Source organism: Caulobacter sp., from assembly GCF_039596335.1.
Taxonomy (GTDB): Bacteria; Pseudomonadota; Alphaproteobacteria; order Caulobacterales; family Caulobacteraceae; genus Caulobacter.
This window is the reverse complement of record NZ_JBCNJZ010000007.1, coordinates 280,355-336,459: the sequence shown is the minus strand read 5'-3', so window position 1 is coordinate 336,459 and position 56,105 is coordinate 280,355. Positions and strand designations below refer to the sequence as shown.

The following is a 56,105-nucleotide window of genomic DNA, read 5'->3' as shown; positions in this document are numbered from 1 at the left end:
GGCGGGGACGGGGACGACAGCCTCTACGGCGGCGCTGGCGCGGATCAGCTCAACGGCGGGGCTGGGACCGATACCGCGCGCTACCAGACCGCCGTCACCATCAACATGCTCACCGGGGTGCATACCGGCGACGCCGAAGGCGACACCTTCAACAGCATCGAGGTCATCCAGGGCTCCAGTCTCGCCGATGTCTTCGTGGCCGGCGTGGGCGCCGATGGCTTCGCGGGCGGGGGCGGCGTCGACATTCTGGACTACGCCGCCTCGACCGCAGGGGTGAACGTCCATCTGACGGCCAACACCGCCGCCGGCGGCTATGCCGAAGGCGATACGATTTCGGGCTTCGAGACCCTGATCGGAACAACCTTCGCCGACACGCTGGGCTCGGCGACCGCTGGCCATAGCCTGCAGGGCGGAGCGGGCGACGACACCTACGTCATTGGCGCGACCGGTGTCGGTATCGTCGATACGTCCGGGGACGACACCATCCAAACGACCCTGGCCACCTTCAGCATGGCGGCCCTCCCGCAGATCGAACGTCTCAGCTACGCGGGTGGCGCCAGCTTCTCCGGTACGGGGAACAGTCTCGACAACGTCATCACCGGCGGTGGCGCGGCCGACACCCTCCAAGGCGGGGGCGGCGACGACGTGCTCAACGGTGGCGGCGGCAACGACACGCTGATCGGGGACGCCGGCGCGGACACCTTCAATGGCGGCGACGGCATCGACACGGTCAGCTACGCCAACGCCACGAGCGCGGTGACCCTCGACCTGGCGGCTGGGGTCGGCAGCGGCGATGCGCAAGGCGACACCTTCAATTCCATCGAAGGGTTCATGGGGACCGGTTACGGCGACACGATCGTCTCGAGCGCGGCGGCCGAGCGACTGGACGGTGGCGCTGGCCCGGATCTTCTGAGCTATGCGGCGTCGACCGCAGCGGTGAACGTCAACCTGACCACCAATGTGGTGTCCGGCGGCTACGCCGAAGGCGACGTCATTAAAAACTTCGAAGTCGTCCTTGGTTCGGCGTTCAACGACACCCTGACCTCGACCACCAGCGGTCACTGGCTACGGGGGGGCGATGGCGACGATACCTATGTCATCACCACCACCGGGATCACGATCACCGAAGGCGCGGGCCAAGGGAACGATCTCATCAGCACGACCCTTGCGAATTACTCGTTGGGCGCCTGGGTGGAGATCGAGCGGCTCACCTACACGGGGAGCGCGGCCTTCACCGGGACCGGCAGCGCCGGCAATAACGTCCTGACCGGGGCCAACGGTAACGACATGCTGTACGGCATGGCCGGGGCCGATGAGCTCAACGGGGCCGGCGGCGCCGATCAGCTCTTCGGTGGCGACGGCGACGACACCCTCAACGGCGGGGTCGGCGACGACATCCTCTACGGCGGCGCGGGGGCAGACGCCTTCTTCGGCGGCGATGGCACGGACACGGTTTCGTTCGCCGACTCGGCAAGCAGTGTCGTGCTAATTTTCGACGGCTTCCAAGGCGGGTTCACCGGCGACACCTTCGACAGCATCGAGATTTTCGCCGGGTCGAACTTCAACGATACTTTCATCGCGGGCGCGGCCGCCCACGCCATTGACGGGGGGCAAGGCGTCGATCTTGTCAGCTACCTTTCTTCGACGTCCGCTCTAACGATCTCCGTCAGCGGAACGGGAAGCTCGGGGATCGCGGCAGGCGACACCTACGCCTCTATCGAAATTTTCGAGGGGTCTTCCTTCAACGATGTCTTTCTCGGTGGGACAGGCGACGACACCTTCATCGGTGGCGCTGGCGCCGACAGCTTCTTCGGAGGTGGCGCGGGTAGGGATATGGTTTGGTATTTGACCAGCGCCGCAGCAGTCGAAATCGACCTATCCACAGGCGCGGCGTTTGGCGGAGACGCCACCGGCGATAGCTTTGATCATATCTTCGGGATCATCGGTACGAATTTCGCCGACAAATTGATTGGCAACGGCAACGACAACACCCTTGAGGGCGGGGCTGGCGATGACGAGATCCGTGGTGGGGCCGGGAACGATATCATCTTCGGCTATCTCGGCAGCAACACGGGTCCAGTTGGGGCGGCGCAAGCAGGTGCGCAGGCGGATCTGCTCTACGGCGGAGACGGTAACGACCAGATCACTACGTCAGTCGACGACATCTTCAGTATCGCAGATGGCGGAACGGGGAACGATATCCTGACGGTTTACGGTGGCGTGGCCCTCGGTGGGGCTGGCGCAGATCGATTGGTTGGTCTCGGAAGCGCCTATATTCTGGATGGGGGAGATGATGGCGATCAGTTCGAGCTTCGTGGGGCGGGGGAAGCCCATGGTGGAAATGGGGGTGATCGCTACTACGTCGAGACTTCGGCTCGAACCTATATTACCGACACTGGCACGTCTGGAATGGATGTCGTGTACTTGAATACGTTCAATTCCGCGTCTGAGGTCGCTGCGGTCGCTGTAGGTTCAGATCTTTATATTTCGACCTTTAACGACCTGAATGACAACGGGCAGATAGATTCAGGTATCGTCATAATCGGTTACTTTGGTGCGGGCGGCTCGAAGGCAATTGAGCAATTCTACACGCTAGATGGCTTTGGTTTCACGATTTGAGGTTACCCGGCGGCGCTTCGACCCTTGAAGCGCCGCTTTTCCTTTTTCCGTAACGCAGCCTGCTAGTTCAGCTGGAAACATTCTGCCCACCGGGTTGGAATTGCCGGTCAGGATTGAGCGTTAGTTCGACAATCTCTTGAAAAATTCATATAATATAGTGTGTTATGCCGACGGCGGGTTGGCTCAATTTTTGCGGGAGCTGTGTCGTAGTCTCACGTCACGGTGCCGTCATGAATGTCAGCAACAGGGATATCGCGGTCACGATCCGCGCAAACTATCCGACGCCAGCGACCGCCGATACCGGGGCGGTAGGTGTTCGACTCCAGCCCAAGGAACTTCCGAGCCAATCCCAAGCGCAACGGCGAGAGAGTCGCCCAGACCCGTTCATTGATGCGCACGAGGCGATAGCGCGTGCGCAGGCCAATCGATCATCTTCGGGTATGCGCCTTGGCGACGTCTCTGGCTTCTCCGAAAAGGAGGCGAAGGGTTCTCTCGCCACAATCGAGAAACTCATTTCTCTGGGGGGCGCGGAGCGCTGGGCCGTCAGCGCATCGAATGGTGACCAGAGCACCAACTCTCTGAATACCTTGGCAGATTGGTTACGCGAACGCGTGGGGGCAGGTACCGCTGACCCATCAGAGGTAAACGCTGGAGCCCTGCTCGACGTCTCTGCATAGGCGTCGCTGGCGGCGGCTAGTGACCCAGGCTTGCTCCGCGCCGCGACGACCGGAAATCCGACTAGTCGCGGGCATTGCGCAGGCGAACTTCGCGGTCCTCGCGCTCAGCCGTGCCTCTATAGGTCTCGGCGATGGACTCCAGAATCTTGACCGTTCTGGGATAGCCACGCGCGGCTTTCGCCCAGGCTTGGTAGCGCTCGACGAGCGTCCATTCCTGGGCCCCGCCGTCGTCCATGCCCCGGGATGTGACGCCGCGCTGGTTGAACCGACCAACCTCGACGCCGGTGTCGACGTCTTGGTTCTGCGCCCGTTCGATTTCGGCTGCGACGATGGGGCCGGGCCAGAACGGCTGGATCTCGTGGGAATTGGCTAGGGCCTGGCCGACATATTGGTCGGTGATGGGGCCGCGAGCATTTTCCCGGCCAAGCCGGCGCACTCCGTCGACCCAAGCGGCGAGCGCGGCGGCGTCCACGCCGTCCTCGCCAGAGCCCGGGAGCGTGTCGAATTTCATCAGCAGGCGGAAGCACAGGGTCGCGACGTTGACCTCTTGTTCCGATGCTCCCTCGCGCACCGGATCGCCTTCAGCGCGGAAGACGGTGTGGATCAGACTGAAGAAGAAGTCTGGATCGGACGCCATCAGGCGTTCCAACGCCAAGCGGCGCGAACGGTACTCGATCACCGACAACAGAGAAAACTCCCGACGGGCGATGTCTTGGTCGTCGGTGTCAGCGGCCTTGTCGAGCGCGCCCAGGGCGCCTTCGACATAGAAGCCCGTCATGGTGTCGGGTTGAACGCGGCCGGCATTGATCTCCAGGACCAACATGTCGAGCATGTTCAGGATCAGGGCGGCGGGGACCTGGTCGCGGTGATTGTGGGCGACCCGCAAGGCCGCGCTGCCGCGTTCGACCGCCAGATAGAACAGGATGGCGGCGATCAGATGTTCGAGCGCCACGGATACGGCGGGCTTTTCACGCCAGTAGGCGAGGGCCACTTCGCCGTCCAGTTCGATCAGGAACGACCAGGTCTCGGGCGTGTCGGGCCAATGGAAACACACGCTGGCGATATCAAGTGGGGGGGCGCCGAAGTCATGCATCGTACGAACGACGTCGCGCCACGCGATCTGACGTTCGGGTCTGTCGCGCCAGCTATTGTAGCTGATGCCGCTGAGCATGATGGCGAAAGGACGCAGCGCCGGATCGTGACGCGCGGCTTCGAAGAGCTCGAACACGGCCTCGGGCGTTTCCAGGATCTCGACGGCCGCCATGGCCACATCGTAGCTGACCTCAACATTGATACGCGCCAGCGCCAGGATGCCGGGGACGCCTAACGCGGCGTGGAGCTGGCCCAAGGCGTCGCGGCGCTTGACCTTGAGGTCGGCCATGGCCTGGTCGAAGTCGTTCATCGCCAGCGGCAGCTCGGTGAACAACGTGCGCGTCGTCACCAGGATATCCTCGACGCCGAAGCGTTGGGTAACCTCCTGATAGGCCCGCAATTCCTCGGCGGGGATCGCCCAGGCCGTCGAGGCAAACGCTTCATGACGGCGCAGCTCCTTGCGCAACGCCTCCCAGATCGCGGCCTTGGCGTCGGCGGGCAGCTGCGGACGCGCCGCGTCGAGGCCCTCGAAGACCTTGGCGCGATACTCAGGGGGAAGATCGGTGAGGCGGCGGATCAGCGCCGTCCAGCGCTCGGCGTCGAGTCCGGCATGGTCGATGAGCAGATCAGCCACGTGGCGCGCACCCTGGCCGACCATGGCGTTGGTCACATGTTCACTGCGGCCGCCCCCGTCGCGGAACCGTGGGCGTACCGTGGCCAGGGCGGACTCGTGGCGGCCTGGCAAAAGGCTCAGCAGTAGCGTCCAGCCGACCGAGGGGTAGGTTTCCACCACGATCGACAAGGCGTCCTGGCGCTCTTCCCAGGTGGCGTTGGTTCCAGGATTCCAGAGCAGGAAGATGGACCGCAGGGTGCTCTTGGGGCGGTTGGCGTATCGACCGCCCGGGTCGATCTCGGCGAGCCGCGCCAGCACCAGGGCGACGCGCGGGAAAAGCTCACTGGGCCAGGCCAGGGCTTCGAGAGCCCAGAGCACGTTCGAGTAGGGGCCCGAGCGGCCGAAGATGTCGGGGCTTTCGTCAAAAAGGGCTAGGGCCTTGGGCTGTTTCCCCTCGAGCAAGTGCTCGAGGGCCGAGAGGAAAGGGTCGGGGGCGGCCTCCGCCAGGACGATCAGTTCGTCGCGCAGGCTGGCCATCAGCCGGGTATCCGTCCGCAGGCCCGGCAGATTGCTGATCAGGTCGTTGACGAAGGCCTGAGGCGTCTTGTGCGGCACCGTCAGTCGGGCCTCGTCGTGCAGCATCGCGATCTGCAGCAGCGTCTGGGCCAGACCTTGTCTCAGGAAGTCGCTGTGGGCGTAGCCGTCGTTGTGAGGCGCGAACGGCGCGTCCGAGGGCGCGACCACCTCGGAAAAGACGGTGGTGGCGATCTTCTCCAGGCGTTCCAGGTCTTCCAGCGTCAGAAGGCTGCCAAGCTGGATAAAGGCGTCGACGGGCGCGCGCGTCAGCCAGATCGGGTGTTCCTGCTCGATGAACGGATCTTGCTCGGCGGTCAGGGGCTGCAGGGTCCGTAGCAGCTCGAGGTAACTGCCCGGGGCGTTGAGGTCGGCCAGGCGTTCGCGGTCGGGTTCGAGGTTGGCGTTCCAGGCCCCGGCCAGCATGGCCGGGAGCAGGGCGCGGCCCAACTTGGCCCAGCGCGGCCGCTCCACATTGGCCGAAGCGATCTGGCGTTCCAGGATCGTGACGCTCCGACCCACGGCCTTGCCCAACGCCCGACTCTTGGCGCTATCGAAGCCCATCGTCTCCAGCGCCTTGGCCATTTCGTCGGCGCTCGGGCGGGGCAGGGTGCTCTCGCGGCGGCCCTTCTGGTCCTGACCCAGGGCGACCACCGTCGGGCCGTCGTTGGAGAGGAGGCCGGCCAGGCTGACGGCGCTGCCCATCGGCAGGAACACCAGATTTTTGTAGCCCGCCAAGTCCGCGGCGACTTCTTCGTGCTTCAAGACCAAGGTGCGGGCTTCAAGATGGTCGCGCTCTTTGGCCGGAGCGCGCCGGATGGCCGCGACGGCGAAGGCGATGACCTCGGCGGGCGAGTCGGCCATCAGCGGATAGCGGCCAGGATCACCCAGCAGCGCCTTCACCAGATCCGCGGCGGCGGCGTCTCGCCCAGCCAGGAGGACATCCTCGGTCAGCTGCGGGTCAAACCGGCGCGAATAGGCCTCCCAGAACTCGTCGGTGCTCAGGGCGCCGGACTTGGGATAGTTGCCGATCACCTCGCGGGCCCAGCGCGAGGCCACGGCCGGGCGCTCGTCCAGCCAGGTCTCCAACTGGGAGCCATCGATCAGGCGAACGTCCTTCCAGACATAGGCCGCCTTCATCTCGTCGATGAGATCGTGCAGCTTCTCCCTGGGCGTGTCCCAAGTCTGGGGCGTGACGAAGACAAAGCTCAGGTCCTTGCGCTCTTCCTCCGGTATCGCCTTCGAACGCTTGTCGAAGTCGGACCAGGCCTTGGTCGAGATGGTCTTCTCGACCCCAAATTCCCAGATCGAGCGACCGTCCGGCACGAAGGCGCTGGTGGTGATGGCTTCGACTACGCCGTCAAAGCCGCGCACCTTGCCCTTGTCGCCCTCGGGGAAGCGGTAGTGGGAGAGGTTGGTGACCGTGGCGCGGATCAGGGCGCCCACCAGACCCGGCAGATTGATCGGGCCCTGGGCGGTGCCCGCCCAGGTCTCCAGGTTCTTGGCGTTGATCCACTTCATCGACGATCGCTCCACAATCTAAGCGTGGCCATAGCAGGCCTGTCGCGTACCGGTCGAGATCGCTAGACCCACCTTGAGGTCGCCGGCGTGGTGGCGATGGCCGCGGCCAGATCGTAACCTCGGGGCTGAGGCTTGGGCCACCACCCCACCGGCTGGGGACGACCGGATCTGTCGTGCCGCCCGATGACTTTTGCATCGCGGCGACGACTCGGATTTTGATCCGCGCCGCAGCGAGGATCCGATGACCCCTGACGATTTCACCGCCCTGGCCCTGGCCTTGGGACCGAATATCCAGGCCAAGGCCATCCTCGAGACCGTGCAGTTTCGGGCGGGCGGCAAAGCCTTGGCGACCCTGGGTTGGCCGGCGCCCGGCTGGGCGGTGGCCAAGATCGCCCCCGCGCGCCAGGCCTGGGCGCTGTCGCTGAGTGACGGCGTAGCCTGCGAGCCCGGGCGGCGGCGCAAGTCGGGCATCGTCCTGCTACGCCTGGCGGCGATCAACGAGGCCGTCGCCGCCGAGATCTTGGCTGACGCCTGGTCGTTCGCCCAACGCGTGGAGGCCAAGCGCGCCAGGACGACCGCCGCGCCCATCGTCAGGCCGGCCGCCGCCGCCTGACGGCGTCTAGGCCTGCGACCGCTCTGAGGTCGATCCTTTCACGACGAGCCATCGCCCCCCGGGGGCCGCGCGAGGGACCATCTCTGCGACGGCCGGATTCGGATGGGCCGCGCCTCGTGCTGTTCCAATCCAGCGTTTTGGGTGCTGCAAAGGCCATTATCGCGCGCTGGGCGGGGCGCTTTCTCTTTCTCAAGCCGCTTCCGCGGCCGGGCTTAGGGCTCCGCCCTCGGCGCGCTTCGGATCGCCTTCCGCCCAGCTTCGGGCGTGACGACAGTTCGCCACCGCGACAGCGCGCGCCCTGCAGCCGGGTCCCCGCGAAGGCGCCCCTCCGCTTGCACACCCGCGCTCGCCGCTTGGCAGGGTTTCAGGCGCGCCTTGCGCCTGCAACCCAGCCCCAAGGAGGCACATCATGTCCACCTCAGCAGCATCCGCGAGCCTCAAGGCCCCGCGACCCGCGCAGGTCGTCGTGCAATACGGCGAAGTTCGCGACATCCCCCTCAATCGTCTGAAGGCCTCGCCCAAGAATGTCCGCCGGGTCGGCCACAGCGCCGAGGTGATCGAATCCCGCGCGGCCTCGATCACCTACAAGGGCGTCCTGCAGCCGCTCGTCGTCGAGCCGGAGGTCAAGGACGGCCAGGAGACCGGCTACTACCTCGTCAGCGCGGGCGAAGGCCGCTGCCAAGCCTTGCGCCTGCTGGCCAAGCGCAAGGCCCTGGCCAATGGTGCGCCGGTCCGCTGCGTGGTCGACACCACCAACGACCCGGCCGAGGTGTCGCTGGACGAGAATTTCAGCCGTGAACGGCTGCATCCCGCCGACGAGTTCGAAGCCTTCAAGGACATGGCCGAGCGCAAGGGCTACGGCGCCGAGGAGATCGCCGCGCGCCACGGGATCAAGCCCGACGTCGTGCGCCAGCGGCTGCGCCTCGGGGCGGTCGCCCCCGCCTTGCTCGACCTTTACCGCGAAGAGACCCTGACCCTCGAACAGGTCACGGCCTTCGCGGTCAATCCCGACCCTATCCGCCAGATGCAGGTCTATGAGCAGATGGCGCCGCATAACCGTCAGCCCTTCGCGATCCGTCGCGCCATGACGGAAATGAAGGTCGGCGCCGACGACCGCCGGGTGCGCTTCGTGGGCCTGGACGACTATGTCGCGGCGGGCGGTCCGGTGCTGCGCGACCTCTTCACCGAGGGCAATGCGGGCTGGGTCGAGGACGTGGTTCTGCTGGACCGTCTGGTCGCTGAAAAGCTGGCCGCCGTCGCTCAGGAGGTTCGCGACCGCGAGGGCTGGAAGTGGGCCAGCGTCCATCTGGACTACCCGCACGGCCATGGCTGTCGTCGGATCTGGGAACATCCCCTGGCCCGGAGCGCCGAAGACGTCGCGGCCATCGCCGCCCTCGAAACCGAGGAAGCGGCCCTGACCGATCAGTGGGCCGATGTCGAGCCGCCGCCGACTGAGGTCGCCGCCCGCTTCGCGGCGATCGCGGCGGCCCTGGAGGACCTGGGCGACACCTTCGGTTTCGAGGCCGAGGAGAAGGCCAGGGCCGGGGTGCTGGTGATCCTGACCCATGACGGCGACGCGCGCATCGACCGGGGCCACGTCCGGCCCGAGGACGAGCCCGCCCCCGAGCCGCAGCCCGAAGACGAAGAGGCGCAAGAGGATGATGGCCCGCAGTCGGACGAGGCGGTCCTCGGGCAGGCCGAGGGCGCGGATGAAGACGGACGGCAGGCCCCCGTCGAGGACGATGAGCCCACCGGCGATCCGGCGGCGCCGCTGCCCGATCGGGTGATCGCCGAGCTGACGTCCCACCGCAGCGCGGCCCTCCGCGACGCCCTGGCCCAGAACCCCGACCTGGCCCAGCTCGCCCTGGTCCACGCCCTGGTGTCGCGGGTGTTCGGGACGTCGCCGTCCCCGACCTGTCTCGACATCCGCTGGGCCTCGCGCGACCTGGGGCAATTTGGCGAAGGCATCGAGGACAGCCTCGCCGGTCTGGCCATCGCCGAGCGTCACCGGGTCTGGGCGCGGCAAATCCCGGCGTCCGGTCCCGATCTCTGGGCCTTCATCGTCGGCCTGGATCAGGACAGCCGCGCCGGTCTGCTGGCCCACTGCGTGAGCCTGTCGCTGGACGCGGTGCGGGCCTGGGAGCGCAAGCCCCACGCCCTGGCCCATGCCGAAGTCCTGGCCACGGCCCTGGGGCTCGACATGCGCGCGTACTGGAAGCCGACCGCCGTGCGCTATCTCGACCGCGTGACCAAGGCCCAGATTGTGGCCGCCGTCACCGACGGGGTGTCGGCCGAGGCGGCGGGGCGCCTTGCGGGCCTCAAGAAGCCGCAGATGGTCGAGGCGGCCGAGCCTTTGCTGGTGGAGGCCGGGTGGCTGCCGGTGCTGCTGCGCACGGCCCCGGCCTGCGCCGTCGATCCCGAAGTGGGCGCACCGGGCGTCGGGGACGGCGACCTGATCGCCGATGAGCCCCTGCCGTCGCCGGACGCGGCCTTGGTCGATGACCAAGAGCCGGTCGCCTCCCTGGAGGACCCCGTTCTGTCCAAACCCGGCCAGTCCGACGCCGAGGCCGCCGAGGTCGAGGCTTTATTGCCTGCGGCGCAGTAGGGGAAGCGGGCGGCCTTCGGGCCGCCCGCTTCGACAATCTCGTGTCTCGTGGCGCGGCCGATCCTTTGGGATCGGCCGCGTTGGATAGCGCACGGCGCCAAGGGGGCGATCGCTGTGGACGGCGGCGCCATGTCCGAGCGGCGACGATCCGCCTGGACGTGGAATCGTCTAAGCGTGGGCCATGATCACCCAGGCCGAAATCGACACCCTTCTGGAGGCCATGCAGGCCGAGTTTGAGAAGACGGGCGACGACAACGACCGGCCCGGCGTCATCACCCTCCAGACCGACGACTGGGTCGGCTTTCGTTTGCCCATCAGCTGCACGGCGATCTGGCGCGGCATTCGCTATCGCGGCATCCGCATCAATGTCAGCCGCGAGCGCGAGACCCGCGTCTGGACGCGCGGCGAGGCCCTGGCGGCCGGCGAGGGGGCCGAGCCTTACGAAGACCTCAGGAGCGTGGCGGACGCGGCCGTCTAGCAGTCGCGTCCGCCGAGACGGCGTCGAGCGCGTCTCGAACGTCTAGTTGTTGCTCTTGAAGATGACGCGGCCGCCGGATTGCTCCTTGAACGTCAGGGTGACGCTGTAGGATTGGCCGTTCGTCTTGGTCTGGGTGCTTTCCGCGCCGACCTTGAAGACCACCAGGGTCAGGCCGCCACTGGCGCCGCCCGAGCGCTCGACCTTGAATTCACCGGCATAGGTCACCGAACGGATGGCGATCGTGGCGCCGCCCGGGTCGACCTGCATGGTCGACAGCGGCGTGTAGGTGAACAGCGGCGCCTGGGTCCAGGGCACGTTGGCCTCGGCGCCGCCCTTGGTCTTGACCTTAGCGGAGACGCACCCGGCCGGCGCATTGGGCAGTTTCGCCGCGTCGAACCCCAGGGTCATGGTGTAGCCGCGCGTCGACTCCTTGCCTTTGGATCCCTCGACAGTGGCTTCGGCCAGGACCGGCGGTTCGACGGTGACGCCGATCGTCCCGCTAAGCCCGTCGACGACCTCGGCGCTGAAACTGACCTCGCCGGTGATGGTGAAGTCGCGCTGCTCCTTGTCCTGGGCGATCTTGACGGCGTTGTAGATGTCGCACTTGAGGCGGTTGAGCACATCGGCCACCGCGACATACTGGGTTTCGGTCGCGGGCGTGGTCTGCGCCGCGGCGATCGACGGTATCGCAGCGGCCGCCAACGCGGTGATGATGATGGCTTTCAAGATTTCCCCCATTTGCCCTATGGCGACCCGATGGTGCTGTATGCGGGTGGGAAATCAAGTGAACATCTAAAGGTTGAAGTGGCCGACGGGGCGTGGCCCCGCCTTCGGCGATGAGGTGGCGGGCGTCGGTTGCGACCCTGGCCAGAAGACGGGAGTTTGGGGGCAAATCATGGATAGCGACGATCGCCGCCTTTGCGTCGAATGCATTGGCGAGGACTATGTCTGTAGGCTGATCATTGCCGGCGGGGCGTTGAAGGTCTGCGACTACTGTGGACGCCTGGCCGAGACCGAAACCCTCGAAGCACTCGCCGACCAACTGGAGGGCGTGTTCAAGGCCCATATGCGCCGCACCCCCACCGATCCGGTCGGCTACGAGGTGGCGCTGGCGGCTGAAGACGGGTTCGAGCGGCGCGGCGATCCCACCGCCCAGGCGATCGCCAACCTGCTGGGTATCGACGAGGCCCCGGCCAACGACCTGCAGGCTCTGCTTTCAGAGCGCCACTGGGACATCGAGCGGGCCAAGATGGGGGAGGAGTCGGAGTTCGACGCCCAAGCCCACTATGAAGAGAGCCGGATCAACGATCTCGAATTCCAGCTCGGCTGGAGAGCATTCGAAGCTGGGCTTCAGACCCGAGGGCGTTTTTTCAATCGCGCCGCCGAAGCGGTCCTGGCCGAGCTGTTTGACGGTGTCGAAGGCCATGCGACCCACGACGGGCGCCGGGTGGTGTGCGACATCGGACCCGGCAGCGACATCGAGAGTCTGCATCGGGCGCGGGTGTTCCAGGCCAGCGCCCCGCTGGAGGCGGCCCTGACCGCGCCCGAGAGCCTGATCGGCTCGCCGGCCAGCGCCTTTGCCAGCGCCGGACGCATGAACGCCCGGGGCATCTCGGTTTTCTATGGGGCCACGGATCCGAAACTGGCCCTGGCCGAGGTGCGGCCGCCGGTGGGCAGCCGGGTCATCGTCGGACGTTTCGACATCCTGCGCCCGCTGCGGGTGCTTGATGTCGAGGCTCTGGAAAACCTCTATGTCGACGGCAGTCTCTTTGACCCGGCCTTCGGCAGGCGACTGGAACTGGCGAAGTTTCTCGAGCGGCTGGCCAACCGCATCCGCATGCCCGTGATGCCCAATGACGAGGCCACCGACTATCTGGCGACCCAGGCGATGGCCGAGTATCTGGCCGACCGCCTCGACCCCGGCCTGGATGGCGTCGTCTATGGCTCGGCCCAGGGCGTGGCCGGCGCGTTCAATGTGGTGCTCTTCCATCATGCGGCCATGGTCGAACCCGGCCCGCCCCACGTCGGCGCGGTCGATGTCTGGCACCCGCAGGCCGAGGACGCTGTCTTTCCCGCCCACTACACCGTCTGGTCCGAGCCTGAACCGCCCGTCGCCCCGGAGGCTGCTCAGCCGGCGACGTTCATGCCGCTCCTTGCCTTCTTCGAGGAGCCGGTGATCGACCGCGAGCCGACCTTGCGGCTGGATCGCGACAGCCTGACGGTGCGGCTCGTCAAGGCGGTCAAGGTTTGCACGGAAGACTTCGAGGTTGAGCGCCGGGTTTCGCCGGGACGTGACGCTCCGTTCTAGTGTTGGGTCCGGACGGGTGCGGTCCGGGTCCGGCGTCCGTCGCCGGTCACATGGCGGTCGGTAACGATCAGGTCAGGGTTGTGCGCCATATCGACGCCTCACGGACGTTGAGGGGCGCGATGACGGAGCAGAACACCACGGACGGCGTCGGCGGGACGTCGGCGCACTGGCTGGACGCCTGGCGGGCCTTTTGGCGCAGGGCCGAATGGTTGTCGGTGTTCATGGGGCTGGCCTTCCTCGGCTCGACCCTGGTCAACACCCTGGTCTTCGACGTCTGGGGACACACCTTCCTGATGATCGCCACGCCGACGGACGTCCTGATGTCGGGCCTGCATCTGGCGATCGCGCCGGCCTTCATGGCGGTCGGCTACGCCAGCGCCTACACCGGCATGGCGTCTCATCCGAGCAGGAGGCGCGCTTCCTTACTGTACATCATCATGATGGCCTTGGGCCTCATCACCCTACGTTTGCTGTTCGAGCATGGACCTGCTGTCGCAGGACTATGGGGGCTCTCTGGTCTGGTGGGGTGGTTTGGCGGCGGCTGGGTCGTACTGGATGACTGGCGCGCGCGACGTACGGTTTTGGAACCCGCGACGGGGTTCCACGGGCGCCTGCGGGACGCGTTTGAAAAGATCGACCGCGGCGTGACCTACGGGATGTTCTTCGCGGCCTATCTGATCGTGGCCGGCATGATGCTCTGGTTCGCTCAGAAGGATGGCTATCTCTTCCATCCGTTGCGCTTAAGCCTGAAGGACACGCCGACCGACTGCGCGGGGCGCGTGTTGTGGGCCGGCGAACGCGCCATGCTGATCGACTGCAGCAACTACCCCGCTCGCGACGTGCAAGTCTTCTATGACCCTGAGGGGCTGCGTCTGGTCCGGGACGATCGCCCTCGACCCAGCACGCCCCCACCGCCGCTTGTCGTCGTCATCGAGGCCTCGTTGCGCGCCCGGCCCTTCACGCGCAAAATCCTCGATGCGGTTGTCGATGACCTGAAGGCGTCGCCGGCCGAGGCGCCAGAGCATGGACCGGCGCCCGCCCGTGGTAGGGCGAGCGGCGCCTAGCGCAGCCGGCGGGGCGGGGCGCCGGGCGCCCAGAAGCCGCGTCCGGCGCGCCGGGCGTCCTCTTGCGCCGTGGCATAGGCCCCCTTGCTGTAGCGGCGCCATTCCGTCGTCAGGCCTGACCGGATCATCGCCGCGTTGATGTCGGGCGTGGCGTCCGACCAGCAGCGCGCGACATGACGACCATACCGGTCCTGCTCGACGACCCGGCAACCGACCCGGCGGCGCGTCAGGCGATGGAGATGGTCGCGGGCCTCATAGGCCAGCGGCTCGGCGGCCTTCTGGCCCCGGCGGACTTCCGGCGCGTCCACTCCAAACAGTCGGATCCGATCCTGGCCGCAGCGCAGGGTGTCGCCGTCGTGGACGGTCGGCGCGGTGCAGGCGATCACGGCGCCGGCGAGGAAGGCGAGGGCGGTCATGGCGTGGCTATAGACTGCGTCGCCGTTTTCGCCACGGCGGCGACCTGTCGTTTCGACCGCGCTTCTCGCGCGCCGCGCCCGCCCCGCCGGGATAGCAGGGCGAGCCGGCCGCCCCATCCCCTTGGGGCCGGTGCTACGCCACCAGTCTAGGGTCTGGACCCCAACGATCTCGACCAGGGCGGCGTCAAGCGCCGCGCCGAACGGGGTGTCCCACTTGACCGAAAAAAGGCGTCGATCCTGGCCGGGCTTCTTCCGGTCCTGCCAAGCGCGACCTTGCCGGCCGAAACGCGATAGTCGGGCGCCTTGTCGTTGGCCTTGTCAGCGACGGGGCGGAGCCGAACCGTCGTGGAGTTGATGGCCAGGGTGGCGCCGGCTTCGGTGAGCGACCCATCAGCGGGCCCGTGGCGGCGCCTTAGGTCGCCATCGGGATTTCTCCGACAGATCTTTGCCGGGCGCGTCGAGCGCGTCCTCTTCTGGCCGGATCTGACCGGGGCCGGCCCGCCACCGCAACCTCGTGGCCTAACTTTCTTCCCCTGGGGCGCACTGCGTGCTTCGGCCCCATTCCTCGCGAGGCAAGAAAGTTCGCCTCTTCAGTCCTTCGCCAAAGGCTTCGGGAGCGCACCCCCATGCTCGAGGCCTGAGGGCAGGGCGCGCTCTGCGGAGCGGTCTGCGGCGCCGGTCGAACGATCGCCATCGAGGCCGCGATCGGCGCGGCCCGGACAAGATCGGAGAGACCCCCATGGCTACCATCGGCACCTTCAACCAGATCGCCAAGGCCTATGGCGAGAACAATTCCATCCTGGACAACTGCCATGTCCGGGTCGCGTTCTCGACCAATGATGAGCGGACCGCGCGCAGGATCAGCGACAGTCTGGGCACAGCCACCGAGATGAGGGCGATGAAGAATTACGCCGGCCATCGGCTTTCGCCGTGGCTGGGACACCTGATGGTCAGCCGCCAGGAAACCGCCCGACCGCTGCTGACCCCTGGCGAGGTGATGCAACTGCCCGCCGACGAGGCCCTGGTGCAGGTGTCGGGGGTCTCGCCGATCCGTGCGATCAAGGTGCGTTACTTCAAGGACCGGGCGTTGGCCGCCCGGGTGGCCCCGCCGCCCGTCAGCCTGGAACCGCTCGTGGGCGGCGAGCCGTCGGACTGGGTCGCGTCGATCGCGGGCGCAGCGCCGCCGGCTCCGGTGAATGGGGAGCCGGCGGATGAGGGCGGCCATCGCCTGGAGCCCGAGCTGGAGGCGCCGGTCCCGACGCCGCCTGAGCCGGTTGTGCCGGAGCCATGGCTCGATCTCGAACTCGATGGTGACGAAGCGGCCCAGGCCGACCAGGCGCGACGGTTCCGTTCTGTCGCGCGCCAAGCGGCCCTCGATCCTGATGACGGCATTCCGTTGTGAGCGCGGCCGTGAAAGTCCAGGCCAAGGTTTTCCTGTCGCGCGATCTGGTCCTGGCCCTGGACGCGGCGGCGGGCCGGATGAAGCGATCTAAGTCGGAGATCATCCAAGCGGCGCTGGCGTCCTACCTGTCGCCCGATGGGGATGAGGCCAGCGAGGCGGCGCTGACTCGGCGCCTGGATCGGATGAGCCGGGGCATCGAGCGCCTGGAGCGCGATCTGACCATATCCAACGAAGCGATCGCCTTGTTCGTGAAGGCATGGTTGACGGCAACGCCCAGCTTGGGCGCAGGCGACCAGAAGGCGCAGAACGCCAAGGGGCAGGAGCGCTACGCGGGCTTTCTCGATGCCCTGTCCCGGCGTCTGGCGTCGGGCAGGCTGTTACGGACGGAGTTCCAGGAGGAGCGGGAGGAGGGGGGCTGATCGAGGCGGCGAGTTTCTTGCGCCTCGGCCTAGGTTTATAAGGGAAGCTGTCGACTTCGGGGGGGCAGGATGAAAGATGAACGTATCGAGCGCCTGCAGCGCATGATCGCGGCCGCCAAGCCCTTCGAACAGCACATCAAGTTCGTCCAGCAGTTCAAGTCGCCCTTGAGGCTGGAGGTTGTGGAGCAGGCTCGCAAGCTGCAGGAGCGGATGGCGCTGACCCCGCGCCTGACGACCCTCGTGAACCTGAATAACGACCTCTTCCGGTTTCAGCGGGAATGGCGGGTCTTTTCAGAGACCATCAGTCCTAAATGGCTCGAACTGGGCTTACGTCACTCCCAGCTGGTGCGTGGGATCACGCCGGCGTTGGAGAGCTTCCGAAAAGCCACCGAACTTTTTCAACCGCTTTTCGAGCCGCTTTATCTCAACGACGAAGGCGCGCGTCGTAGCGAGGCTGCGGGGTGGCTTCCGCATCGCACGACGCCTTTCGATCAATTGGCGCTGCCTGACCTGTCCGACACGGAGGTGGCCGCAATTCTACATGCGCACTACGTCGAGGGGTGGGATGCGGTGCGAGCGGCCTTTATGTTGGCGCTCGACAGCTATGCGATCGACGACATCGCCAAGGCCGCCGTCGTCGAAGCTTTGGACAACCACCAGGACGGGCGGCATCGTTCGGTGGTGGCGTTGATGTTCAACGAAATCGAGCGTGTGGTCCGTGTCGAGCTTTACGGAGGCGGGCCGGCCATGATCGGAAGCCTGCCCAGGCTGCACGACCTGGCGGGGGATATCTTCCTATCGTCGATTGAACCCAGCGGCGGCGCAGGATTGCGACTGTTCGAGCGCTTGGTTGGCCACCTCTACAGCCAAGTCAAAACGGTCGAGGACGTTGCGGGCTTCGCGGCTGATCCGGTGCCCAATCGTCATGCCGCAGCCCACGGACTGGTCGTCTACGATACAGTGCAAAACAGCCTAAACACGCTGATCATGGCCGACTATGTCTTTCAGGTGATCACCCTCGCCAAGATGCAGGCCAGCGAAGATCAAGCCGCGTAGGCGAGCGAGGCGGGCATGACGGACGACCCCACGCCCAAGGCGTTGCAGGAAACCTTCAACGACCGCGCGGCCAAATTCCTGCGCGCGACCTTGGGCAACATGCCTGTCGGCGGGGCCTTCGTCACCGAGGTGGTCGGGGTGATTATCCCCAACTTGCGCGAGGAGCGGATTGTTCGGTTTCTAGGCCGTTTGGCGGCGAAGCTTCAGGCGACCGAAGCAACCTTGGAGGCGCTGCGCGCGGACATGGATGCGCAGAAGGCCTGTCTTATCGAGGATGGGGCGATGGGCGCGGCGCGGGCGACCGCCGACGAGCGCATCGAACAGCTCGCCGATCTGGTCGCTCAAGGACTGATGGGAACGACGCGGGAGGCCGAAGATCAGAGAGCGGTCGTTCGCCTGCTCAACGACCTGACGGAGGCCGATGTCCGCTACTTGATGCTCTGGACCAAGACCTATGGCGACGACAAGGCCTGGCTTGAGGCCAACGGCTACAATTGCCATTGGGAGCAGCGCGAGGGAGCCTGGATCAACACCGGCCACAGCATGGATGGGCTGGTCGAGATGCACATCCAAGGACGGCTGATCGCCAACGGCCTGTTCGAACGAAAGCTCAGTCTCAAGAGGAGCGAGCTAAACGGTCACGAGATCGACGAGGATCCAGAGGTGTCGTTCTACGGTCTGGACCTGCTACGTCGGTTGGGATTGCTGCAGGCTGGACAGAGCTAAGGCCAGCGGCATCCTATCCTGATGCGGCAGCGCCAGGAGCACGCCCGCCACCGGCGAAGAACGGACTCCACACCCCGCCGGCTTGCGCGCCCATGCACGACTTTCCCAACCCGATCTGTGGATCTAGGGTAGCGCTGAAAGCTTGACGGCAGCTCATGCGGGCAAACAAGCTAGAGCATGGCCTTGATCCGTCTTCTCGAAATCGAACGCTTCCGGGGTATCGCCGCGGGGGCTCTGGTCCCAACCGTTGGGGTCAACGCCCTGATCGGCCCTGGCGACTCGGGGAAGTCGACCCTGCTCGACGCCATTGAACTGGTCCTGCAGCCGAGACGGTCGGCCACGTTCGGCGACGCCGACTTCCATAATCTTGATGTTAGCCAGCCGATCGTCATCACCGTGACCTTGGGCGGTCTGCCGCCCGCCCTCCTGGATCTCGATGCGTACGGGCTTTTCTTGCGTGGCTGGGATGCGGGGCTCGGCGGCGTTATGGCGGAACCCGGTCCAGGCCTGGAGCCGGTGCTGTCCATGCGGCTGACCGTCAACAGCGACTTGGAGCCGCGATGGTCGCTCTACTCGGAGCGCGCCGACGCCGACGGCGTCACCAAAGATCTCCCGTGGAACGATCGGGTGGCCCTGGCCACCAGCCGGCTGGGCGCGGTGGCCAATCACCACTTCTCCTGGAGCCCACGCTCGATCCTGAACAGGCTGTCCGAGCAGCGGGCCAACGCCAGCCAGGCCCTGGCCGAAGCCGCGCGCCAGGCGCGGTCCGCGTTCGGCGACAGCGCCAGCGCCCAGGTCGCCGACACGCTCAAGATCGTCGACGAGACGGCCAAGGCCGCGGGGGTGCCGGGCGGGGAGGGGGCGCTGGCGCTCCTAGACGCTCATGGCGTCAGCTTCTCTGGCGGGGCCATCGCCCTGCATGACGCCCAGGGCGTACCGCTGCGCAGCCTTGGCGTCGGCAGTGCGCGCCTGTTGGTCGCCAGTTTGCAGGCGGTGGCCGGTGAGGCAGCCGCCATCTCCCTGATCGACGAGGTTGAACACGGTCTGGAGCCCTACCGGATCAGCCGCCTACTCCAGCGGTTGGGGAGCAAGAGCCCGCCTGCCGACCGGCAAGTGTTCCTGACCACCCATTCGGCCGTGGTCCTTCGGGAACTGGCCTCCAGCCAGCTATGGCGCGTGCTGCGTGGGGCGGATGGAACGGTCAGCGCCGAGGGGATCGGCGGCGACGAGGAGAGCCAGAAGACAGTCCGCGCCAATGCCGAAGGGTTTCTGGCGCCGAACGTCTTGGTGTGCGAAGGGGCGACCGAAATTGGCCTGGCCCGAGGCCTGGACCTTTATTGGACCGAACAGGGCGAGGATGCGCTGGCCTATCTAGGGGTGGCGGTTTGCGATGGCGCTGGCAGCAGCATGTTTTCCCGAGCGGCCGCCTTCGGCCGCATGGGGTATCGCACGGCGCTCTGGCGCGACTCCGATGTCGGTCCAACGCCCGAACAGGCCGCCGCCCTAGAAGCGGCCAATGTGGTCGAGTTCGCCTGGGACGGCGCGAACTCAACAGAGATGCAGCTCTTCGCATCCTTGCCGGACGCGGCGGTGCTGGCCCTGGTGGCGATGGCGCGTGAGCTTCACGGCGACGATTCCGTTCTTCAGCGCTGTACCAACGAGGGGTTGGACTTCGATCCCGTGATCCTGGAGGTGCTCGGCCTGGACGACATCGACAGGGGCAAGCTGGGGCGGGCGGCCGGCAAGGGCAAATGGTTCAAGGCGATCGAGCCGGCCGAGCAGGTCGGACGTATGATCCTGGGTCCATACTTGGCGCAGAGCACCGCGCCGCTGCCCGCAATCCTGGGAGCGCTGCGCGCTTGGATGATTGGGGGGAGCGACGTCACCCCGGGCGGTGACGAGGAAGATCTCGTTGTCCTTTGACCTGACGTCCGTTCGCCGGGGTTTGGTGGTCGCGCCAGCCGGGTGCGGCAAGACCCAAACTATCATCGAAGCCCTGAAAGCGGGTCTGGACGGGACCACCTTGGTCCTGACCCACACCAACGCTGGCGTTTCGGCCTTGCGCGAGCGGCTTAAGAAGGCCGGCGTGCCGGCCAGCGCCTATCGTTTGGCGACCATCGACGGCTGGTCGATGCGCCTGGTCGGTAACTTCCCGCAACTCTCCGGCATGGTCATCGCCGGCCTTGCGCGGATGGATTACCCGGCCCTACGCAAGGCGGCGTTGCAGGCGGTCACCTCTACGGCGCTGGATCGGCCGCTACTGGCGACCTATCAGCGGCTGATCGTCGATGAGTACCAGGACTGCTGCCACGATCAGCATGCCCTGATCGTCGCTTTGGCTCAGCATCTGCCGACCTGCGTGCTGGGGGACCCCCTCCAGCGCATCTTCGATTTCAGCGGGCCGTTGCCCGACTGGGACACGCGCGTGGCCATCGATTTCCCGGTCGTGCGGACCTTCGATGAGCCGTGGCGCTGGAACAATGCGGGCGAGGGCGCTTTCGGGCGCTGGATCCTTGAGGCGCGAAAAGGGCTTCTCGGCGGGACAGGCCTAGATTTGCGCGGCGCGCCGCCTAACGTCATCTGGCGCCAGAAGCCGGCCGACGCCACGGCCTTGGCCGTAGCCCAACGGGACGTCGTCCTTCGCCTGCGCAGCGCCGATGGCGAAGGGCTCCTGGTGATCGGCGACTCTCGACGCCCCACGTCGCGCTCGGATTTCGCCCGCCAGACCGCGGGGATGCATGTGGTCGAGCCGGTGGAGCTCGGCGACCTGATCACCGCCGCCTCGGCCATTGAAAGATGTCGTGGGCAGGATCGTCTTGAGGCCGCACTAGCCGCAGCCAAGCAGGTCATGACCGGCATCGATATGACCGCGCTGCGCACCCGCCTTAATAGCTTGCACAACGGCACCGCCCGTATTCCCGCCAGCAAGGCCGAGGCTGCGTGTCTCGCCATGCGCGCCGATGATGGACCCGCTGCGGTCGCGCGGGTGATCGAGGCCTTCGCGGCCGAGCCGGGCGCTCGGGTCTTCCGCCGCCAGATCCTGACCGCCATGCTCGATACGCTTCATCGCTCGGCTCACAAGGGCGTCTCGCTGAGCGAGGCGGCGATCCATGTCCGCGAACGCCACCGGGCGACGGCCAGGTCGCTGCCGAAGCGAGCGGTGGGAAGCACCCTATTGCTGAAGGGACTGGAAGCCGAACACGCCGTCATCCTGGACGCCGACCAGATGAACGCGCGCCATCTCTATGTCGCGATCAGCCGGGCGTCCAAATCCCTGACCCTGTTCTCGTCGAGCAATGTGTTGCGCGCAACTTAGCGCGACCAGCGCGGCGCTTCGGTCAGCGTCGCAGCCGTTCGGGGGCACCGCGTGAACGCCGCGAGCGCCGGACCCCGTCGGGGGAATCGTCAAGAGTGGTATGTCTAGAGCCATGGACACGCAGAGCGTCGATCTTGAAACCATGGCCGCGATCCTGGAGGACAGCGGCGATTATCGCGTGCTGCGCCGTCTGGCGCCGCGCGTCGCGATCCCCGTTCCCGAGGGCGTTCCGATCCGAACGGGTCTCTTCGTTGATGTCGAGACGACGGGCCTGGATTGGCGCGCCGACGAGATCATCGAGTTGGCCATGATCCCTTTCCATTACGGGATGGATGGGCGGATCTATGAAATCGGCGAGGCTTTCCAAGGCCTACGCCAGCCTGCTGGTCCAATCTCGGCGGAGATCACGGCGCTGACCGGCATCGACGACGCCATGGTCGCTGGCAAGGCGATCGATGTGGACGCCGTAGCGACCGTGGCGTCTTCGGCGGATTTGATCGTCGCCCACAATGCCGCCTTCGATCGACGCTTCCTGGAGCGGTTTTGCGAGGTTTTTCGCACCAAGCCCTGGGCTTGCTCGATGAGCCAGGTCGATTGGGCCGCAGAGGGGCACGAGGGCGTCAAGCTCGCCTGGCTCGCGGCCGGGGCAGGGTTCTTTTACGACCGCCATCGCGCCGTGAACGACTGTGCCGCGGCCATTGAGCTTCTGGCCGCCGACCTCCCGCGGAGCGGGGGGCCGGCCATGGCCGCCTTATTGGAACGGGCGCGGACGCCGACCTGGAGGATTTGGGCGGAGAACTCGCCCTTCGCCATGAAGGACCGATTGAAAGCTCGCGGCTACCGCTGGAACGGCGACGACGTGGTCCCTTCGCGATGCTGGTACATCGACGTCACGGATGCCGACAAGGACGCCGAATTGACCTACTTGCGTCAGGAAATCTACGCCGGCGAGATCGACCTGCGTACGCGATGCATCGACGCTTACGATCGATTCTCTGAGCGGTGCTAGGGCCACACTGAGAGATCCCTCGGCTGGCCTAGCGTCGCGACGACCGACGTTTGCCTGTCTTTCCACGCCACTCTACGACGCGCCGATTTGGCGGTTGAGACCGGCCATTTCCAGGTCCCTTTAGTCATCCCCGTAAGCAACGGGGATCCGTCGTGGACCTTTCCGAAACCGAAACCGGACTCGCGCGCAGCCGCCAGATGTTGCGCACCGCCCTGGGCGCCACGCTCCTGGGGCTACTGGAAGACCCCGGGGTCGCCGAGGTCATGCTCAATCCCGATGGCCGGGTCTGGATCGACCGCTTCGACGCTGGACTAGTCGACGCGGAACTGACCATCCCGGCCAAGGACGCCGAGCGGATCCTGCGCCTAGTCGCCCACCACGTCGCGGGCGAGATCCATACGGCACGGCCACGCCTGTCGGCCAAGCTCCCCGGCGCCGGCGAGCGCTTCGAAGGTTGGATCCCGCCCGTGGTGACCGCGCCCACCTTCGCCATCCGCAAACCGGCCGGCTTGGTCTTCGGTTTCGAAGATTATGTTCGTGACGGGGTGATGGACGACCGGGAGGCGCAGGTTCTGGCCAGCGCCGTGCGCGAGCAGGCCAATATCCTCGTGGTCGGTCCCACCTCCAGCGGCAAGACCACCCTGGTCAACACCCTGCTAGCCGAGATGGCGCGCACGGGTGACCGGGTGATCATCGCCGAGGATCTGCCGGAGTTAAGGTGCGCGGCCGACAACCAGGTGGCGCTGAGCACCTGCGATGGCGTGGCCAGCCTGACGGATCTGGTTCGCTCGGCCCTGCGGCTGCGGCCCGACCGCATCATCATCGGCGAGGTCCGCGGGCCCGAGGCCCTGGACCTGATCAAGGCCTGGGGCACGGGCCATCCGGGCGGGGTCGGGACCCTACACGCGGGATCGGCCTTGGGCGCGGTGTTGCGCCTGGAGCAGCTGATCCAGGAAGCGGTGGCGATCGTGCCGCGGGGCTTGATCGCCGAAACCATCGACCTCATCGCGGTCCTCCAGGGTAGGGGGCGGCAACGCCGTCTGGCGGACCTCGCGCGTCTGGAGGGTCTGGGACCCGACGGCGCCTACCAGCTCAGTCCCGCCTGAGACCCTAGCCCCCAATCTCGGAGATTTTCAGATGTCCACGCGAGAACCCTCGCGCCTGCGCGCACGCCTGTTGTCCGGCTCGATGCTGGACGGCCTGGGCCATCTCACCCGCGCTGCGCCCCTGCTGGTGGCGTCCCTGCTGGCCAGTCAGCCGGCCCAGGCCGCGGGCTCGGGCATGCCCTGGGAAGAGCCGCTTCAGCAGATCCTGGAGTCGGTTGAAGGTCCCGTCGCCAAGATCATCGCGGTGATCATCATCATCGTCACGGGCCTGTCCCTGGCCTTCGGCGAGACCTCCGGCGGGGCGCGCAAGATGATCCAGATCGTCTTTGGTCTGTCGATCGCCTTCGCCGCCAGCTCCTTCTTTCTGTCGTTCCTCTCGTTCGGCGGCGGGGCGGTGGTCTGATGGCCGGCGATCAAGCGATGGGGCTGTCCGCGCCCGTCCATCGGGCGCTGGTCGAGCCGATGCTGCTGGCGGGCGCGCCGCGCGCGATCGCCCTGGTCAATGGCACCTTAGCCGCGGCCCTGGGGCTGGGCTTGCGGCTGTGGGTCGTGGGCCTGCTGGTCTGGTTGGTCGGCCATGGCCTGGCCGTCTGGGCCGCCCGGCACGACCCGCAGATCTTCGACGTGGGTCGCCGGCATGTCCGGCTTCCGGCCTATCTGGAGGTCTGAGCCATGCTCGATCTTCGGGAATACCGCCGGTCGTCGTCGCGACTGGCCGACTATCTGCCGTGGGCGGCCCTGGTCGCGCCCGGCGTGGTGTTGAACAAGGACGGCGGATTTCAGCGGACCGCCGAGTTCCGTGGTCCCGATCTGGACTCGGCGACGCAAGGCCAGATCGGCGCGGTCGCCGCGCGGCTGAACGGCGCCTTGCGCCGGCTCGGCTCGGGCTGGGCGCTGTTTGTGGAAGCCCGCCGCGACCCCGCCGCGGCCTATCCGATCAGCCGCTTTCCAGACCCCCTGTCGGCCCTGATCGACGAGGAGCGCAAGGCCGCCTTCGTCGAGGCCGGCGCCCATTTCGAGAGTCGCTACTACCTGACCCTGACCTACCTGCCGCCGGCCGATCGGCGCGGCCGCATCGAGGGATTGTTCATCGAAGGCCGCGTCGGCGGCGGAATCGATTGGCGCGCGGAACTGGCCGCCTTCATCGATCGCGCCGACCGGCTGCCGGCGCTGCTCGACGGGTTGATGCCCAAGGTCGGATGGCTGGATGACGCAGGGACCTTAAGCTTCTTGCATGGCGCGGTCTCAACCGACCGCCAGGGTGTGGCCGTCCCCGAGACGCCCATGCATCTGGACGCGCTCCTGGCCACCCAGCCGTTGGCCGGCGGGCTGGAGCCACGTTTGGGCGATGCCCACCTGCGGATCCTGACCCTGGTAGGCTTTCCGCCCGCGACCCTGCCGGGGCTGTTGGACGACCTCAACCGCCTGGCCTTCGCCTATCGTTGGACGACCCGCGCCCTTTGCCTGGACAAGACCGAGGCCGTCGGCCTCCTGGGCAGGATCCGTCGCCAGTGGTTCGCCAAACGCAAGTCGGTGCTGCTCCTGCTGCGCGAGGCGCTGACCCAGGAGGCCTCGCCTCTCGTCGACAACGACGCAGCCAACAAGGCCGCCGAGGCCGACCTGGCCCTGCAGGATCTCGGCGGCGACGCGGTGGCCTATGCCTACGTGACCGCCAGCCTAGTGGTCTGGGACGTCGATCCGGCCCTAGCCGACGCCAAGTTGGCCCTGGCCGAGAAGGTGATCCAGGGGCGTGACTTCACCGTCATCCGCGAGAGCGTCAACGCGGTCGAGGCCTGGTTGGGCAGTGTGCCCGGCCATGTCTACGCCAATGTCCGCCAGCCGCCGCTGTCGACCCTGAATCTGGCCCACATCGCCCCGATGTCGGCGGTCTGGGCGGGGCCCGAGCGCAACCACCATCTGGCGGGCCCGCCGCTGCTGATCGCCCGCACGGCCGGCTCAACGCCGTTTCGAGTGAGTCTGCATGTCGATGACGTCGGTCACACCCTGATGGTGGGGCCGACAGGGGCGGGCAAGAGCGTGTTGCTGGCGGTCCTGGCCCTGCAGTTTCGACGCTACCCTCGCGCCCAGATCTTCGCCTTCGACTTCGGCGCGTCCAGCCGTGCTGCGGCCCTCGGGATGGGCGGTGAGTTCCATGATCTGGGCATCGACGCGGCCATGGCTTGTGGCCTCCAGCCCTTGGCCTTGATCGACGACCCCGCCGAGCGCGCCTGGGCGGCCGATTGGCTGGCCGCGGTGCTCTCGCGAGAGGGCGTCGAGATGGCACCGGCCGAGCGCGAGCACCTTTGGGCTGCTCTGGGCAGCCTGGCCAGTGCGCCGAGCCCCGAACGGACCCTGACCGGCTTGGTGGCGCTCCTGGCCAGTCAGCCGCTCAAGGCCGCGCTGGCCCCTTTCGTGCTGGGCGGGCCGTGGGGCCGGCTGCTCGATGGCGCTGACGAAAAACTCGGCGAGGCCGACATCCAGGTCTTCGAGACCGAGGGGCTGGCGCGCAGCGCCGCGGCCCCTGCGGTTCTGGCCTACCTCTTTCATCGCATAGGTCGGCGACTGGATGGTCGGCCCACGCTGATCCTGATCGACGAAGGTTGGCTAGCCCTGGACGACCCGGCCTTCGGCGCTCAGTTGCGCACATGGCTGAAGACCCTGCGCAAGAAGAACGCCTCGGTCGTCTTCGCCACCCAGTCTCTGGCCGATATCGACCACAGCGCCATCGCGCCGGCGATCATCGAAAGCTGTCCGACGCGTATCTTCCTGCCCAACCCCAGGGCCTTGGAGCCACAGGGCGCGGCCGCCTATGCGCGCTTTGGGCTCAACGAGCGACAGATCGAAATCCTCGCCCGGGCCACGCCAACCCGCGACTACTACCTGCAATCGCGGGTCGGTGATCGTTTGTTCGACCTGGGCCTAGGACCCGTGGCCCTGGCCGTCTGCGCCGCATCCTCGAAAACAGACCAGGCGGCGATTGGGCAGGTGCTGGCCGACCATGGCGCCAGTGGCTTCGCGGCCACCTGGCTACGCCGCCAGGGACTGGCCTGGGCCGCCGATCTGGTCGCCGCCGATCCATCCCCCATTCCCAGCTTCTCAGCGCAATCCACGGAGATCTCGCCATGAACGCCTCCCGCCGCCTGGTCGCGACGCTGCTCGGCGCGCCCATCCTCGTGGGCCTGGCCCTGACGCCGCCGCCCGCCCAGGCGCAGTTCACCGTCTTCGACCCGAGCAACTATGCCCAGAACGTGCTGACCGCCGCGCGTACCCTGCAGACGGTCAACAACCAGATCAGTTCGCTGCAGAACCAGGCGCAGATGCTGATCGGTCAGGCCAAGAGCCTGGCGGGCCTACCGTACTCGTCTCTTGCCGCGCTACGGGGGCAGGTAGAGCGGACACGCCAACTGCTCGGCCAAGCCCAAGCCCTGGCCTATGACGTCGACCAGATCCAGCAGGCGTTCCGTTCCAACTACCAGGCCGTGGACCTGTCCGCCGGCGAGGCCCAGCTGACAGCGCGGGCCGATGCGCGCTGGACCGCGGCCGTGGCCGGGTTCGAGGACGCCCTGAAGGTCCAGGCTGGCGTGGTCGGGGGCCTTGGCGCCAGTCGCGGCGAGCTGGAGAGCCTGGTGGGCGCCAGCCAGGGCGCGGTCGGCGGATTGCAGGCGGCCCAGGCGGGCAACCAGCTTCTGGCCCTGCAAGCCCAGCAACTCTCGGACCTGATCGCGCTGAACGCCGCCCAAGGCCGCGCCCAGGCCCTGGAGGCGGCCGACCGCGCCGCCGCCCGCGCCGACGCCAAGGCCCGTTTCGTCAAGTTCATGGGGAGCGCCGACCAGCCATGACCCGGGCCCTCGTCTGGGGGACCGTTCTTCTCATTCTGGTCGGGGGCGCGCTCGTGGCGGCGAGCCGGTCCCAGGCCCCGTCGCCGATCCGGCCGCCGGCCACGATGTCGGACCCGCAGCTGGCCCGCTGTCGCGCGCTGGGCGAGGCGGCCCAGGACGATCCGGCCTGCCGGGCGGCCTGGATCGCGGCCAGGCAGCGGTTCTTCGGCGGGGGGCGTCCATGAACGACGCCGGCGTCATCGATCGCTTCTTTGACACCTTCAACACCTACATCGACAGCGGCTTTGGGCTGCTGGGCGGTGAGGTCGCGTTCCTCTCGACCACCCTGGTGGCCATCGATGTGACCCTGGCGGCGCTCTTCTGGGCGTGGTCGCAGGGCGAAGACATCCTGGCCCGACTGATCAAGAAGACCCTTTATGTCGGGTTCTTCGCCTTCCTGATCGGCAACTTCCAGACCTTGAGCAGCATCGTGATGCGCAGCTTCGCAGGGCTGGGGCTCAAGGCCAGCGCCGCCGGCGCTTCGGCCGAAGACTTCCTGCGGCCGGGCAAACTGGCCGCGCTTGGGATCGAGGCGTGCAAACCGATTCTGCAAGCGGCCGCCGAGCTGGGCGGGTTTCCCGGGTTCTTCGAGAACATCGTCCAGATCGTCATTCTTCTGGCCGTGGCGCTGCTGGTGATCGTCGCCTTCTTCATTATCGCCGTGCAGGTCTTCGTGGTGCTGATCGAGTTCAAGCTCGTCAGCCTGGCCGGCTTCGTGCTCGTCCCCTTCGGCCTCTTCGGCCGCACCGCCTTTCTGGCCGAGAAGGTGCTCGGCAACGTCATCGCCTCGGGCGTGAAGGTCATGGTGCTGGCCGTCATCGTCGGCATCGGCTCGTCGTTGTTCTCGGAGTTTACCAGCGCCTCCACTGGCCAGCCGACCCTGGAGGAGGTCCTAGCCATGGGCTTGGCGGCCCTGACACTCCTGGGGCTGTCGATCTTCGGGCCTGGCATCGCTTCGGGTCTGGTCTCGGGCGCGCCGCAGCTGGGCGCGGGAGCGGCGGTCGGTACCGGCCTGGTGGTAGGAGGCATGGCCATGGCCGGCGCGGCCGCCGCCCAGATGACCGTCGCTGGAACGACGGCGCTGGGCACAGGCCTGGCTGGCGCGAGGGCGGCGGGGGGCGGTGCGCCGCCGGCTGGTCCGAGCGGTGGAGCCCCGCCATCGCCATCCGGCCCGTCCGATCCCTCAGGGCCATCCTCGCCCAATGGCGGCGGCTCTGGCGGCGGCGCGGCCAGCACCGCGTCACCCTCCAAGCCTACCGGCGGCGCCAGCGGCGATCAGGGCGGAGGGCAGGGGGGCGGCGGTTCGTCTGATGCGCCCGCCTGGGCGCGCGACCTTCACCAAAAGCAGGCCCTGGCCCACGGCGCGGGCATGGCCTTGCACGCCCTCGGCAGCGGCGATGGATCCAGCGGCGGCGCCGCGCCCAGCCTCAAGGAGGACTGACCATGAACCCCTTCAAGGGATCGGCGCGCTACGGCGCGACCCCGCAGCCGGAAACACCGTACCAACGCGCCGGCCAGGCCTGGGACGATCGGATGGGCGCAGCGCGTGTCCAGGCCGCCAACTGGCGGATGGCGACCCTCGGGCTGCTGGCGGCCAATCTTGCCCTTGGTGGTGGCCTGACCTGGCTAGCCACGCGCGGGTCGGTGACCCCCTGGGTGGTCGAGGTTTCGCGCGACGGTGGGCCGCGGATCACCGCCCCGGCCGTGCAGGGCGCCCGACCCACCGATCCTATGATCGCCTGGACCCTAGCGCGGTTCATCGCCGATGTGCGGACCATCTCCACCGACCCGGTGGTCATGCGCCAGGGATGGCTACGCGCCTACGACTTCGTCGACACCGCGGGCGCGACCGTGCTGTCCGACCATGCCCGTCGTCAGGATCCCTTCGCCCAGGTCGGCCGTGCTCAGGTGACGGTTACGGTGACCAGTGTGGTGCGCGCTACGCCGTCCAGCTTCCAGGTCGGCTGGGTCGAGAAGCGCTACGCCGACGGCCAACTGGCCGCGACCGAGCGTTGGACGGCTATCCTGACCCTGGTGATCAAGCCGCCGCGCACCGCCGAGGCGCTGCGTGCCAATCCGCTGGGCATCTTCGTCTCGGCGATCGCCTGGTCGAAGGAGTACGGCGCATGACCCGGCGGCGTGATTTCCTGGTGGCCGTGGTGGTCGCTGCCTGGCCGCTGGGCGTACTGGCCGCGACGCCGGCCCAGCTGCAGGTTCCGGCCGGGGGCAAGCGCTTCATCTATAATGAAGAGACGGTCTATCCGATCATCGCCACGCCCGGCCGCATCACCGACATTGTCCTGGAGCCTGGAGAAGCCCTGGTGGGCGAGGGCGCTATCGCCGCCGGCGACACCGCCCGCTGGGTGATCGGCGACACCGTCAGCGGCCTAGGCGCCGCGCGGCGGGTGCATGTTCTGGTCAAGCCGACGGCGGCAAACCTGTCCACTAATCTCCTGATCAACACCGACCGGCGCACCTACCACCTTGAGCTTCGAGCCTCGGCGCGGACCTGGCTTTCGCAAGTGGCCTGGGTCTATCCGCCGCCGCCGGTCGTGCTCGTGGCCGCGCCGCTGGCTCTGGCAAACAGGCCGCCGACAGGGCCGTCGGAGCGCCGCATCAACATCGGCTACAAGATCGAAGGCGCCCATCCGCCCTGGCGTCCGGTCCGACTCTTTGACGACGGCCGCCAAGTCTACGTCGCATTCGGCCCTGGGATCGACGTCTCGGACCTGCCGCCGCTCTATCGCCTGGGCCCGGACGGCAAGACCGCCGAACTGATCAACTACCGCATCGAGGACCAGCGTCTGGTCACGGACCGTCTGTTCGACCGCGCGGAGCTGCGCCTAGGCGGCAAGCGGCGCGCGATCGCCGTGCGCCTGACCCGCAAGGCTCAGCCTCAGTACGTCATCCAGGAGTCGACCCCATGAGCGAGGAACGCGACGCGCACGAAAGCCAGATCGCAAAGACGCTTCGACTGCGGACCGCTTCGGCCCCAGTAGCGCGGGTGTCGCGGCGGGCCTTGATGGTGGTCTCGGTCATTCTGGCGCTAGGGCTCGCTGGAGCGCTGGGTTGGTCGCTGATGGAAAGGCGCAAGCCCGCAGAGCGCGAACCGACCTTCACCCCACCCCAGCCGCCCGAGCAGGTCAGCGCCTTGCCTGGCGGCTATGTCGGCCCCGCCCACGTGCCGGCGCTGGGGCCGCCCTTGCCCGGCGACCTGGGGCGGCCGATCCTGGCCGCCAGCCGGGCGAAGGCCGGCGGAACGCCTGCGACGCTGCCGGAGCCGATGGGCGCCTCGCCTGGGTCGGCCGCGACACCGCTGGCGGATCCGCGCCGGGCGGCCGAGCGCGACGCGCGCCAGGCGGCGATCGCCAGCGGTCTCTTTCTGCCGGCTTCGTCGCGCCGGACATCCGCGACGACGTCCGGGCTGGACGCTACGTCGCCGCCAGCTGCGAGCGCGGCAGTCGATGCTCGAACGACCAGCACCGAACGGCTTCAGGCTCCGGCCTCGCCCTACATCCTGCAGGCTGGCGCGATCATTCCGGCGGCCTTGGTCACCGGCCTGCGGTCGGACGTCTCGGGCCTGGCCATCGCCCAGGTCACCCAGGATGTGTTCGACAGTCTCGGGGGCGGCGTGCTGCTGATCCCGGCCGGGGCCCGCCTGATCGGCGACTACGAGGCCGGCGCGCGCGGAGGGCAGTCCCGGTTGGCGGTGACCTGGACGCGGCTGATTCTGCCATCGGGGCGCTCAATCGTGCTGGACAAGCTACCGGGCGCCGATGAGCAGGGCATGGCTGGCCTGCAGGATGGCGTCGATCGTCACGGCCGCCGGGTGCTCGCTGCCGCCGGCCTCAGCACGCTCCTGGCCATTGGAACCGAGATCGGATCGTCCCGCCAGGATGACGATCTGCTGCGGGCCCTGCGGCGGGCCGGGCGCGACACGGCCAACAGCGTCGGCCAGCAAACGGTCGGTCGATCTCTCGATCTGGCGCCGACCCTGACCATCCGCCCCGGCGCGCCCCTGCGGGTGCTGCTGACCCGCGACCTGGTTCTTGAACCCTATGTCGAAAGGAAGGTCCCATGAGCAAACTGAAGCTTGGTCCACTGGAGGACGAGACACCGATCAAGATCACCCTGGACCTGCCAGCCGCCATCCATCGCGATCTGCTGGCCTATGCGCAGGCTCACGCGGCCGAGACTGGCGGCAAGGCGCCCGAACCGGCCAGGCTGGTGGCGCCGATGCTGGCGCGGTTCATGGCCACCGACCGGGCGTTTGTGCGGGGGCGCAAGCCCTGACGTTAGCGACCGGTCCTGGCGGCGCATGGGTCCTCGGTCTGGGCATCGCTTTTTCCGTCGAAATCGAGCGCCACATGGCTATTGTCAGGCCCCAAGAACAGACTCGGGGGCGGGATGTTGGCCAAGGATCTAGGGAACGTGGGCGAGAACGTGACTCGACGCACCGTGGGCGTCGCCTGATGACCTCGCTCCGGCCCAATCTGGTCAAGCGCATCGACCGTCTGCCCAAGCCGACCAACGTCGCCGCGGCAATGCAGCCGCTTTTTGAGGCGATCAGCAACTCGATCCATTCGGTCCAGGCCAAGTTTGCCGATCAGGTGACGATGCAGGGGCGCATCGTCGTCACCGTTAATACCGAACGAAAGAAAGAGAACGTCTGGGCCACCGTCGAAGACAACGGTGTGGGTCTTGATGAGCGTAACTGGGAAGCCTTCACGACCACCGACAGCGACAACAAGATCCTTATTGGTGGGAAAGGTGTCGGTCGCCTTTTGTGGCTCGACTGTTTCCAGCGCACCAACGTCACAAGCGTCTTTGATGAACCGAACGGCGCCCGCAAACGGCGGCGCTTCGAATTCGTGCTGGCCAATCAGGACCAGATTCAGAACCACGTGATCGAGGACGCGTCGGACGCGCGCGAGACCTCATTCCACGTCAAGTTCACGGGTCTTCGCGACAACGCCTACTTCACCAAGTTCCCCGGGCGCGACAGCTTCGTGTTCCAGCACCTGACGTCGCACTTTCTGCCGACCTTCATCGGCGGGCGCTGTCCGCAGGTCACGGTGCATGTCGGCGATGAAACGCGGCAGTATCCGGCCGATATCGATAAGATCGTCCATCGCAAACAAACTGCGGTGAAGCTGGAGACCGAGGCCTACGGCACGCTCTTCCTCACCTTGATGGAATGCGACAAGGTCGCCAGCACCGACCTGAAGGGATCGCACTTCGTCCACTTCATTGCCCACGACCGCACGGTCCACTCCCAAAGCATCGATGGCAAGCTTGGGCTCAAATATTTCGGCGAGGCCCATGATCGGGTGTTTCACGCTATCCTGACGGGCGAATTCCTAGACCGGAATGTCAATCAGGAACGCACGGCGTTCATGTTCGAAGACGCTATCCTTGAGAAGATCATCAACGACGTGTGCACCCAGCACATCGAGGCTTTTCTCGCTGAGCCTTTGTCCAAGCTGAGCGGCGAGCAGCGGATAAAAATCGAGGAGATTACTGAGACCTATCCCTCGGTGGCCTTCGGCGACACCGCCGAATTGCAGGCAAAGCTTCCGTCGGGCGAGTTAAATGGCGATGCAATCTACGGGCATCTGTCACGAGAGCGTTTCCGTCGTGACCAGCGTCAGGCGGAAAAGATCCGAAACGTTCTGACACGGCTGAAGGATGGCGCCGCGGACGTGTCGTCCTTCTCGGCGGCTATTGCTGAGGCAGGAAAAGCTCTGGAGGACTCTGAGCAGCGAAGTCTCGCCGAGTACGTGGTTCGCCGTAAAGTCGTCTTGGATTTTATCGAGATCCTGCTCGAGAAAGTTCGCGACGATACGCGCGACAGCGCCTACCAGCGCGAGGACGTCTTGCACTCGTTCATCTGTCCGCTGCGGGTCAACACCCTTGAGGATGGCAGCCGCAAGGTCGAGGCCGCGGCGTCCCACGACCTGTGGATCGTCGATGAGCGGCTGACCTTCGCGCAGTACTTCAGCTCCGACGAGGAGTTCTCGGTCCTCTCGGATGCGATAGACAGTGATGAGCGGCCGGACGTTTTGATCTTTGATCACGTCCATGGCTTGCGTCAGGTCGAGGAGCCGTCAAAGGTTCTACTGGTCGAGTTCAAGCGACCGGGGCGCTCAAGCTATGCCGATAGCGAGAACCCAGCGCTACAGGTTGAACGTTACGTGCGCCGGCTTCAGACTGGTGATATGCGCGACGTCAAGGGAAGGCCTATCAAGCTCGACGAGCGCACCGTCTTCTACTGCTTCGTCGTCGCCGACATCGTCGGTAAGCTAGATGAGTGGACGTTCTCCTGGCAGCGGACGGCGGATGGTCGCGGGCGCATCTATCAACCCCGTGACGGCTTCCGGGGCTCCATCGAGTTGATTGGTTGGGACGCGCTACTGACCGACGCGCGCGGTCGTAACCAGGCGTTCTTCGATCGTGCCGGGATTTCGGGAAAGAGCTTCTTCACGCCCAAATAGGCACGCTCTTTCTACGGGCCATCATGGGAGCAGGGTTGATTTGCCGACCCGCTGCAGTTCCCGCTTAAACCACTTCTTGTACGACGCGCTATTGTCGTTGAGGGCGTCATTCAGGTCGATCTCGGTGATGTTGAAGTCGTCGGGCACGGTGAACTTCAGTCCGGCGTAAAGTACTTGCTGGACGACGTAGTCGTACCCCACGCTGTGGTCTTCGTGATGTTCGATCGCGATGAGGTTGAATTCCTTGGCGATCAGGGGGTCGATAATCTTATAGATGAACTCCAGCGACAGAGCTCGAAAGTCCTCCTGTTCTGGCGCGCAGAAGTTGGATGGCGTTTCTGGCTCTCCGTAGCCGTTCAAAACACTGCATATCTGGCACGCGCAGGCCCGTCGTAGCCCATAGGACTTGCGGCAGCTTCTCGAAATCGTGCGTGCGGCCACGGGTCAGCAGCGTCGGCATGTCGAGTTGTTTGGCTTGGTTGTCGTCTAGGCTGGCGACGTCCTTGAAAATTAGTAGTGGGTGACGTTTGGCGATGATCGCCTTGAGGAAAAGCTCGCCGGCGTGGGCCGTGTTCAGCACCGAGATGAAGTCCCAATGTTCGTTGCCGGGATCGGCGAAAGCCGCATGCTGGTTCGCCTGAGCCAACGCTCCTGTTGCCAACCCCAAGATCCGCGCGGGGATTTGCGTCAATTCCGGATTCACAAGAGCATCCCTTCTTTCGCCGATCGGTGCCGGTTTGGGCGCGACGCCCGTAGGAGAGCGCGTGTTTGATCCTAGCTTCACCAAAGAGCAGTTAGCCGACACGATCGCCAGCATGGACGATCTTGATTTTCGTCGTCTGATGTACTGTCAGCACATCGCCGCGACCCATCTGGCCGTTGGCCAGTTCGAGGAGATGCTGATCTCCGCGATGATGATGTGCAATCGCGTCCGCTTGGAAAAAGCCTTGGGGCCGGACATGAAGCGCTGGGAGCAGTTGGTCGCTAAGCGCGACTTGCTGCAGGGCTCGACCATCGGCTCACTCATCAAGATCCTGGAGCGGCATGGCATTGCCGCAACCGACATCGCCTATCTGAAATGGGTCAAGGACAAGCGCGACTACTTTGTCCACCGCCTGTTTCACTATGGCGCTTGGCCTGGCGATCTGGACCACTATGGATGTGAGGCGATGACGCGGCGGCTGATCGCTATCCAAAGGTGGCTGGAACGCGCTCAGGGCAGAATCTGGCGTATTCTGGAGTCCGCTGGCTTCCTGCTTCTGCAGCCCTTCGCGGAAGGCGGCTATCTCGCGATCAATCCTGACCTGCTCGAAGTGCTTCAGTCAGACGACTAGGCGACTAGACGAGGGCGGCCTGGACGGCCGGAGGCGCGCTGGCGAAGCTGGAGACGGTCACGCCCAGAAGGCGCACGCCGGCCCGCAGGGGATAGACCGAGCGCACCAGATCCCGGGCCAGCTGGCGCAAGGTCGCGGCGTCGACGATGGCGTCGGCCAGGGACCGGCGGCGGGTGGCCTGCTCGAAGTCGGCGTACTTGATCTTGACCGTGGCGGTGCGCCCGTAGGCCTGGGCCGTCTCGCACCAGGAAAACACCTTGTCGGCCAGGGCCGCGACCTCGGCTTCGATCCGGGTGGTGTCCAGAAGATCGGTCTCGAACGTGGTCTCCGAGCCCGAGGACTTGCGCTCGCGATCGGGATTGACCGGACGCTCGTCGATCCCGCGCGCGACGCCGTAAAACCAGGGACCCGATCGGCCGAAATGGCGGACCAGCAACTCCAGGCTCTGGCGGTGCAGGTCTTCGCCGGTCTCGATCCCCAGGGCCTTCATCTTGCGCTCGGTGACCTCGCCGACCCCGTAGAACCGGCCGATCGGCAAGCTGGCGACAAAGGCTTGGCCCTTGCCCGGACCAACCACGAACTGGCCGTTGGGCTTGTTCTGGTCGCTGGCCAGCTTGGCCAGGAACTTGTTGTAGGAGACGCCCGCCGAGGCGGTCAGGCCGGTCGCTTCGTGGATGCGTTGGCGGATCAGCCGGGCGGTGTCGGTGGCGTTGCCCAGAGCGGCCTTGTCGGCGGTGACGTCGAGATAGGCCTCGTCCAGCGACAAAGGTTCGATGAGATCGGTGAAGTCGGCGAAGATCGCGTGGATCTGGCGCGAGACGGCCCGGTAGACCTCGAACCGGTGCGGCACGAAGATCAACTGCGGGCATTTGCGCAGCGCCGTGCTGGAGGGCATGGCCGAGCGCACCCCAAACTGGCGCGCCTCGTAGCTGGCCGCGGCGATTACCCCGCGCGCGGCCGGCGAGCCGACCACAACAGGCTTGCCGCGCAGGTTGGGGTCATCGCGCTGTTCGACCGACGCATAGAAGGCGTCCATGTCGATATGGATGATCTTGCGGGGCGGCGACTCCATGGCCCGGCCTTCTATCACGAATGCGAACAAAATTCGAACATTGACGCGTGGCGCTAGGCTCGCACCGTGCGGAAGGTCACCGAGTAGCGCAGGGCCTCGACGGGCGGGATGCTGTGCTGCCAATCCCTGCGGGAGGGGCCAGACATCAGATAGGCCGAACGCGGCTCTGCCTGCAGCGTCGCCCGCGCCCAGCGCTCGCCGGTCTTGCGGCGCAGGCGAAAGGCGCAGGGCGAGAGGAGCGAGACCCCGGCGATCGCCACGGCCGGCGGGCGATCACGATGCCAGCCGATCCCCGCGCCCGGGGCATATTCGGTGACCAGGGCGTGGCGGAAGCTGCTGATGGCCAGGCCGGTGAAGCCGGCGACCTTGGCCAGCAGCGGCCGCAGGAGGTCGGGGATCGGCTCGCCCGTCTCGACCATGTGGCCGTGGGCGTCGCGTCGCCATCCGAAAGCGGCCACGCGGCGATGGCCCAGATAGCCCTGATGCTCATAGGGTTGGAAATCCAGATCCTGGAAGCGACCCACCAAGTCGCGCTCCTCGTCCTCGCCGATCAGGTCGGGCTGGTAGAGAAAGCCCTCGGGCATGGCGGGCGGCGGGGGCGCGAACAGGCTGAGCTGACCGCTCATCGGCTGGGCGCTTCGACTTGGCGGACGGCCCGCCACCAGGACCAGGGAACGCCGGCCACCAGCTCCATTTCGAACCAAGCCTCATCCCCCTCGAAGTCGGGCACGTGCTCGGTCGACACGAAGGTGACTTGGCTGCGCAAGGCCCGGCGACTGCCCGGGAAGGTAAAATAAAGGGTGCGGGCAGTCGGATCGCCGTATCGCTCGCGGTGACGGGTCAGCTTCTCGACGGCGCGGCGATAGACGCGCGGCGGCTTGTCCGCGGACGCGATGCGCCCGGGGTGGGAGGAGGTCGGCATGGAGATTTCCTTGAAGTTCTCTAATTGTTCTTCTTGGGGCTGCGGAGTCAATCGACCAGGGCGCGAACCCTGGACCGACTGCCAGGTCCCTCGGCCGCTAGCGCAGGGCGCCGTCTTGGGGCTCCGCCCCCAGCGCGCTGCGGATCGCCTTCCGCCCAGCTTCGGCCGGCCTTGCCGGCCTGCAGCCGGGTCCCCGCGAAGCCGCCCCTCCGCTTGCACCCCCGGTCTCGCCGACGGGCAAGGGTTCGAGTGATCGAACCCTGCCTTGAAGGATGAGGATGATGGGACAAGCTGTTGATGACCTTGGCTTTGGTGCTCTGGCGCCCCGCATCTATGTTGCGTGTCTGGCCGCCTATAACGCTGGCGTTCTGCATGGCGCCTGGATCGAGGTCGAGAGCGACGCCGAAGCAGTTTGGGCCGCGATCCGATCGATGCTGGAGGCCTCGCCCGAGCCAATGGCCGAAGAGTTCGCGATCCACGACCACGAGGGATTTGGCGGGGTCGAGATCGCCGAATATGCGGGGATCGCGCGGGTGGTCGAGATCGCGGGCTTCCTGCGCGCCCGTGGACGGCTTGGCGCCTTGGTGCTGGCGGAGGTCGGTGGCGATCTGGAGGCGGCAGAGGCCGCGCTCGAGGGCCAGTATCGCGGTTGCTTCTCAAGCCTCGCCGACAGCTTCCAGGACCTGACCGAGGAGACCGTCGAAATCCCGCAGGCCCTGCGGCTTTATATCGATTACGAGGCCATGGCCCGCGACGCGCGGCTGAACGGCGAGGTCTTTACCGTCGAAACCGCGCCGGACGCGGTGCATGTCTTCTGGACGCGCTAGGCGCGCGTCACGACCGTGACCATCGCGGCGGCCAGCAGCGCCACGGCGGCAAGGGCGGTCCAGCCGGCGGGGGTGAGCAGGCGGGGTGTCGGGCGGAGGCGAGGGGGCATGGCGCAAGGATAGGGCGGGGCCTGCGGCGACGCTAGACTTGGTCGGCTAAGGCTACGCTTTACGTCTATGGGGTGGCGCCGGGCCTGGAAATCAACCTATCGTCAAGCTTGACCATTGGAAGCGAGGCAGGGCGCATGGTGATGACGGACGGCGAGATCGAAATCGCCTCAAAGCAGTTGTTCGCCCAGGACCGGGAGGCCCGGCAAAAGGCGACCGAAACCACGCCCCCGGCCTTGACGCCGTCCATCCTGGCCTTCTGTCAAGCACTGGGAGGTGTGCCGGCGGCGTTCATCCCCGTCGTGTCGGATCCCCTCGGCCGCTACGGTTGGTGCAGCGACGGCGTGCGGTTGAAGGTGGCGGCCGATGGTGGCGCGCCGGTCTATGGCTGGACGATCTGGGAATGGCCGCCGGCGATCGTCACGGCGGAGTTCCATTGCGTCTGGCGCAGTCCCCAAGGCGATCTCGTCGACATCACGCCCAAACCGGCCGACGAGAAGACCATCCTCTTCGTCGAGGATCCCAGCTACGGCGTGGACTTCGATTTTGACCTGCGCCCGCGCAATCGGCGCGTCCGCATCTACGAACCGACTTTGCCCGATCCTGCGGCCCTGATCGCCGGTTTCTCCGAAACCCAGCGCGCCTACGAGACGCGGCGCGCGACCAAGGCAAACCTGAGCCTTGAGGACTGGCTGACGCAGAAGGCGCCCAAGGATCCGCTACCGGACGAGATCGACGCGTTTATCGCCCTCTGCGCCGAGCATGACGAACGGATCGACGCGGCCGGATCCAATGAGATCATCGACACCGACCCGACTTTCAGGGCTCTCCTGCGGCGGCGAATGGCGGTCGAGGAGCGCATCCGGACTTGGGGCCGCGCCTACCTCGCCGGCCGAGGTGTCGTATAGTTTGGTTGCGGCGGGCTTGGCCTCCCAAGCCCGCCGCAAGGCCTAGCCGGTCACGATGTCCAAGGCGTGGCCGAGGACGCAGGACGCCGTCGTCCGATCGATCAGTTGTCCTGTCTGAGCGGCCCTGATGCTGGGCGTCGTGGCGTTGATGAAGCCGTTCAAGTCGTCGGGCTGGCACCGCTTGACCGTGAAGCCGGCCGAGATCGCCGCGGCGATGAACACCCCGTTGGGTACGTAGTTGCCCAGGTGCGCGGCGATCCCCCGGTCGCGCGACAGGCGCTCGGCCTGGTGCTTGAGGCCATAGGTGCTGAAGTCGCGGTTCAGCGTCTTGCGTGGGACCAACTGGTCGACATAGAGCCGCGCCAGTTCGAACTCGTCGGCCGAAACATCGTGCAGCAGGTCCGCGCGCCATTGCCTCTTCTTCTCCCGACGCACCGCAGCCGTCTCACGCCGGTCCCAGCCCACGCCGAAGCCCGCCGTCGTCAGGTCGGCCTCGCGGTCCATCGCCCGCCGCAGATCAAGCTTGGCTAAGGTTCGGCGCAGAACCCGGTCGTTCGGTGGGTCGCCGCGCGCGGCCAGATAGGCCTGGAACGCCAGGTCGTCCAGTGCGACCAGGACGCCGCCACGGGCTAACGCCGCTCTCAGGGCGGCATAGGTGTTGTAGCCCAGGCCCCGGGCCAGGGCTTCGATGCGGTCGGAGGCGCGCGCGCCGGGCAGGGCGTGGCGCAGGTCTTCTTTCAGCGCCGGCAGCGCCGCAAGGTCGAGGAACGTCTTCATCACAGCCTCAATGGTCGGCCGCAGATCGTCGATTATGCCGCGACCGCGATCATCAGGGCTGCGGTAGCAAACGGTCTGAAGCAGTGTTTGACCCGACGACTCGTCTGGAACTGCGATCCGCGTTCAATTTGTGCGCCCGCGGGCCAGGCGTCAATGTGCCCTGGCGTGACGGCGCGTCGGCGTTCGAGCGTCGTTCGGTCTGAGTGAGGTCGGCCCACCAGTCGGCATAGGGCGTGGTCTTGGCCAGATGGCGATTGAAGTCTGGCGCGCCATCGGTCCACCACACCGGTCCCCGCTCACCCAGCCCGACCTTGGCCGCGTCGACCTGGGCGCGGGCCAGGGAAAGCTGCTGGGGATCGCCGGCCGCCAAGGCCGCGCGCACCGCCCGGCGGGCCGCCATCAAGGCGTTCACTAGCGCCTGACGACAATCTGGCGGCAGCGCCGGGTTGCTGGCCCGCCACAAGCGGCCACGAACGACCAGATAGCGGCCGTCGGGCGTGACCGGGACGGCCGCCTTCATCGTGACAGCACGATCCAGGCGGGGGCGTGGTCGCTGGCGCCGTCCAGGCCGCGGACCCAGCGATCGACGCCCGCATCCTGGAGATGATCAGCCAGATTAGGCGAGACCAGGAGGTGGTCGATCCGCAGACCCTTGTCCCTGGGCCAGCGCTCGCGCAGATACGACCAATAGGTCCAAGGCAGCGCATCGGGATGGAGCGCCCGCACAGCGTCGGTCCAGCCCTGATCCAGCAGGCGCTGGAACGCAGCCCGGCTTTGCGGCCGCAGCAGGGCGTCGTCGCCATAGGAATGGCGGGGGTAGATGTCGGCCTCGGTCGGGACGACATTGTAGTCGCCGGCCAGCACGACGGGCGCGCCGCTGTCCAGCAGGGTCTGGGCGTGGACGTTGAAGGCGTCGAACCAGGCCAGCTTGTAGTCGAACTTTGGGCCGGGATTGGGATTGCCGTTGGGCAGGTACAGGCAACCGATCAGCACGCCGTTCACCGCCGCCTCGATGTAGCGGGCTTGGCTCTTATCGGGATCGGCCGGCAGGGCGGTGCGAGTGAGAACCGGCGTCATGCCGCGCGCCAGGATCGCCACGCCATTCCAGGTCCGCTGACCTTTCCAAACCGCGCCATAACCCATCTGCTCGAGGGCCTCGACCCGAAAGCCGGCTTGCTCGGTCTTCAACTCCTGCAGGCAGACGACATCCGGCTGGGCCGCATCCAACCACTCCAGCAGGATGTCGAACCGGCTGCGCACATTGTTGATGTTGAAGGTCGCGATCCGCACCCAAGCTCAATCGGGTTCAAGCCGAAGGCGTTCCAGCGGGCGACGAGGGCGCTGGGTGGGCGTTCAGCCCGATGGCTTGCGTCAGGCGACATGCGATGGGGTGTCGCAACCCACGCAAACGCTTGATGTAAGTCTATCCAAGGTCTGAAAATCAGACGTTTTCAGTCTTCGCGTCCGCGAAGAAAGACATGATGGGGTGTGATTATGTAACATGTAATTAAATAACGCATTTCGAAGGCCTCATCGTGGCGGTATAGGTTCGGTGATGGCGGCTATGGCTTTCCATGCTCGGGCACTTAGCGGCGAGACCGCTTTGCGGATTTCACGCCGTGGGGGAGCCGTGCGACGCGCCGTCGCCAAGCTCATGGTCATGCTTGTCGCGATGGTCTTTGTTTTCGGCGTCGTGGTCTGCGGTCCAGCCGAGCACGAGGCTATGGAATCCCTGCGCTCGGCGGCGCCGCTAACGCTCACCATCCAGGGTAGTGCGCCAGCTGTCCTGAAGGACTCTGGAGAACGCCAAGCGCCTGCCAAGAGCACCGCCATTGCCTGCACGGGCCACTGCGTGACCCACGGCTTGAGCCTGCCGACGTCCTTCGCCGCCGAGGCGGTCGCCGTCGCCAGCCCCGCCGACTGGCGGCCAGAGCAAGATTCGCGACCGCTGACCGCGCGCGCCGACTTGCTGGATCGCCCACCCAGGGCCTGACCCACGCCTTCCGCCGATCGGCGGATTGTCCGCGTTTAAGGCTCTAGGGTCCAACCCCCATGCTGTTCGTCCTGCGTGACCGGTCGCCTCAAGCGGCTGCACGCCGGCGCGTTGTGAGACTTCGCGCCTGAACCGCTCTGGTTTCAGCCCCAGCGCCTCATCGCACACCCGATCCTCCAACTGGGCCCCGGTCGCCAGACCCCAGTTGAGGAACCGTCAGCGTCGCTGAGCAGAGCGTCGCTGGTCGGGGCGCCGGCGTGATCTCAGCCCCCCTTGCATCACGCCGGCGCTAAGCCTTCCAACCCCACCGTCGCGCGCAGAGCCCGCGACGGGCGTGACGAGACTGGAGACACTTCATGCAGATTCCCGGACAAGCGGTCCTGCTGCGCATCTATACCGACGACAACGCCTCGGTCGGCGACCGTTCCTTGCGGGACGTCATCGTCCAACGCGCCCGCGAAGCGCGCTTGGCCGGCGCAACCGTGCTGCGCGGCAATAAGGGCTTTGGCGAGTCGGCCCGCGTCCACGAACCGCGCCCCTTCGAGTTCAACGACAATCTCCCCATCGTCATCGAGATCGTCGATGAGGAAGCGCGGTTGCGCGCTTTCCTCCCGGCCCTGGCCGATCTGAAGGACATCGGCCTGATGACCTTCGAGAAGGTCGAGGTGCTGCGCTACGGCGGCCATCGCGCGCAGCCGCACGCCGAGTAGGAGACGCGCCATGTCCGACAAGCTCCGCCTAGCCCTTCCCCTGGTCTTGCCGCGTGACGCCGACGCCTGCGGGGCCTGCGTCTCGAGTCTGATCACCGTGCTGGCGGGGCGACCCGGCGTCCTCGACGCCCATGTCGATCACGAGGCGCCCGGGCAGGGCGTCTTATGCATCCACTACGACGACACCCAGATTGCTCTGGGACAGCTTCGCGCCTTCGTACTGCAGGCGGGCGGAACGATCAGTGATCGCTTCGGCCACTTCACCTTCAGTCTAGCCAGCACCCTGACCGTCGCCAATGCGCGACGACTGGCCGCCGATCTTTGTGCGCTGCCGGGCGTGGTGACGGCCGAGGTGGCCGCAACAGGGCGCGGCTTTGTCGAATTCGATCGCGAACAAACTAACGAGACCGCTTTGCGCGCGGCCATCCGGTCGGCCGGGGGCAAGCTCCAGAGCGATCAAACGACGACGGGCGCAGGCGTGTCGTCATCCAAGGTCCATGGCCGTGACCACGATGGTCACGCGCATGGCGCTGGACACAAGCATGCCAGCGGCGGCGTAAAGTCGGAAAAGTCCGGCGCCCACGACGGCCACGACCATGGCCAGGATCGGCCAGGATCGGGCCAGGACCACAACCACGCGCATGGCGGCCTGCTGGGCGAGAAGACCGAGCTGATCTTCGCGATCTTGTCAGGGGTGATGCTTCTGGGCGGCTGGTTGATCAGTCTGAAGAGCGACAGTTGGATCCCGCTGGTGTTCTACGGCGCGGCCTATGTGTTTGGCGGCTGGTTCACCCTGACCGAGGCGGTGGAGAACCTTCGCAAGCGACGCTTCGAGATCGACACCCTGATGCTCGTGGCCGCCGCCGGCGCCGGGGCGCTGGGGCAATGGGCCGAAGGCGCGCTGCTGCTGTTCCTGTTCAGCATCGGTCACGCCCTCGAACACTATGCCATGGGGCGTGCGCGCCGGGCGATCGAGGCCTTGGCCGAACTAGCTCCGGAGCGGGCTCTGGTGCGGCGTGAAGGCCGTGTGGAAGACGTCCCGGTCGAGGCCTTGGCGATCGACGACATCGTCCTGGTGCGCCCGAATGAGCGCATCCCCGCTGACGGGGTCGTCGTCAGCGGCGAAAGCAGCGTCAACCAGGCCCCGGTAACGGGCGAGAGCATTCCCGTCGACAAGCGCGCCAGCCAGGAGACCGCCTTGGACTTCGCCAAGGCCGGCGCCGAGCACCGCGTTTTCGCCGGCACGATCAACGGCGCGGGCGCGCTCGACGTGCGCGTGGCGCGCAAGGCCGGCGAAACCACCCTGGCGCGCGTGGTGCGCATGGTCGCCGAGGCCGAGGCGCAACGCTCGCCAACCCAGAGGTTCACCGACCGGTTCGAGAAGGTGTTCGTCCCGCTGGTGCTGGTCTTCGTGGGCCTGCTGATGCTGGCGTTCCTGGTGATCGACGAGCCGTTCAGCGTCAGCTTCTACCGGGCTATGGCCGTTCTGGTCGCCGCCAGCCCCTGCGCCCTGGCCATCTCTGTGCCCAGTGCGGTCCTGAGCGGTGTCGCCCGCGCAGGGCGGGGAGGGGTCCTGGTTAAGGGCGGCGGGCCCTTGGAAAACCTCGGGACCCTGACGGCCCTGGCCTTCGACAAGACGGGCACCCTGACCGAAGGGCGGCCCAAGTTGACGGACGTGGTTCCCGCCGAGGACGTCGAGGACCATGAATTGCTAGCGGTCGCCGTGGCCGTCGAAGCGCTCAGCGACCACCCCCTGGCCGCGGCCATCGTCCGCGACGGTGAGGCCAGGCTGGAGGGGCGACCGCGTCTGGAGGCCACCGATATCAAGAGTCTGACTGGCCAAGGCATTCAGGCCCGGGTCGGCGGGTTGGCGACGGTGATCGGCAAGCCCAAGTTCTTCGAGAGTGGCGAGGGGCACCGGCCGCCAGAGGCGGTGTGGGCTGATGCCCAGCGCCTGGAGGCGAGCGGCCGCACGGTGGTGATGGTGCGCCAGGGAGAGCGCTATCTGGGCGTTCTGGGCTTGATGGACACCGCCCGGCCGGCGGCCCGCGCGGTGATCCAGCGTCTGCGGGCGCTGGGTATCAAGCACATGGTCATGCTCTCGGGCGACAATCAGTCGGTGTCGGACGCGATCGCGCGCGATCTTGGCCTGGACGAGGCTCGCGGCGGCCTGATGCCGGAAGACAAGGTCGAGACCATCAAGGCCTTGCGCCAGAAGTTCGGCAAGGCGGCCATGGTCGGTGATGGCGTCAACGACGCCCCGGCGATGGCCAACGCCACCGTCGGCGTGGCCATGGGCGCGGCCGGCTCGGACGTGGCGCTCGAAACCGCCGACGTGGCGTTGATGGCCGACGATCTCAATCATTTGCCGTTCGCGGTCGGTCTTAGCCGGCGCACCAGCGCCATCATTCGCCAGAACCTCTGGGTCAGTCTCGGTGTCGTGGCGTTCCTGATCCCGGCGACGATTTTCGGCATGAAAATCGGCGAGGCCGTGATCTTCCACGAAGGCTCGACGCTGTTGGTGGTGGTCAATGCGCTACGCCTGCTCGCTTTCCGCGAGCGCGGCGCCCAGCCCGCCCAGCTGGCCGTGGCGAAAACGATGCGTGCGCCATGACCGGGCCTGATCGTGGAGAGGATCTCGCGACGGCGTTAGCCAGGCGCAGCGTCCGGCGCGCCTGGATCGATCTCGGGGCGGCGCTGGCGTGCATAGCATTGGCGCTCGTTCTGCTGGGTGTCGGCATCGGTTACCGCGCGAGCGATCCGGGTCACCCGGCGCCCATCTCCGCCTCCAGCCGTCAACCCCAGACAACCCACGTCGCCCCTCACCCGGCGTCCGCCCCTTGAGCATCGCCATTCCAGAGCCCCCGCCTGGGCGGCCAACATTGCAAAGGTAGGCCATGATCCTTCAGACTGAGACCGACATCGCAGCGCCCGTGCCGAAGGTCTGGCGCGCTTTGACCGAGTTTGGCTGCTATCCGAACTGGCATCCGCATTGGGAGATTTCCGGCGTGCCGGTGCTCGGCGCGCGCGTACATCTCGGCGTGGGCGTCAATCCCGACAAGCGGGTTAGGATGCGCGCTAGGATCATCGCTCTGAAGGACAATGAGGAGCTGGCCTTCTCGTCTGGCGTGTTCTTCGCCAGGGCGCGAGAATACTTCCTGCTGGAGGCGGCTTCGAGCGGAACGCTCCTCTATCATCGCACCGAAATCACCGGGTTAGCGGCGCTTCAGTTTCGCAATCAGGCCGAGCGGGACAAACTCCAGGCCGTGTATGCGCGGCGCATCGACGCGCTGCGCAAGTATGTCACCGCCGGCGCCGCTCTGAAGCTGGTGAGCCGCGGTCGCCCCCGCACGCGGATTTGATCCAACCGAAGTCTTGATCTGACCTTTCGCAGACGAACTGCGCCAGAAGGTCGCGTGATTTTGTAACATATTTCCTTGCTGCGGCGCGAAAGCTATACGGCTAATCGATGTTGGATTTGAGCACATGGCTGAAGACCTTCGCGGGGGCGCTTATCGCGTGCCTGCTGGTGATCGGCTTGACGGCGCCTTCGGTGCGCGCCGGCGAGTGCCTGGGCGACACCTACGTCGCTGCCCAGCAGTTCGAGGCGGGTGACACGCCCGTCTTCGTCGCGTCCGATCTCGGTGCGGATTCCGACAGCCATGGCGCCGGCAAGATCAGTGGTGGGGAAGTCTGCCACAAGGGTCATTGCCATCACGCGCCCGCGCCGGCGCCGCCGACCGGCGCGCTGATCGCTGAGATTCCGCAAGGCAGTGTTCGTCTCGTTCCGCCTGCGTCGACCATTCCGCCGTCGCGGATTCCCGACGGCGCCAAAGAGCCCCCTCGAGCCTGACCCCGGCCGCGCCATCGCGCGCGTGATCGCCATCGTCAGTTCGTAAGCAGGGACTTCCCATGCACTCCCGATATGCCCGGCCCGCCGCCATTTTTGGCGCGGTCCTGGCGCTCGCCGGCCTCGGCGCGCCTTTGCGCGCCGCCGCCGAGCCGCTCACCCTGAGCGCCGCCACCGCGCGCGCCCAATCCCAGTCACCCCTCGTCACCGCCGCCGAGGCCACGGTAAGGGCGGCCGAAGGCCGCGCCCGCCAGGCCGGTCTTATCCCCAACCCCGAAGCGGGCCTGCAGACCGAAAACGTCGCCGGCTCGGGCCAGTACAGCGGTTTTGGTGTGGCCGAGACCACGGCCACGATCAGCCAGCGGCTGGAATTGGGCGGCAAGCGGCGCACTCGCGTGGCCGCGGCCACCGCCGAGGTCGACGCTGCGCGCATCGGCTTCATCATCGCCAAGGCCGACCTCACCCGCGACGTCTCGGTGCGCTACGCCCAGGCCATCGCCGCCGAAGATCGCTTGATCTTGGCGCGCGAGACCGCCGAGCGGGCCCAGGGGCTCTCTCGGGTCGCCGGCACGCTGGTTGAGGCCGGGCGCGAACCGCCGCTTCGAGCGATGCGCGCGGAAGCCGCCAGCCGCGAAGCCGCCGCCGCCGTCGTCACCGCGGAGGCCGATGCGGCCGCCGCCCGCCGCGCCCTCGCCACCCTGTGGGGGGAGGCGGACGACGCGGTTGAACTGACGCGCGAGGCCCCGATCGCCGAACCCGCGCCAGGCCTCATCGACCCGGCCGAAACCCTCGACGTGCGTCTGGCGCGGGCCGAGCGAGAAACGGCGCGCGCCGTCATCGACCGCGAACGGGCCATTGGCCGCCCGGACGTCACGGTCCAGGCCGGTGTTCGCCGGTTCGAGCAGACCGGCGACTCGGCGTTGATCGTCGGCTTCACCGCCCCGATCCCGATTTCGAATCGCAACCAGGGCACGGTCGCGGCCGCGCGCGCCGACGCCACGGCGGCCGAGGCGCGAGAGCGTCTAGCCTTGGCCAACTCGGTTCGAGCGGTCCGCGACGGGGAGGCTTCGTTGCGGGCGGCCAACGCCCGGCTCGAGGCGCTTGAAACCAAGATCGTGCCCCAGGCCCAGACCGCCGTGGATTTGGCGCGTAGCGGCTTCGAAGCGGGCAAGTTCTCCTTGCTCGACGTGCTCGACGCCCAGACCGCGCTGACCACTGCTCGCACCGACCTCATCGCCGCGCGCCTCGAGCGCGCCCAGGCGCTGGCCGCGCTCGAACGCGCCGCAGCGCAATAGGAACCTCATCATGAAGTCCAACGATAGAAAGACCCTGTTGACGGCCGTGGCGGTCAGCAGCCTGCTGGCCGCGGGCATCGGCGCTTTCGCCGGTAAGGCCCTGCTGGCCCCCAAGGCAGCCCCGGCCGCTGAAGCCGGCGAAGACCACGCCGGGGAAAAGCCCCACGTCAACATCACCCCCGAGCGCATTACCGCCGACGGCATCAAGCTGATGACCTTGGCCGGCGGCGGTCTCGACGCCGCCGTTCCGGCCCAGGCCACGGTGGTGGCGACGCCCCATGGCGCGGCCACCTTGGCCGCCCGCGCCGATGGCGCGATCGTGCGCATCAACAAGCGCCTGGGCGACCCCGTCGCCGCCGGCGAGGTGATCGCCACGATCGAGAGCCGCGACGCGGCCACCATCAGCGCCGATCGCAGCGCCGCGGCCGCCAAGGCCGCGGCCGCCCGCCAGGCCCTGGCCCGCGAACGCAAGCTGTTCGACGCCAAGATTACGGCGCGTCAAGACCTGGAAGCCGCCCAGGCCGCGGCGGCCATCGCCGAGGCTGAACTGGGGCGCGCCAGCAGCGCCAGCGCCGCCGCTGGCGTCAGCGGCAACGGCCGCACCCTGGCCGTGACCAGCCCGATCTCGGGCCGGATCACCGCCGCCACCGCGACGCTGGGCGCCTATGTGACCGCCGGCTCGGAGTTGTTCCGGGTCGCCGACCCCGGCAGCATCGAGATCCAGGCCGCCCTGCCGGTCGCCGACGCCCAGCGCGTCAAGCCGGGCGACCCGGCCGTGGTCGAAACGGCCAATGGTTCGATCCCGGCCGTCGTGCGCAGCGTCACGCCGGGCCTCGATGCAGAGAGCCGTTCGGCCACGGCCGTGCTGGCCCTGGCCGGTCCGTCGCAGATGCTGACGCCGGGCCAGGCCCTGCGCGCGCGCATCACGCCCCGCAACGCCACGACGGGCGCGAGCGACCGCTTCGCCGTGCCGGACGAGGCCGTCCAGTCTGTCAACGGCAGCGACGTGATCTTCGTTCGCACCAAGACCGGCTTTGAGCCGCGTCCCGTGCGCGTCGGCCGCCGCGGCGGCGGCCAAGTCGAGATCGTCTCGGGCGCACGCGCCGGTGACCAGATCGCCGCCAAGGGCGCCTTCCTGCTGAAGGCCGAACTGGGCAAAGGGGAGGCGGAACATTGATCGGACGCGTCCTCGACCTTTCGGTCCGCTTCCGCTGGGCCGTCATCGCTCTGGTCACGCTGGTCGCGGCCCTGGGCGTCTACAACCTCGTGCGCCTGCCCATCGATGCGGTGCCCGACATCACCAACAAGCAGGTGCAGATCAACACCGTGGCCGGGACCCTGGCCCCGGCCGAGGTGGAAAAGCTGGTCACCTATCCGGTCGAAACGGCGATGGCCGGCATCCCCGGGCTGGACACCACCCGCTCGATCTCGCGTAACGGCTTCTCGCAAGTGACCATCGTCTTCCAGGAGAAGACCGATATCTACTTCGCCCGCCAACAGGTGGCCGAGCGCCTGACCCAGGTTCGCCAGAGCCTGCCGGCGGGCGCCGAGCCGGCCATGGGTCCGATCTCCTCGGGCCTGGGCGAGGTCTTGATGTGGACCGTGGCCTTCGAGAATCCCGGCGGCAAGGGCGCCAAGATCACGGAAGGCGGCACGGGCTGGCAGGGCGATGGGTCCTATCTCACCCAGACCGGCGAGCGGCTGTCGGATCCCACATCTCAAGCGGCCTATCTGCGCGAGGTTCAGGACTGGATCGTTCGGCCGCAGATGCGCTCGGTGCCCGGCGTCGCCGGCGTCGACTCCATCGGCGGCTTTGAAAAGCAGTTCATCGTCCAGCCCGATCCCACCCGCATGGCCTCGCTGGGCGTGTCTTTCAGTGAACTGGCCAAGGCGCTGGAAGCGGCCAACCTCGCGGTCGGCGCCAACTTCCTGGAGAAGGGCGGGGAAGCCTTCCTGGTCCGCGCCGACGCCCGTGTGCGCACGGTCGACGAGATCGCCAACGCTACGGTCGCCGCGCGCGAAGGCGTTTCGGTGCTGGTGCGCGACGTCGCTAGCGTCAAGATCGGCGGCGCTCTGCGCACTGGCGCAGGCTCGGAGAACGGTGAAGAGGTCGTCGTCGGCACCGTCTTGATGCTGACCGGCGAGAACAGCCGCACCGTCGCCGGCGCCTCGGCCGAAAAGCTGGCCGAGGTCGCCAAGTCCCTGCCGCCCGGTGTGAAGGTGCAGGTCGTCTATGACCGGTCCAAGCTGGTCGGCGCCACCATCAAGACGGTGGAGAAGAACCTGGTTGAAGGCGCGCTGCTGGTCATCGTGGTGCTGTTCCTGCTGCTGGGCAACTTCCGCGCCGCCCTGATCACCGCCCTGGTCATTCCGCTGTCGATGCTGATGACCGCCATCGGCATGAACAAGCTGGGTGTTTCGGGTAACCTGATGAGCCTGGGGGCTCTGGACTTCGGCCTGATCGTCGACGGGGCGGTGATCATCGTCGAGAACGCCTTGCGGCGCCTGGCTGAGCGCCAGCACCACGAAGGCCGCCTGCTGACCCTGTCCGAACGCCTGACGGAAACCCGTGAGGCCGCCCGTGAGATGATCTCGCCCACCGTCTATGGTCAGGCGATCATCCTCTTGGTCTACGCCCCGCTGCTGACCTTCACTGGCGTCGAGGGTAAGACCTTCTCGCCGATGGCGATCACGGTGATGCTGGCCCTGGCCGGCGCCTTCGTGCTGTCGCTGACCTTCATCCCCGCCATGATTGCCCTACTGATCACCGGCAAGGTGGCGGAAAAGGAAGTGGCCCCAGTCCGCTGGACCAAGGCGCGTTATGAGCCGCTGCTGCACAAGGTGGTGGCCCGTCCCTGGCCGGTGATCGGCGGCGCCGTGGCGATCTTCATCGCGGCTGTCGTGACCTTCGGGTTCCTGGGCCGCGAGTTTACGCCGCAGCTGGACGAGAAGGACATGGCCGTTCAGGCCCTGCGCATTCCGTCGACCTCGCTGGAGCAGTCGCTGCGCATGCAGCGGCGGATCGAGCGGGTTGTCGCCAGCTTCCCGGAAGTGAACTTCGTCTATTCCAAGACGGGGACCGCCGAGGTGGCCAGCGATCCGATGCCACCCAACGCCTCGGACGCCTTCATCATCCTCAAGCCGCAAAAGGAATGGCCCAACAAGGGTGAGACCAAGGCCGAGCTGATCGGCCGCATCGAAGCCAAGCTTGAAGGGCTTACCGGCAACGCCTTCGAGTTCAGCCAGCCAATCCAGATGCGCTTCAACGAGCTGATCGCCGGCGTGCGCGGCGACGTGGCCATCAAGGTCTATGGCGATGATCTGGACGCCATGAGCCGGACCGCCGAGGAGATCGCTACGGTTCTGCGCACGGTGCCGGGGGCCGCGGACGTCAAGGTCGAGCAAACCTCGGGCTTCCCGACCCTGGACGTCCAGCTCAACCGCGACGCCATCGGGCGCTTCGGCCTCACCGTCGAGGAGGTCGCCGACACCCTGGCGGTGGCGATGGGCGGGCGCGAGGCGGGCCTGGTCTTCCAGGGGGACCGCCGCTTCGACGTGGTAGTCCGTCTGCCGGACGCCAGCCGCAACGACCTGGACGCCGTCGGCGCCCTGCCGGTCATGCTGCCGGCCGGCGCTGGCGCCCGCACCTCGGTTCCGCTACGCGACCTGGCCCAGTTCAACTTCTCGGAAGGCCTCAACCAGGTCAGCCGGGAAGCGGGTAAGCGCCGGGTGGTGGTCCAGGCCAATGTCCGCGGGGCCGATCTCGGCTCCTTCGTGACCACGGCGCAGGAAAAGATCGACGCGCAGGTCAAGCTTCCGTCCGGCTCCTGGCTGGTCTGGGGCGGTCAGTTCGAGAACCTGAAGGCCGCCCAAGCGCGCCTGGCGCTCGTCGTGCCGCTCTGCTTCCTGCTGATCTTCGGCCTGCTGTTCATGGCCCTGGGCGGCGTCGCGCCGGCCGCGGCGGTGTTCTCGGCCATTCCGCTGGCGCTGGCCGGCGGGGTGTTTGGCCTGGCGCTGCGGGGGATCCCGTTCTCGGTCTCGGCCGCTGTGGGCTTCATCGCGCTGTCGGGCGTGGCGGTGCTGAACGGCCTGGTGATGATGACCGCCATCAGACAGCGCCTGGCCACTGGTCTTGCGTTGGAGAAGGCGATCATCGACGGGGCCATGGAGCGCCTGCGGCCGGTGATGATGACGGGCCTCGTCGCCTCTCTGGGCTTCGTGCCCATGGCCCTGGCGACCGGCACCGGCTCGGAGGTCCAGCGGCCGCTGGCCACCGTGGTCATCGGCGGTCTGATCACCGCCACCGCCCTGACCCTCTTCGTGCTGCCGGCGATCTGCCGCTTCGTCCTGCGCAAGAGCGAAAGGAGCGCGGCGACCGAAGCCTAGGTGAAACGCGGCGCGTCGGATCGTCCGGCGCGCCGCCCCTTTTCTTCAACCCCAGAGCGGAGCCATCCGATGAGCAAGCCTGGAATAGAAGGTGGAAGCACGGCCATCGCCGTGTCGGGGCTGCAGGCCCAGAAAAAGCGTATCCAGCTCCTGGCCGAGAATATCGCCAACGCCAACTCAACGGCGCGTACCGCGGGTGGCGAGCCCTACCGGCGGCAGATCCCCGTCTTCAAGGTCGAAGAACTGGGGGACGGCAAGGGCGTCGCCTTGAGCGGAGTTCGGCTGGATCCCAAGCCGTTTCCGCAGGCCTACGACCCAGGCCATCCGGGCGCCAACGCCGCCGGCTACGTCCTGCTGCCGAACGTCAATTCCCTGGCCGAGAGCCTGGATCTGAAACAGGCCATGCGTGCCTACGAGGCCAACCTCAACGTCCTCGAAAACCAGGACGCGATGGACGCCAGCACGCTATCGATTCTGAAGAAGTGAAACCGCAAAGGCTGCTTGCCGCGGTCGTCAGTACGCTTTGAACCTTTTGATCTGATCAACGCGGCGGCCTCTAGGCCGCCCCTGGAGAACCCATCGCATGGGAGCCGGACACGACCACGGAGCAGGCCAGGCCAATGGCCGCCGGCTCGCCATCGCCCTGGCCCTGACCTCCACCTTCCTGGTGGCCGAGGTCGTGGCCGGTGTCGTCTACAACAGTCTCGCCCTGTTGTCGGACGCCGCCCACATGTTCACCGACGCCGTGGCGCTGGCCATCGCTCTGGCGGCCATCAAGGTGGGCCAGCGCAAGGCCACCGAGGACTTCACCTTCGGCTACCGGCGGTTCGAAATCCTGGCCGCGGCCTTCAACGCCATCCTGCTGTTCGCCGTGGCGATCTACGTGTTGGTCGAGGGGATCAAGCGTATCGTCGAACCCGAGCCCGTGCAGTCGCTGGGCATGTTGGTGGTGGCCTCTCTTGGCCTGATTATCAACCTGATCTCCATGCGTCTGCTCTCCAGCCACAAGGATAAGAGCCTCAACGTCAAGGGCGCCTATCTGGAAGTCTGGGCCGACATGCTCGGCTCGGTCGGCGTTATCGCCGGGGCCCTGGTCATCCGCTTCACCGGTTGGCGCTTCGTCGATCCCATCGTCGCCATCGGCATCGGTCTGTGGGTCCTGCCCAGAACCTGGATCCTCCTGAAGGACACCACGCGCATTCTTCTCGAAGGCGCGCCTTCGGGTTTGGCCCTGGCCGGTGTGCGCAAGGTCATCGCCGAAACCCCCGGGGTGGCTGGTGTTCACGACCTGCACATCTGGACCAGCGGCGCCGACCAAGCCATCTGCACCGCCCATGTCGTCCTGACCGAGGGCGCGGACGGCGAGAGCGTGCGCCTGGCGATCGCCGAACGGCTGGAGACCGATTTCGACCTTCATCACGTCACCATCCAGACCGAACGCGTCGAATGCCTGGAAGAAGGCGGCCACACCTAACGGTGAAGATTCTCCTGAGGGGAAGGACATGTATCCAGCCGATATCCGCTCCCTGACGGGCCTGCGTATCGTCGCGGCCGCCTGGGTGTTGGTCTATCATTTCCGAAACCGTCTGGGCCTGGATCTGGAGCGGTTTGGACTGGTGGCCAAGGGCTACCTCGGGGTCGATCTGTTCTTCATCCTCTCCGGCTTCATCCTGACTCATGTCTATCTGCGCGCCTGGGAAGAGGGGCGGTTTCAGTACCGCGCCTTTCTCTGGGCGCGACTGGCGCGTCTCTACCCGGTGCACCTGTTGACCCTGGCGGGCACGGTAGCGTTGTGGGCGGTCGGACGTTGGCAAGGCGCCAGTTTTGATCCCATCGCCTTCGACCCGGCCGTACTGCCCCAGCAAATCCTGCTGATCCACGCTTGGTGGACCACGCCGACGGTGCAGTGGAACTTTCCGTCCTGGTCGATCTCAGCCGAATGGTTCGCCTACCTGGCCTTCCCGGCTGCGGCCGTTGCGGCGATGGCGCTGCGCGCCCGACCGGTGCTGGCGGTTCTTCTGGCCGCCGGCCTGTTCTTCCTTCTCGACGCTCTCGTTGGGAGGGGAGGTGGCGACCTGACCCAGATGACCGCCCAAGGCGGGGCGTTGCGCATCGTCCCTTCGTTCGCCATGGGTGTGGCCCTGCACCGGCTTGGCCGGACACGATCAATGACCCTGGGCCTCGCCCGGATCGGGACGGGCGCGGCCTTGGCCTGGATCGTCGTTTCGACAAGCCTTGGTCTGGCCGACATTTGGATCTGGCCCGCCCTGGCGGCTTTGATTTTCTGCCTGGCTGAGCGCGATAAATCTGGCCGCGTCGGGATGCTGGCCGTGCCTCTGGCCGTCTACCTCGGCGAGGTCTCCTACGCGGTCTACATGACTCACCTACCGGTCGACATCGCCTATTTCGAACTGCTCGGCCGTCTGCCTGTTCAGCCGGTCGGAGCTCTGGCCTGGGCGGCCTGGCTCGGCGTGATGGTGGCCTGTTTCCTGGTTTCGGTGATCGTCTATCACGCCGCCGAACGGCCCGCGCGGCGCTGGCTGCGAGCCCGCGATCCCTTCGCCCGTCGTCCCCACCCCGGTCAGGCGACGATTTAGGCCAGGATCATCCGTTTTCACGGGCCAACTTCGATAACCCATGCGCGTCGCCGAAGGCTTCGCAAAGAGAGGCTGGATGCCGCCGACCACGACGCCGCATTTCGTAGACCTGTATGTGGGCGCGCGCCTGCGGGGACGACGCAGAAGCCTTGGGCTTAGCCAGGCCCACGTCGCCAAGGCCGCTGGCGTGACCTTTCCGCAACTTCAGAAGTACGAGCGCGGCGCCAACCGGATCAGCGCTTCCAAGCTCTATGCGCTCGCCGCGGTGTTGAGGTGTGGTGTCGCCTGGTTCTTCGAGGGCCTGCCGGACACAGCGCCGGACGCGTCCGCGGCGTCCGCGCCTGGCAATGGGTGGGGCGGAATGGTCCATCCCCTTTTAATGCACCCCGAGGGCCTGGCGCTTGTCAGGGCCTTTCAACCGCTGCCGCCCAATTGTAAGGCGCAGGTTCTGGCGCTGGTCCGCGCCCTCGTCGACGAGGGGAGCTGACGTCCACGCTGGCCAACGCCACGCGATTAATTCGCGTTTTGGAAGGCCTGCAAGACGCATTGCAAGGCAAAGGAAATGTCGAACTCCTCGGCCGTCTGTGCCTCTAGCCGGGGCTCAGCAGACCTCGGGGAGGGGGAGCCAGGGCTGTTTTTGCAGGCCGAGCCGCGGCCCGGCCTGCAAGGCCACGCGCGTAGAAACGCGGCGTGTCGGCTCGGTCAGTCCTCCGGCCCGGGCTTGGCCTTCGAACGGCGTGCGACGTCATGGAGCCCGCTACTCGCGCGATCTCCACCGAACGATACGACGAACTCTCTGCTTCGTTCGTGGCCGACCGACAGATGCGCCACAAACACGTGGGGGAGGTGAACCTTCGTGATCGACAAGAAGTCGCGTCCGCGTTTCTCGAAAGTGAAGGTTTCGCTCGAACCGTCCGGGCGAAGCGTCACGATGGCGATGTCCTCGACCTGAAGAAGGCCCAGGAGTGGCTTGACGCGAAACCGCCAGGCCGCACGCCGACGGATGATGTCCAGCCGCAGCGTTCCATTGTCGAGATATATGCAGCGAGTTTCCGGATCCGGGTCTGTATAGAGCGCGGCGATCTTGTCCGCGCGCAGTTGCCAGCTCCAGATCATTGCGCCGATCACGCCACCGGCGATGGCGAAGAAGGCGATGGTGAGCACCCAGGGATAGGTGAAGACGTAGGTCGCGAAGGTGAGGGTCATGCGAAAGCCCCCCCTGTGCTTGGTCGAGCGTGCTGGAGGTGGAAGCGCACGCGTAGGCAGATCCGCGCGAAGCGGATGTTGAATCTCATAGACATGGAGAGTCCTCGAACAGGCGGAGCGCGACAAAAGTCGCGC

General features: G+C 66.7%; 53 protein-coding genes (1 of these 53 cut by a window edge). 41 read left to right on the top strand and 12 right to left on the bottom strand.

Annotated elements, in window-relative coordinates; all coding sequences use genetic code 11:
- On the top strand, positions 1 to 2,619 hold the 3' portion of the coding sequence (locus tag ABDW31_RS16940; protein WP_184719099.1) for a hypothetical protein. It extends 4,077 nt beyond the left edge of the window; only the last 2,619 of its 6,696 coding nucleotides appear in the window; its start codon lies off the left edge, out of view; the stop codon is at positions 2,617 to 2,619.
- A gap of 230 nt (positions 2,620 to 2,849) precedes the next feature.
- Positions 2,850 to 3,296, top strand: a complete 447-nt coding sequence (locus ABDW31_RS16935) for a hypothetical protein (RefSeq protein WP_184719101.1) — start codon at positions 2,850 to 2,852, stop codon at positions 3,294 to 3,296.
- 61 nt (positions 3,297 to 3,357) lie between these two features.
- On the opposite strand, the gene ABDW31_RS16930 is transcribed toward ABDW31_RS16935, so the two are convergent.
- Positions 3,358 to 7,095 carry a hypothetical protein gene (locus ABDW31_RS16930; protein WP_184719104.1) on the bottom strand — a complete coding sequence of 1,246 codons (3,738 nt, stop codon included), beginning with the start codon at positions 7,093 to 7,095 and terminating at the stop codon, positions 3,358 to 3,360.
- Positions 7,096 to 7,336: 241 nt separating this feature from the next.
- On the opposite strand from ABDW31_RS16930, the gene ABDW31_RS16925 reads away from it, so the two are divergent.
- The 3 genes from ABDW31_RS16925 to ABDW31_RS16915 all read left to right on the top strand — a co-directional run bounded on the left by ABDW31_RS16925 (position 7,337) and on the right by ABDW31_RS16915 (position 10,791).
- On the top strand, positions 7,337 to 7,708 hold the full coding sequence (locus ABDW31_RS16925) for an MmcQ/YjbR family DNA-binding protein (RefSeq protein ID WP_184719105.1): 372 nt from the start codon (positions 7,337 to 7,339) through the stop codon (positions 7,706 to 7,708).
- Positions 7,709 to 8,117: 409 nt separating this feature from the next.
- Positions 8,118 to 10,313: a ParB/RepB/Spo0J family partition protein gene (locus ABDW31_RS16920; protein ID WP_343699140.1), complete on the top strand. Its 2,196-nt coding sequence runs from the start codon at positions 8,118 to 8,120 to the stop codon at positions 10,311 to 10,313.
- Between the two features lie 181 nt (positions 10,314 to 10,494).
- A complete protein-coding gene (locus ABDW31_RS16915; protein WP_343699139.1) occupies positions 10,495 to 10,791 on the top strand; it encodes a hypothetical protein in 297 nt (98 codons plus the stop codon).
- A gap of 42 nt (positions 10,792 to 10,833) precedes the next feature.
- Here ABDW31_RS16915 and ABDW31_RS16910 read toward each other — a convergent pair whose 3' ends face one another.
- A complete protein-coding gene (locus ABDW31_RS16910) occupies positions 10,834 to 11,517 on the bottom strand; it encodes a hypothetical protein (protein WP_343699138.1) in 684 nt (227 codons plus the stop codon).
- A gap of 169 nt (positions 11,518 to 11,686) precedes the next feature.
- On the opposite strand from ABDW31_RS16910, the gene ABDW31_RS16905 reads away from it, so the two are divergent.
- Together ABDW31_RS16905 and ABDW31_RS16900 are read left to right on the top strand one after the other, a co-directional pair.
- Positions 11,687 to 13,099, top strand: a complete 1,413-nt coding sequence (locus ABDW31_RS16905) for an RES family NAD+ phosphorylase (protein WP_343699137.1) — start codon at positions 11,687 to 11,689, stop codon at positions 13,097 to 13,099.
- Positions 13,100 to 13,218: 119 nt separating this feature from the next.
- On the top strand, positions 13,219 to 14,163 hold the full coding sequence (locus ABDW31_RS16900) for a hypothetical protein (protein ID WP_343699136.1): 945 nt from the start codon (positions 13,219 to 13,221) through the stop codon (positions 14,161 to 14,163).
- Here the strand turns inward: ABDW31_RS16900 and ABDW31_RS16895 are convergent.
- Positions 14,160 to 14,579 (bottom strand): thermonuclease family protein, encoded by a 420-nt coding sequence (locus ABDW31_RS16895; RefSeq protein ID WP_343699135.1) that lies wholly within the window; start codon positions 14,577 to 14,579, stop codon positions 14,160 to 14,162. The two genes, ABDW31_RS16900 and ABDW31_RS16895, sit on opposite strands and share 4 nt — an antisense overlap.
- Before the next feature lie 547 nt (positions 14,580 to 15,126).
- Here ABDW31_RS16895 and ABDW31_RS16890 point away from each other — a divergent pair.
- The 19 genes from ABDW31_RS16890 (at position 15,127) to ABDW31_RS16800 (ending at position 33,985) form a co-directional block, all read left to right on the top strand.
- Positions 15,127 to 15,981, top strand: coding sequence for a type IV secretory system conjugative DNA transfer family protein (locus tag ABDW31_RS16890; protein WP_343699134.1), 855 nt, complete (start codon positions 15,127 to 15,129; stop codon positions 15,979 to 15,981).
- 8 nt (positions 15,982 to 15,989) lie between these two features.
- On the top strand, positions 15,990 to 16,400 hold the full coding sequence (locus ABDW31_RS16885) for a ribbon-helix-helix protein, CopG family (protein ID WP_343699133.1): 411 nt from the start codon (positions 15,990 to 15,992) through the stop codon (positions 16,398 to 16,400).
- A gap of 69 nt (positions 16,401 to 16,469) precedes the next feature.
- A complete protein-coding gene (locus tag ABDW31_RS16880) occupies positions 16,470 to 17,456 on the top strand; it encodes a hypothetical protein (RefSeq protein ID WP_343699132.1) in 987 nt (328 codons plus the stop codon).
- A 15-nt stretch (positions 17,457 to 17,471) separates the two neighbouring features.
- Entirely contained in the window at positions 17,472 to 18,182 is a 711-nt protein-coding gene (locus tag ABDW31_RS16875; RefSeq protein WP_343699131.1) for a hypothetical protein, read from the top strand.
- A 183-nt stretch (positions 18,183 to 18,365) separates the two neighbouring features.
- Entirely contained in the window at positions 18,366 to 20,105 is a 1,740-nt protein-coding gene (locus ABDW31_RS16870; protein WP_343699130.1) for an ATP-binding protein, read from the top strand.
- Positions 20,095 to 21,498 carry a UvrD-helicase domain-containing protein gene (locus ABDW31_RS16865; protein ID WP_343699129.1) on the top strand — a complete coding sequence of 468 codons (1,404 nt, stop codon included), beginning with the start codon at positions 20,095 to 20,097 and terminating at the stop codon, positions 21,496 to 21,498. Before ABDW31_RS16870 ends, ABDW31_RS16865 begins: the two co-directional genes overlap by 11 nt.
- Positions 21,499 to 21,610: 112 nt before the next feature.
- Positions 21,611 to 22,507 (top strand): 3'-5' exonuclease, encoded by an 897-nt coding sequence (locus tag ABDW31_RS16860; RefSeq protein ID WP_343699128.1) that lies wholly within the window; start codon positions 21,611 to 21,613, stop codon positions 22,505 to 22,507.
- 197 nt (positions 22,508 to 22,704) lie between these two features.
- A complete protein-coding gene (trbB, locus tag ABDW31_RS16855; RefSeq protein WP_343699232.1) occupies positions 22,705 to 23,613 on the top strand; it encodes a P-type conjugative transfer ATPase TrbB in 909 nt (302 codons plus the stop codon).
- An 82-nt stretch (positions 23,614 to 23,695) separates the two neighbouring features.
- Positions 23,696 to 24,016, top strand: a complete 321-nt coding sequence (locus ABDW31_RS16850; RefSeq protein WP_343699231.1) for a TrbC/VirB2 family protein — start codon at positions 23,696 to 23,698, stop codon at positions 24,014 to 24,016.
- Entirely contained in the window at positions 24,016 to 24,282 is a 267-nt protein-coding gene (locus tag ABDW31_RS16845) for a VirB3 family type IV secretion system protein (RefSeq protein WP_343699127.1), read from the top strand. The genes ABDW31_RS16850 and ABDW31_RS16845 overlap by 1 nt, the downstream gene beginning before the upstream one ends.
- 3 nt (positions 24,283 to 24,285) lie before the next feature.
- The gene (trbE, locus tag ABDW31_RS16840) at positions 24,286 to 26,739 is read left to right on the top strand and encodes a conjugal transfer protein TrbE (RefSeq protein WP_343699126.1); all 2,454 of its coding nucleotides are present in this window, start codon (positions 24,286 to 24,288) and stop codon (positions 26,737 to 26,739) included.
- Positions 26,736 to 27,452: a P-type conjugative transfer protein TrbJ gene (trbJ, locus tag ABDW31_RS16835; protein ID WP_343699125.1), complete on the top strand. Its 717-nt coding sequence runs from the start codon at positions 26,736 to 26,738 to the stop codon at positions 27,450 to 27,452. Before trbE ends, trbJ begins: the two co-directional genes overlap by 4 nt.
- Positions 27,449 to 27,676: a putative entry exclusion protein TrbK-alt gene (trbK-alt, locus tag ABDW31_RS16830; RefSeq protein WP_343699124.1), complete on the top strand. Its 228-nt coding sequence runs from the start codon at positions 27,449 to 27,451 to the stop codon at positions 27,674 to 27,676. The genes trbJ and trbK-alt overlap by 4 nt, the downstream gene beginning before the upstream one ends.
- The gene (gene trbL / locus ABDW31_RS16825) at positions 27,673 to 28,932 is read left to right on the top strand and encodes a P-type conjugative transfer protein TrbL (protein WP_343699123.1); all 1,260 of its coding nucleotides are present in this window, start codon (positions 27,673 to 27,675) and stop codon (positions 28,930 to 28,932) included. The genes trbK-alt and trbL overlap by 4 nt, the downstream gene beginning before the upstream one ends.
- Positions 28,933 to 28,934: 2 nt before the next feature.
- Positions 28,935 to 29,621, top strand: coding sequence for a conjugal transfer protein TrbF (gene trbF / locus ABDW31_RS16820; protein ID WP_343699122.1), 687 nt, complete (start codon positions 28,935 to 28,937; stop codon positions 29,619 to 29,621).
- Positions 29,618 to 30,418 carry a P-type conjugative transfer protein TrbG gene (trbG, locus tag ABDW31_RS16815; protein ID WP_343699121.1) on the top strand — a complete coding sequence of 267 codons (801 nt, stop codon included), beginning with the start codon at positions 29,618 to 29,620 and terminating at the stop codon, positions 30,416 to 30,418. The genes trbF and trbG overlap by 4 nt, the downstream gene beginning before the upstream one ends.
- Positions 30,415 to 31,572 carry a TrbI/VirB10 family protein gene (locus tag ABDW31_RS16810; protein ID WP_343699120.1) on the top strand — a complete coding sequence of 386 codons (1,158 nt, stop codon included), beginning with the start codon at positions 30,415 to 30,417 and terminating at the stop codon, positions 31,570 to 31,572. The genes trbG and ABDW31_RS16810 overlap by 4 nt, the downstream gene beginning before the upstream one ends.
- On the top strand, positions 31,569 to 31,784 hold the full coding sequence (locus ABDW31_RS16805; protein WP_343699119.1) for a DUF2274 domain-containing protein: 216 nt from the start codon (positions 31,569 to 31,571) through the stop codon (positions 31,782 to 31,784). The genes ABDW31_RS16810 and ABDW31_RS16805 overlap by 4 nt, the downstream gene beginning before the upstream one ends.
- A 179-nt stretch (positions 31,785 to 31,963) precedes the next feature.
- Positions 31,964 to 33,985: an ATP-binding protein gene (locus tag ABDW31_RS16800; RefSeq protein ID WP_343699118.1), complete on the top strand. Its 2,022-nt coding sequence runs from the start codon at positions 31,964 to 31,966 to the stop codon at positions 33,983 to 33,985.
- A 21-nt stretch (positions 33,986 to 34,006) separates the two neighbouring features.
- Here ABDW31_RS16800 and ABDW31_RS16795 read toward each other — a convergent pair whose 3' ends face one another.
- Positions 34,007 to 34,186 (bottom strand): hypothetical protein, encoded by a 180-nt coding sequence (locus ABDW31_RS16795; protein ID WP_343699117.1) that lies wholly within the window; start codon positions 34,184 to 34,186, stop codon positions 34,007 to 34,009.
- Between the two features lie 67 nt (positions 34,187 to 34,253).
- Complete coding sequence (locus ABDW31_RS16790) at positions 34,254 to 34,802, bottom strand: hypothetical protein (RefSeq protein WP_343699116.1); 549 nt, start codon at positions 34,800 to 34,802, stop codon at positions 34,254 to 34,256.
- On the opposite strand from ABDW31_RS16790, the gene ABDW31_RS16785 reads away from it, so the two are divergent.
- Positions 34,801 to 35,319 carry a hypothetical protein gene (locus ABDW31_RS16785; RefSeq protein ID WP_343699115.1) on the top strand — a complete coding sequence of 173 codons (519 nt, stop codon included), beginning with the start codon at positions 34,801 to 34,803 and terminating at the stop codon, positions 35,317 to 35,319. The two genes, ABDW31_RS16790 and ABDW31_RS16785, sit on opposite strands and share 2 nt — an antisense overlap.
- Positions 35,320 to 35,323: 4 nt before the next feature.
- On the opposite strand, the gene dinB is transcribed toward ABDW31_RS16785, so the two are convergent.
- Genes dinB through ABDW31_RS16770 form a run of 3 tightly spaced genes read right to left on the bottom strand, consistent with a single transcriptional unit; the run spans position 35,324 to position 37,313 of the window.
- Positions 35,324 to 36,391: a DNA polymerase IV gene (gene dinB / locus ABDW31_RS16780; protein WP_343699114.1), complete on the bottom strand. Its 1,068-nt coding sequence runs from the start codon at positions 36,389 to 36,391 to the stop codon at positions 35,324 to 35,326.
- A gap of 53 nt (positions 36,392 to 36,444) precedes the next feature.
- A complete protein-coding gene (locus ABDW31_RS16775) occupies positions 36,445 to 37,017 on the bottom strand; it encodes an alpha-ketoglutarate-dependent dioxygenase AlkB (RefSeq protein ID WP_343699113.1) in 573 nt (190 codons plus the stop codon).
- Positions 37,014 to 37,313, bottom strand: a complete 300-nt coding sequence (locus tag ABDW31_RS16770) for a hypothetical protein (RefSeq protein WP_343699112.1) — start codon at positions 37,311 to 37,313, stop codon at positions 37,014 to 37,016. Before ABDW31_RS16770 ends, ABDW31_RS16775 begins: the two co-directional genes overlap by 4 nt.
- A gap of 281 nt (positions 37,314 to 37,594) precedes the next feature.
- On the opposite strand from ABDW31_RS16770, the gene ABDW31_RS16765 reads away from it, so the two are divergent.
- Positions 37,595 to 38,140: an antirestriction protein ArdA gene (locus ABDW31_RS16765; RefSeq protein WP_184719106.1), complete on the top strand. Its 546-nt coding sequence runs from the start codon at positions 37,595 to 37,597 to the stop codon at positions 38,138 to 38,140.
- Between the two features lie 245 nt (positions 38,141 to 38,385).
- Positions 38,386 to 39,156: a hypothetical protein gene (locus ABDW31_RS16760; RefSeq protein WP_184719107.1), complete on the top strand. Its 771-nt coding sequence runs from the start codon at positions 38,386 to 38,388 to the stop codon at positions 39,154 to 39,156.
- A gap of 42 nt (positions 39,157 to 39,198) precedes the next feature.
- Here the strand turns inward: ABDW31_RS16760 and ABDW31_RS16755 are convergent, their stop codons facing one another.
- Genes ABDW31_RS16755 through ABDW31_RS16745 form a run of 3 tightly spaced genes read right to left on the bottom strand, consistent with a single transcriptional unit; the run spans position 39,199 to position 41,223 of the window.
- Positions 39,199 to 39,933, bottom strand: a complete 735-nt coding sequence (locus ABDW31_RS16755) for a hypothetical protein (protein ID WP_184719108.1) — start codon at positions 39,931 to 39,933, stop codon at positions 39,199 to 39,201.
- Positions 39,934 to 39,985: 52 nt separating this feature from the next.
- Positions 39,986 to 40,453, bottom strand: coding sequence for a hypothetical protein (locus tag ABDW31_RS16750; protein ID WP_221444669.1), 468 nt, complete (start codon positions 40,451 to 40,453; stop codon positions 39,986 to 39,988).
- Positions 40,450 to 41,223 carry an exodeoxyribonuclease III gene (locus ABDW31_RS16745; RefSeq protein WP_184719109.1) on the bottom strand — a complete coding sequence of 258 codons (774 nt, stop codon included), beginning with the start codon at positions 41,221 to 41,223 and terminating at the stop codon, positions 40,450 to 40,452. The genes ABDW31_RS16750 and ABDW31_RS16745 overlap by 4 nt, the downstream gene beginning before the upstream one ends.
- 370 nt (positions 41,224 to 41,593) lie before the next feature.
- On the opposite strand from ABDW31_RS16745, the gene ABDW31_RS16740 reads away from it, so the two are divergent.
- From ABDW31_RS16740 to ABDW31_RS16685, 12 genes are all read left to right on the top strand, one after another.
- Complete coding sequence (locus ABDW31_RS16740) at positions 41,594 to 41,926, top strand: hypothetical protein (RefSeq protein WP_343699111.1); 333 nt, start codon at positions 41,594 to 41,596, stop codon at positions 41,924 to 41,926.
- Positions 41,927 to 42,282: 356 nt separating this feature from the next.
- On the top strand, positions 42,283 to 42,636 hold the full coding sequence (locus tag ABDW31_RS16735; protein WP_172274616.1) for a DUF190 domain-containing protein: 354 nt from the start codon (positions 42,283 to 42,285) through the stop codon (positions 42,634 to 42,636).
- Positions 42,637 to 42,646: 10 nt separating this feature from the next.
- Positions 42,647 to 45,250 (top strand): heavy metal translocating P-type ATPase, encoded by a 2,604-nt coding sequence (locus tag ABDW31_RS16730; protein ID WP_184719111.1) that lies wholly within the window; start codon positions 42,647 to 42,649, stop codon positions 45,248 to 45,250.
- Positions 45,251 to 45,533: 283 nt separating this feature from the next.
- A complete protein-coding gene (locus tag ABDW31_RS16725) occupies positions 45,534 to 45,998 on the top strand; it encodes an SRPBCC family protein (protein ID WP_184719113.1) in 465 nt (154 codons plus the stop codon).
- 116 nt (positions 45,999 to 46,114) lie between these two features.
- Positions 46,115 to 46,489 carry a hypothetical protein gene (locus ABDW31_RS16720; protein ID WP_343699110.1) on the top strand — a complete coding sequence of 125 codons (375 nt, stop codon included), beginning with the start codon at positions 46,115 to 46,117 and terminating at the stop codon, positions 46,487 to 46,489.
- Positions 46,490 to 46,548: 59 nt separating this feature from the next.
- On the top strand, positions 46,549 to 47,781 hold the full coding sequence (locus ABDW31_RS16715; protein WP_172274607.1) for a TolC family protein: 1,233 nt from the start codon (positions 46,549 to 46,551) through the stop codon (positions 47,779 to 47,781).
- 10 nt (positions 47,782 to 47,791) lie between these two features.
- Positions 47,792 to 48,958 (top strand): efflux RND transporter periplasmic adaptor subunit, encoded by a 1,167-nt coding sequence (locus tag ABDW31_RS16710; RefSeq protein ID WP_172274605.1) that lies wholly within the window; start codon positions 47,792 to 47,794, stop codon positions 48,956 to 48,958.
- Positions 48,955 to 52,167 carry a CusA/CzcA family heavy metal efflux RND transporter gene (locus ABDW31_RS16705; RefSeq protein ID WP_184719117.1) on the top strand — a complete coding sequence of 1,071 codons (3,213 nt, stop codon included), beginning with the start codon at positions 48,955 to 48,957 and terminating at the stop codon, positions 52,165 to 52,167. Before ABDW31_RS16710 ends, ABDW31_RS16705 begins: the two co-directional genes overlap by 4 nt.
- Positions 52,168 to 52,236: 69 nt before the next feature.
- A complete protein-coding gene (gene flgC, locus ABDW31_RS16700; protein WP_172274600.1) occupies positions 52,237 to 52,653 on the top strand; it encodes a flagellar basal body rod protein FlgC in 417 nt (138 codons plus the stop codon).
- A gap of 97 nt (positions 52,654 to 52,750) precedes the next feature.
- Positions 52,751 to 53,641 (top strand): cation diffusion facilitator family transporter, encoded by an 891-nt coding sequence (locus tag ABDW31_RS16695; RefSeq protein WP_172274598.1) that lies wholly within the window; start codon positions 52,751 to 52,753, stop codon positions 53,639 to 53,641.
- Positions 53,642 to 53,669: 28 nt separating this feature from the next.
- On the top strand, positions 53,670 to 54,764 hold the full coding sequence (locus tag ABDW31_RS16690) for an acyltransferase (protein ID WP_184719119.1): 1,095 nt from the start codon (positions 53,670 to 53,672) through the stop codon (positions 54,762 to 54,764).
- A gap of 40 nt (positions 54,765 to 54,804) precedes the next feature.
- The gene (locus ABDW31_RS16685; protein WP_343699109.1) at positions 54,805 to 55,251 is read left to right on the top strand and encodes a helix-turn-helix domain-containing protein; all 447 of its coding nucleotides are present in this window, start codon (positions 54,805 to 54,807) and stop codon (positions 55,249 to 55,251) included.
- Positions 55,252 to 55,466: 215 nt separating this feature from the next.
- Here the strand turns inward: ABDW31_RS16685 and ABDW31_RS16680 are convergent, their stop codons facing one another.
- Positions 55,467 to 55,970 carry a hypothetical protein gene (locus ABDW31_RS16680; RefSeq protein WP_184719121.1) on the bottom strand — a complete coding sequence of 168 codons (504 nt, stop codon included), beginning with the start codon at positions 55,968 to 55,970 and terminating at the stop codon, positions 55,467 to 55,469.
- Positions 55,971 to 56,105 lie beyond the last annotated feature (135 nt).

Excerpts from the sequence above, each read along its gene's own strand:
- ABDW31_RS16790 (WP_343699116.1), bottom strand. The coding sequence starts at position 34,802 with ATGCTGGCGATCGTGTCGGCTAACTGCTCTTTGGTGAAGCTAGGATCA.
- ABDW31_RS16810 (WP_343699120.1), top strand. The coding sequence starts at position 30,415 with ATGAGCGAGGAACGCGACGCGCACGAAAGCCAGATCGCAAAGACGCTT.
- trbK-alt (WP_343699124.1), top strand. The coding sequence starts at position 27,449 with ATGACCCGGGCCCTCGTCTGGGGGACCGTTCTTCTCATTCTGGTCGGG.
- trbF (WP_343699122.1), top strand. The coding sequence starts at position 28,935 with ATGAACCCCTTCAAGGGATCGGCGCGCTACGGCGCGACCCCGCAGCCG.
- trbL (WP_343699123.1), top strand. The coding sequence starts at position 27,673 with ATGAACGACGCCGGCGTCATCGATCGCTTCTTTGACACCTTCAACACC.
- ABDW31_RS16685 (WP_343699109.1), top strand. The coding sequence starts at position 54,805 with ATGCGCGTCGCCGAAGGCTTCGCAAAGAGAGGCTGGATGCCGCCGACC.
- ABDW31_RS16930 (WP_184719104.1), bottom strand. The coding sequence starts at position 7,095 with ATGAAGTGGATCAACGCCAAGAACCTGGAGACCTGGGCGGGCACCGCC.
- ABDW31_RS16875 (WP_343699131.1), top strand. The coding sequence starts at position 17,472 with ATGACGGACGACCCCACGCCCAAGGCGTTGCAGGAAACCTTCAACGAC.
- ABDW31_RS16860 (WP_343699128.1), top strand. The coding sequence starts at position 21,611 with ATGGACACGCAGAGCGTCGATCTTGAAACCATGGCCGCGATCCTGGAG.
- ABDW31_RS16690 (WP_184719119.1), top strand. The coding sequence starts at position 53,670 with ATGTATCCAGCCGATATCCGCTCCCTGACGGGCCTGCGTATCGTCGCG.
- ABDW31_RS16850 (WP_343699231.1), top strand. The coding sequence starts at position 23,696 with ATGCTGGACGGCCTGGGCCATCTCACCCGCGCTGCGCCCCTGCTGGTG.
- ABDW31_RS16785 (WP_343699115.1), top strand. The coding sequence starts at position 34,801 with ATGGACGATCTTGATTTTCGTCGTCTGATGTACTGTCAGCACATCGCC.
- ABDW31_RS16935 (WP_184719101.1), top strand. The coding sequence starts at position 2,850 with ATGAATGTCAGCAACAGGGATATCGCGGTCACGATCCGCGCAAACTAT.
- ABDW31_RS16755 (WP_184719108.1), bottom strand. The coding sequence starts at position 39,933 with ATGAAGACGTTCCTCGACCTTGCGGCGCTGCCGGCGCTGAAAGAAGAC.
- ABDW31_RS16880 (WP_343699132.1), top strand. The coding sequence starts at position 16,470 with ATGAAAGATGAACGTATCGAGCGCCTGCAGCGCATGATCGCGGCCGCC.
- ABDW31_RS16920 (WP_343699140.1), top strand. The coding sequence starts at position 8,118 with ATGTCCACCTCAGCAGCATCCGCGAGCCTCAAGGCCCCGCGACCCGCG.
- ABDW31_RS16695 (WP_172274598.1), top strand. The coding sequence starts at position 52,751 with ATGGGAGCCGGACACGACCACGGAGCAGGCCAGGCCAATGGCCGCCGG.
- ABDW31_RS16905 (WP_343699137.1), top strand. The coding sequence starts at position 11,687 with ATGGATAGCGACGATCGCCGCCTTTGCGTCGAATGCATTGGCGAGGAC.
- ABDW31_RS16760 (WP_184719107.1), top strand. The coding sequence starts at position 38,386 with ATGGTGATGACGGACGGCGAGATCGAAATCGCCTCAAAGCAGTTGTTC.
- ABDW31_RS16770 (WP_343699112.1), bottom strand. The coding sequence starts at position 37,313 with ATGCCGACCTCCTCCCACCCCGGGCGCATCGCGTCCGCGGACAAGCCG.
- ABDW31_RS16710 (WP_172274605.1), top strand. The coding sequence starts at position 47,792 with ATGAAGTCCAACGATAGAAAGACCCTGTTGACGGCCGTGGCGGTCAGC.
- ABDW31_RS16925 (WP_184719105.1), top strand. The coding sequence starts at position 7,337 with ATGACCCCTGACGATTTCACCGCCCTGGCCCTGGCCTTGGGACCGAAT.
- ABDW31_RS16715 (WP_172274607.1), top strand. The coding sequence starts at position 46,549 with ATGCACTCCCGATATGCCCGGCCCGCCGCCATTTTTGGCGCGGTCCTG.
- ABDW31_RS16845 (WP_343699127.1), top strand. The coding sequence starts at position 24,016 with ATGGCCGGCGATCAAGCGATGGGGCTGTCCGCGCCCGTCCATCGGGCG.
- ABDW31_RS16730 (WP_184719111.1), top strand. The coding sequence starts at position 42,647 with ATGTCCGACAAGCTCCGCCTAGCCCTTCCCCTGGTCTTGCCGCGTGAC.
- ABDW31_RS16765 (WP_184719106.1), top strand. The coding sequence starts at position 37,595 with ATGGGACAAGCTGTTGATGACCTTGGCTTTGGTGCTCTGGCGCCCCGC.
- trbG (WP_343699121.1), top strand. The coding sequence starts at position 29,618 with ATGACCCGGCGGCGTGATTTCCTGGTGGCCGTGGTGGTCGCTGCCTGG.
- trbE (WP_343699126.1), top strand. The coding sequence starts at position 24,286 with ATGCTCGATCTTCGGGAATACCGCCGGTCGTCGTCGCGACTGGCCGAC.
- ABDW31_RS16775 (WP_343699113.1), bottom strand. The coding sequence starts at position 37,017 with ATGAGCGGTCAGCTCAGCCTGTTCGCGCCCCCGCCGCCCGCCATGCCC.
- ABDW31_RS16895 (WP_343699135.1), bottom strand. The coding sequence starts at position 14,579 with ATGACCGCCCTCGCCTTCCTCGCCGGCGCCGTGATCGCCTGCACCGCG.
- trbB (WP_343699232.1), top strand. The coding sequence starts at position 22,705 with ATGTTGCGCACCGCCCTGGGCGCCACGCTCCTGGGGCTACTGGAAGAC.
- ABDW31_RS16915 (WP_343699139.1), top strand. The coding sequence starts at position 10,495 with ATGATCACCCAGGCCGAAATCGACACCCTTCTGGAGGCCATGCAGGCC.
- ABDW31_RS16750 (WP_221444669.1), bottom strand. The coding sequence starts at position 40,453 with ATGAAGGCGGCCGTCCCGGTCACGCCCGACGGCCGCTATCTGGTCGTT.
- ABDW31_RS16900 (WP_343699136.1), top strand. The coding sequence starts at position 13,219 with ATGACGGAGCAGAACACCACGGACGGCGTCGGCGGGACGTCGGCGCAC.
- ABDW31_RS16680 (WP_184719121.1), bottom strand. The coding sequence starts at position 55,970 with ATGACCCTCACCTTCGCGACCTACGTCTTCACCTATCCCTGGGTGCTC.
- ABDW31_RS16740 (WP_343699111.1), top strand. The coding sequence starts at position 41,594 with ATGCTTGTCGCGATGGTCTTTGTTTTCGGCGTCGTGGTCTGCGGTCCA.
- ABDW31_RS16805 (WP_343699119.1), top strand. The coding sequence starts at position 31,569 with ATGAGCAAACTGAAGCTTGGTCCACTGGAGGACGAGACACCGATCAAG.
- trbJ (WP_343699125.1), top strand. The coding sequence starts at position 26,736 with ATGAACGCCTCCCGCCGCCTGGTCGCGACGCTGCTCGGCGCGCCCATC.
- ABDW31_RS16800 (WP_343699118.1), top strand. The coding sequence starts at position 31,964 with ATGACCTCGCTCCGGCCCAATCTGGTCAAGCGCATCGACCGTCTGCCC.
- flgC (WP_172274600.1), top strand. The coding sequence starts at position 52,237 with ATGAGCAAGCCTGGAATAGAAGGTGGAAGCACGGCCATCGCCGTGTCG.
- dinB (WP_343699114.1), bottom strand. The coding sequence starts at position 36,391 with ATGGAGTCGCCGCCCCGCAAGATCATCCATATCGACATGGACGCCTTC.
- ABDW31_RS16735 (WP_172274616.1), top strand. The coding sequence starts at position 42,283 with ATGCAGATTCCCGGACAAGCGGTCCTGCTGCGCATCTATACCGACGAC.
- ABDW31_RS16725 (WP_184719113.1), top strand. The coding sequence starts at position 45,534 with ATGATCCTTCAGACTGAGACCGACATCGCAGCGCCCGTGCCGAAGGTC.